Origin of the sequence: Steroidobacter sp. (assembly GCF_036402275.1) — a bacterium.
Classification (GTDB): domain Bacteria; phylum Pseudomonadota; class Gammaproteobacteria; order Steroidobacterales; family Steroidobacteraceae; genus Steroidobacter.
Window position 1 is genome coordinate 114,948 of record NZ_DASWTF010000055.1, and the last position, 57,671, is coordinate 172,618.

General features: G+C 61.6%; 49 protein-coding genes and 1 pseudogene (2 of these 50 cut by a window edge). 39 read left to right on the plus strand and 11 right to left on the minus strand.

Annotated features, from left to right (window positions below; all coding sequences use genetic code 11):
* A protein-coding gene (locus VGD45_RS33640; protein WP_349263416.1) for an NAD-dependent succinate-semialdehyde dehydrogenase crosses the window boundary here: on the minus strand, positions 1 to 333 show its 5' portion. 1,152 nt of this gene lie to the left of the window's left edge; 333 of the gene's 1,485 nt are visible here — the first part of the coding sequence; the start codon lies at positions 331 to 333; its stop codon lies beyond the left edge, outside the window.
* A 15-nt stretch (positions 334 to 348) separates the two neighbouring features.
* Positions 349 to 1,578, minus strand: a complete 1,230-nt coding sequence (locus VGD45_RS33645; RefSeq protein ID WP_331159792.1) for an iron-containing alcohol dehydrogenase — start codon at positions 1,576 to 1,578, stop codon at positions 349 to 351.
* A gap of 141 nt (positions 1,579 to 1,719) precedes the next feature.
* On the opposite strand from VGD45_RS33645, the gene VGD45_RS33650 reads away from it, so the two are divergent.
* From VGD45_RS33650 to VGD45_RS33735, 19 genes and pseudogenes are all read left to right on the plus strand, one after another.
* Positions 1,720 to 2,439, plus strand: coding sequence for a GntR family transcriptional regulator (locus VGD45_RS33650; RefSeq protein ID WP_331159793.1), 720 nt, complete (start codon positions 1,720 to 1,722; stop codon positions 2,437 to 2,439).
* A gap of 165 nt (positions 2,440 to 2,604) precedes the next feature.
* The gene (locus VGD45_RS33655) at positions 2,605 to 3,999 is read left to right on the plus strand and encodes an amidohydrolase family protein (protein ID WP_331159794.1); all 1,395 of its coding nucleotides are present in this window, start codon (positions 2,605 to 2,607) and stop codon (positions 3,997 to 3,999) included.
* Positions 3,986 to 5,314, plus strand: a complete 1,329-nt coding sequence (locus VGD45_RS33660) for an MFS transporter (RefSeq protein ID WP_331159795.1) — start codon at positions 3,986 to 3,988, stop codon at positions 5,312 to 5,314. The genes VGD45_RS33655 and VGD45_RS33660 overlap by 14 nt, the downstream gene beginning before the upstream one ends.
* A gap of 27 nt (positions 5,315 to 5,341) precedes the next feature.
* Positions 5,342 to 6,076: a gluconate 2-dehydrogenase subunit 3 family protein gene (locus VGD45_RS33665; RefSeq protein ID WP_331159796.1), complete on the plus strand. Its 735-nt coding sequence runs from the start codon at positions 5,342 to 5,344 to the stop codon at positions 6,074 to 6,076.
* A 13-nt stretch (positions 6,077 to 6,089) separates the two neighbouring features.
* Positions 6,090 to 7,859, plus strand: a complete 1,770-nt coding sequence (locus tag VGD45_RS33670; protein ID WP_331159797.1) for a GMC family oxidoreductase — start codon at positions 6,090 to 6,092, stop codon at positions 7,857 to 7,859.
* Positions 7,860 to 7,871: 12 nt separating this feature from the next.
* A complete protein-coding gene (locus VGD45_RS33675) occupies positions 7,872 to 8,246 on the plus strand; it encodes a cytochrome c family protein (RefSeq protein WP_331159798.1) in 375 nt (124 codons plus the stop codon).
* A gap of 533 nt (positions 8,247 to 8,779) precedes the next feature.
* The gene (locus VGD45_RS33680; RefSeq protein ID WP_331159799.1) at positions 8,780 to 11,629 is read left to right on the plus strand and encodes a TonB-dependent receptor; all 2,850 of its coding nucleotides are present in this window, start codon (positions 8,780 to 8,782) and stop codon (positions 11,627 to 11,629) included.
* A gap of 86 nt (positions 11,630 to 11,715) precedes the next feature.
* Positions 11,716 to 13,260: a tryptophan halogenase family protein gene (locus VGD45_RS33685; RefSeq protein WP_331159800.1), complete on the plus strand. Its 1,545-nt coding sequence runs from the start codon at positions 11,716 to 11,718 to the stop codon at positions 13,258 to 13,260.
* Positions 13,261 to 13,274: 14 nt separating this feature from the next.
* Complete coding sequence (locus tag VGD45_RS33690) at positions 13,275 to 13,958, plus strand: SapC family protein (RefSeq protein ID WP_331159801.1); 684 nt, start codon at positions 13,275 to 13,277, stop codon at positions 13,956 to 13,958.
* Between the two features lie 29 nt (positions 13,959 to 13,987).
* On the plus strand, positions 13,988 to 15,199 hold the full coding sequence (locus VGD45_RS33695) for an alpha/beta hydrolase-fold protein (RefSeq protein ID WP_331159802.1): 1,212 nt from the start codon (positions 13,988 to 13,990) through the stop codon (positions 15,197 to 15,199).
* A 2-nt stretch (positions 15,200 to 15,201) separates the two neighbouring features.
* Complete coding sequence (locus VGD45_RS33700; protein ID WP_331159803.1) at positions 15,202 to 16,272, plus strand: alpha/beta hydrolase; 1,071 nt, start codon at positions 15,202 to 15,204, stop codon at positions 16,270 to 16,272.
* Between the two features lie 23 nt (positions 16,273 to 16,295).
* Positions 16,296 to 17,312, plus strand: a complete 1,017-nt coding sequence (locus VGD45_RS33705; RefSeq protein WP_331159804.1) for a cupin-like domain-containing protein — start codon at positions 16,296 to 16,298, stop codon at positions 17,310 to 17,312.
* 14 nt (positions 17,313 to 17,326) lie between these two features.
* Positions 17,327 to 20,011, plus strand: a complete 2,685-nt coding sequence (locus VGD45_RS33710) for a glycoside hydrolase family 3 C-terminal domain-containing protein (RefSeq protein WP_331159805.1) — start codon at positions 17,327 to 17,329, stop codon at positions 20,009 to 20,011.
* Between the two features lie 44 nt (positions 20,012 to 20,055).
* On the plus strand, positions 20,056 to 21,612 hold the full coding sequence (locus VGD45_RS33715; RefSeq protein WP_331159806.1) for an alpha-N-arabinofuranosidase: 1,557 nt from the start codon (positions 20,056 to 20,058) through the stop codon (positions 21,610 to 21,612).
* 70 nt (positions 21,613 to 21,682) lie between these two features.
* Positions 21,683 to 21,877 (plus strand): annotated as a pseudogene (locus VGD45_RS34485) (GntR family transcriptional regulator); the annotation flags it as partial.
* A gap of 87 nt (positions 21,878 to 21,964) precedes the next feature.
* Positions 21,965 to 22,345 (plus strand): FCD domain-containing protein, encoded by a 381-nt coding sequence (locus VGD45_RS33720; protein ID WP_331159807.1) that lies wholly within the window; start codon positions 21,965 to 21,967, stop codon positions 22,343 to 22,345.
* Between the two features lie 94 nt (positions 22,346 to 22,439).
* A complete protein-coding gene (locus tag VGD45_RS33725; protein ID WP_331159808.1) occupies positions 22,440 to 25,427 on the plus strand; it encodes a TonB-dependent receptor plug domain-containing protein in 2,988 nt (995 codons plus the stop codon).
* Between the two features lie 74 nt (positions 25,428 to 25,501).
* A complete protein-coding gene (locus VGD45_RS33730) occupies positions 25,502 to 26,842 on the plus strand; it encodes a family 43 glycosylhydrolase (RefSeq protein ID WP_331159809.1) in 1,341 nt (446 codons plus the stop codon).
* Positions 26,843 to 26,860: 18 nt separating this feature from the next.
* Entirely contained in the window at positions 26,861 to 28,801 is a 1,941-nt protein-coding gene (locus tag VGD45_RS33735; RefSeq protein WP_331159810.1) for a glycoside hydrolase family 127 protein, read from the plus strand.
* Between the two features lie 113 nt (positions 28,802 to 28,914).
* On the opposite strand, the gene VGD45_RS33740 is transcribed toward VGD45_RS33735, so the two are convergent.
* Positions 28,915 to 29,616: a FadR/GntR family transcriptional regulator gene (locus VGD45_RS33740; RefSeq protein ID WP_331159811.1), complete on the minus strand. Its 702-nt coding sequence runs from the start codon at positions 29,614 to 29,616 to the stop codon at positions 28,915 to 28,917.
* 94 nt (positions 29,617 to 29,710) lie between these two features.
* Here VGD45_RS33740 and VGD45_RS33745 point away from each other — a divergent pair, with 94 nt between their 5' ends.
* From VGD45_RS33745 to VGD45_RS33755, 3 genes are read left to right on the plus strand one after another with little or no spacing between them, the layout of a single operon-like run.
* A complete protein-coding gene (locus VGD45_RS33745; protein WP_331159812.1) occupies positions 29,711 to 30,487 on the plus strand; it encodes a (Fe-S)-binding protein in 777 nt (258 codons plus the stop codon).
* Entirely contained in the window at positions 30,484 to 31,161 is a 678-nt protein-coding gene (locus tag VGD45_RS33750; RefSeq protein WP_331159813.1) for a lactate utilization protein, read from the plus strand. Before VGD45_RS33745 ends, VGD45_RS33750 begins: the two co-directional genes overlap by 4 nt.
* The gene (locus VGD45_RS33755) at positions 31,158 to 32,606 is read left to right on the plus strand and encodes a LutB/LldF family L-lactate oxidation iron-sulfur protein (protein ID WP_331159814.1); all 1,449 of its coding nucleotides are present in this window, start codon (positions 31,158 to 31,160) and stop codon (positions 32,604 to 32,606) included. The genes VGD45_RS33750 and VGD45_RS33755 overlap by 4 nt, the downstream gene beginning before the upstream one ends.
* A 12-nt stretch (positions 32,607 to 32,618) precedes the next feature.
* On the opposite strand, the gene VGD45_RS33760 is transcribed toward VGD45_RS33755, so the two are convergent.
* Positions 32,619 to 33,800: a M23 family metallopeptidase gene (locus VGD45_RS33760; RefSeq protein WP_331159815.1), complete on the minus strand. Its 1,182-nt coding sequence runs from the start codon at positions 33,798 to 33,800 to the stop codon at positions 32,619 to 32,621.
* A gap of 123 nt (positions 33,801 to 33,923) precedes the next feature.
* Positions 33,924 to 35,492: an ankyrin repeat domain-containing protein gene (locus VGD45_RS33765; RefSeq protein ID WP_331159816.1), complete on the minus strand. Its 1,569-nt coding sequence runs from the start codon at positions 35,490 to 35,492 to the stop codon at positions 33,924 to 33,926.
* A 278-nt stretch (positions 35,493 to 35,770) separates the two neighbouring features.
* Between VGD45_RS33765 and VGD45_RS33770 the strand changes: the two genes are divergently transcribed.
* Complete coding sequence (locus tag VGD45_RS33770) at positions 35,771 to 37,267, plus strand: glucan biosynthesis protein G (protein ID WP_331159817.1); 1,497 nt, start codon at positions 35,771 to 35,773, stop codon at positions 37,265 to 37,267.
* Between the two features lie 12 nt (positions 37,268 to 37,279).
* Here the strand turns inward: VGD45_RS33770 and VGD45_RS33775 are convergent, their stop codons facing one another.
* Complete coding sequence (locus tag VGD45_RS33775; protein ID WP_331159818.1) at positions 37,280 to 38,164, minus strand: AraC family transcriptional regulator; 885 nt, start codon at positions 38,162 to 38,164, stop codon at positions 37,280 to 37,282.
* A gap of 110 nt (positions 38,165 to 38,274) precedes the next feature.
* Between VGD45_RS33775 and VGD45_RS33780 the strand changes: the two genes are divergently transcribed.
* The 10 genes from VGD45_RS33780 to VGD45_RS33825 all read left to right on the plus strand — a co-directional run bounded on the left by VGD45_RS33780 (position 38,275) and on the right by VGD45_RS33825 (position 49,619).
* On the plus strand, positions 38,275 to 39,030 hold the full coding sequence (locus VGD45_RS33780; protein WP_331159819.1) for a phytanoyl-CoA dioxygenase family protein: 756 nt from the start codon (positions 38,275 to 38,277) through the stop codon (positions 39,028 to 39,030).
* Between the two features lie 117 nt (positions 39,031 to 39,147).
* Complete coding sequence (locus VGD45_RS33785) at positions 39,148 to 40,014, plus strand: alpha/beta hydrolase (RefSeq protein ID WP_331159866.1); 867 nt, start codon at positions 39,148 to 39,150, stop codon at positions 40,012 to 40,014.
* Positions 40,015 to 40,126: 112 nt separating this feature from the next.
* On the plus strand, positions 40,127 to 40,480 hold the full coding sequence (locus VGD45_RS33790; RefSeq protein WP_331159820.1) for a response regulator: 354 nt from the start codon (positions 40,127 to 40,129) through the stop codon (positions 40,478 to 40,480).
* Positions 40,481 to 40,637: 157 nt separating this feature from the next.
* Positions 40,638 to 41,201 (plus strand): RNA polymerase sigma factor, encoded by a 564-nt coding sequence (locus VGD45_RS33795; RefSeq protein ID WP_331159821.1) that lies wholly within the window; start codon positions 40,638 to 40,640, stop codon positions 41,199 to 41,201.
* Positions 41,198 to 42,199, plus strand: coding sequence for a FecR family protein (locus tag VGD45_RS33800; RefSeq protein WP_331159822.1), 1,002 nt, complete (start codon positions 41,198 to 41,200; stop codon positions 42,197 to 42,199). Before VGD45_RS33795 ends, VGD45_RS33800 begins: the two co-directional genes overlap by 4 nt.
* A gap of 438 nt (positions 42,200 to 42,637) precedes the next feature.
* Entirely contained in the window at positions 42,638 to 45,454 is a 2,817-nt protein-coding gene (locus VGD45_RS33805; protein ID WP_349263419.1) for a TonB-dependent receptor, read from the plus strand.
* 3 nt (positions 45,455 to 45,457) lie between these two features.
* Positions 45,458 to 46,996 carry a tryptophan halogenase family protein gene (locus VGD45_RS33810; RefSeq protein ID WP_331159824.1) on the plus strand — a complete coding sequence of 513 codons (1,539 nt, stop codon included), beginning with the start codon at positions 45,458 to 45,460 and terminating at the stop codon, positions 46,994 to 46,996.
* A 12-nt stretch (positions 46,997 to 47,008) separates the two neighbouring features.
* Entirely contained in the window at positions 47,009 to 47,707 is a 699-nt protein-coding gene (locus VGD45_RS33815) for a SapC family protein (RefSeq protein WP_331159825.1), read from the plus strand.
* Positions 47,695 to 48,396 (plus strand): DUF6445 family protein, encoded by a 702-nt coding sequence (locus tag VGD45_RS33820; protein WP_331159826.1) that lies wholly within the window; start codon positions 47,695 to 47,697, stop codon positions 48,394 to 48,396. The genes VGD45_RS33815 and VGD45_RS33820 overlap by 13 nt, the downstream gene beginning before the upstream one ends.
* 29 nt (positions 48,397 to 48,425) lie before the next feature.
* On the plus strand, positions 48,426 to 49,619 hold the full coding sequence (locus VGD45_RS33825) for a Xaa-Pro peptidase family protein (protein WP_331159827.1): 1,194 nt from the start codon (positions 48,426 to 48,428) through the stop codon (positions 49,617 to 49,619).
* A gap of 33 nt (positions 49,620 to 49,652) precedes the next feature.
* On the opposite strand, the gene VGD45_RS33830 is transcribed toward VGD45_RS33825, so the two are convergent.
* The 3 genes from VGD45_RS33830 to VGD45_RS33840 all read right to left on the minus strand — a co-directional run bounded on the left by VGD45_RS33830 (position 49,653) and on the right by VGD45_RS33840 (position 51,898).
* Positions 49,653 to 50,225, minus strand: coding sequence for a cytochrome P460 family protein (locus VGD45_RS33830; protein WP_331159828.1), 573 nt, complete (start codon positions 50,223 to 50,225; stop codon positions 49,653 to 49,655).
* Positions 50,226 to 50,308: 83 nt separating this feature from the next.
* Entirely contained in the window at positions 50,309 to 51,544 is a 1,236-nt protein-coding gene (locus VGD45_RS33835) for an RNA polymerase sigma factor (RefSeq protein WP_331159829.1), read from the minus strand.
* Positions 51,545 to 51,550: 6 nt separating this feature from the next.
* Positions 51,551 to 51,898: a YciI family protein gene (locus VGD45_RS33840; RefSeq protein WP_331159830.1), complete on the minus strand. Its 348-nt coding sequence runs from the start codon at positions 51,896 to 51,898 to the stop codon at positions 51,551 to 51,553.
* A 156-nt stretch (positions 51,899 to 52,054) separates the two neighbouring features.
* Here VGD45_RS33840 and VGD45_RS33845 point away from each other — a divergent pair, with 156 nt between their 5' ends.
* A complete protein-coding gene (locus tag VGD45_RS33845; RefSeq protein WP_331159831.1) occupies positions 52,055 to 52,747 on the plus strand; it encodes a cupin domain-containing protein in 693 nt (230 codons plus the stop codon).
* A 13-nt stretch (positions 52,748 to 52,760) separates the two neighbouring features.
* Here the strand turns inward: VGD45_RS33845 and VGD45_RS33850 are convergent, their stop codons facing one another.
* Positions 52,761 to 54,170 carry a PLP-dependent aminotransferase family protein gene (locus VGD45_RS33850; RefSeq protein ID WP_331159832.1) on the minus strand — a complete coding sequence of 470 codons (1,410 nt, stop codon included), beginning with the start codon at positions 54,168 to 54,170 and terminating at the stop codon, positions 52,761 to 52,763.
* Between the two features lie 92 nt (positions 54,171 to 54,262).
* Here VGD45_RS33850 and VGD45_RS33855 point away from each other — a divergent pair, with 92 nt between their 5' ends.
* Positions 54,263 to 54,721, plus strand: coding sequence for a carboxymuconolactone decarboxylase family protein (locus tag VGD45_RS33855; RefSeq protein WP_331159833.1), 459 nt, complete (start codon positions 54,263 to 54,265; stop codon positions 54,719 to 54,721).
* Positions 54,718 to 55,362: an HD domain-containing protein gene (locus VGD45_RS33860; protein ID WP_331159834.1), complete on the plus strand. Its 645-nt coding sequence runs from the start codon at positions 54,718 to 54,720 to the stop codon at positions 55,360 to 55,362. Before VGD45_RS33855 ends, VGD45_RS33860 begins: the two co-directional genes overlap by 4 nt.
* Here VGD45_RS33860 and VGD45_RS33865 read toward each other — a convergent pair.
* Entirely contained in the window at positions 55,359 to 55,706 is a 348-nt protein-coding gene (locus VGD45_RS33865) for a zinc ribbon domain-containing protein YjdM (protein WP_331159835.1), read from the minus strand. The two genes, VGD45_RS33860 and VGD45_RS33865, sit on opposite strands and share 4 nt — an antisense overlap.
* A gap of 162 nt (positions 55,707 to 55,868) precedes the next feature.
* Here VGD45_RS33865 and VGD45_RS33870 point away from each other — a divergent pair, with 162 nt between their 5' ends.
* The 3 genes in view from VGD45_RS33870 to coxB are tightly spaced (each overlapping or abutting the next) and all read left to right on the plus strand, a layout consistent with a single transcriptional unit that may run on beyond the window.
* Positions 55,869 to 56,585 carry a hypothetical protein gene (locus VGD45_RS33870; protein WP_331159836.1) on the plus strand — a complete coding sequence of 239 codons (717 nt, stop codon included), beginning with the start codon at positions 55,869 to 55,871 and terminating at the stop codon, positions 56,583 to 56,585.
* Positions 56,582 to 56,995: a hypothetical protein gene (locus VGD45_RS33875; RefSeq protein ID WP_331159837.1), complete on the plus strand. Its 414-nt coding sequence runs from the start codon at positions 56,582 to 56,584 to the stop codon at positions 56,993 to 56,995. The genes VGD45_RS33870 and VGD45_RS33875 overlap by 4 nt, the downstream gene beginning before the upstream one ends.
* Positions 56,992 to 57,671, plus strand: partial view of a cytochrome c oxidase subunit II gene (coxB, locus tag VGD45_RS33880; RefSeq protein ID WP_331159838.1) — the 5' portion only. 448 nt of this gene lie beyond the right edge of the window; 680 of the gene's 1,128 nt are visible here — the first part of the coding sequence; the start codon lies at positions 56,992 to 56,994; the stop codon falls past the right edge of the window. Before VGD45_RS33875 ends, coxB begins: the two co-directional genes overlap by 4 nt.

Here is a 57,671-nt window from a genome sequence, read left to right on the forward strand (position 1 = left end):
CTTGCCGTTCTCCAGCGAGATCAACTGCGCCAGCCACTCGCTGTTGGCGACCATTCGCTCGAAGCAGGTGCGCAGCAGCTCGGCTCGCTTTCTGGGCGGCGTAGCGGCCCATCCGGCGGCGGCCCGGGCTGCGGCGTCGATCGACTGAATCCCATCCTTGACCGTCGCATCCGCGACGGAGGTGAGGAGCTCTCCGGTCGAAGGATTGATCACATCGATGCGTCGGCCTTCGGCGCCTGCGCGCCAGTGCTCGCCGATCAACAGATCCGTAGGAATCGCGCGTTGAGGCTGTGCAGAGGAAGCGGGCAGCAGATAATTGTTCGAGGACTTCATAGACATCGGATTGGATCAGGCGTTGCGGAGTGCGGCTCGATCGCCGGAATAAGCCGCGGCAGTGATGGCCTGCATCGCGCGCAGATCCAGCGGTCGCGGATTGTTCTTGACCAGGCGCTGAATCGAGATCGCGCTCTCGGCGGTCCATTGCTGCTGGTCAGCGGCCAGTCCCAGATCTTTCAACGTGCGGGGGATGCCGACGGAGCCGAGCAGCCGCGCCACTTCGTCGATGAGAATGCGCGACAAATCTTCGTTACTGCTGCTGCCATCGCCCAGTCGCAACATGCGTGCGATCTGCGCGAAGCTCTCGACGCACGCGGGTCGATTGAACTCCATCACGTACGGCAACAAGGAAGCGACGCCGTCTCCGTGGGCCGTATGGGTGGCGTTTCCAACGGGATACTGGATCGCGTGCGCGGCGGCGGTGCCCGCCGTTCCAAATGCGCAGCCCGCCGCAAGCGAGCCCATCATGAGATTCTCGCGCGCCTGCAGATCGTTGCCGTTGATATAGGCAGGGTAGAGGCTGTTCCAGATCGAAGCGATCGCGAGCAGCGCGAAATGATCCGAGAGCGCGTTCTTACCGATGAACACGTGCTGCAAAGTCAGATCGGCGCTCGGTGGACGCGGCAGCGCCGTGAAGGATTCGATCGCGTGCGTGAGTGCGTCGCCGCCCGAGCACGCCGTCAATCGGGGAGGGCAGCTCAACGTCAGCTCCGGGTCGCACACCGCGAATTGAGGAATGATGTGAGGACTGGCGATACCGATCTTCATGTTCTTCGCTGTATCGGCGACGACAGCCACCGGCGTGACTTCAGAGCCAGTGCCGGCGGTCGTTGGCACGGCGATCAGCGGGATGACCGGTCCAGGAACTTTGTATTCGCCGTAGTAGGAAGAGGGCTCGCCTCCATGCGTGAGCAGCACCGCAACGGCCTTGGCCATATCCATACAGCTGCCGCCGCCGATGCCGATGATGACTTCCGGCGTGAAGCTCGCCGCCGTGCGCACGCAGTCCATGATGGATTCGATGGGCAGATCGGCGCGCGTCTGATCGTAGACGAGCGCGGCGATTCCCCGACGCTCGAATTCGGCGAGGATGCCTGTGATCTCGGCGTCCGAGCCCAGTCTCGGGTCGGTGCAAATCAAGACGCGTCGGCCGAATTGCTCGGCCACTGCAGGCAGCGCACGGCGCTGGCCGGAACCGAAAAGTACGGAGCGAGGCAGCCGCATGGCGCCAAATAGGCTCATAGACGTCTCTCTGTCAGGGTCGGCGGGCTGCCGACCTACGCTGTCAATCATCCTATATCATATATGATAGAATTGCCACGCACGCTGGCAGACAATAGGTGTCATCAACGTTGATCAGCGACGCGGGACCGAAAAATCCTTATGAGCATCGACCCCAAGAGCCCTCGAGTGACAGCGGTAGCGGCGCCTTCGCCGGACAGCTCCCGTCAGATCAAGCGAGCCTCGGGCTTCGTCGAGGATGCGTATGCCCGCATCCGTGAAGACATCATGTCGCTGAAGATTCCACCGAACACACGCATCTCGGTGGACAGCCTGGCGCGCGAGTTCGGTATTTCGCAGACGCCGATCCGCGAAGCGCTCAGCATGCTCGAGGCGAACGGCCTGGTGAGCAAACAACGCTTCATCGGGTACTGCACGGCGCCGACTCTGAATCGCAAACAATTCGAGGAACTGTTCGAGATTCGGCTGCTCATCGAGCCCTACGCCGCGCGCTGCGCAGCCGAGCGGATGAGCGATAAATCGCTGGTCGATCTGTGCGGACTCGCGCTGGAAATGAATCCCGACCAGGCTGCACAGTCGCGTGCGCTCTACGATCGATTCGCCGATCAGGACGCCGAATTTCACGAACAGATTGCGCGCGGCAGCGGTAACGATCTGATCGTCGAGTCGCTCAGTCGTTTGCACATCCACCTGCATATCTTCCGGCTGCGCTTTCATCGGGAAGTGACCAACGAGGCCGTCACCGAACACACGCTGGTGACCAAGGCCCTGCAGCAGCGCGATCCGGACAAGGCCGCGGCCGCCATGCGCGCTCATCTCGAGAAGTCCTATCAGCGGCTCGTGAAGTACACGCGGGACTGATCCTTCCTCGCTTGCGTCCTACGAACCCGTCTGGCGCCGCCGCTCCAGATTTGTTACCGATATCATTTGACATTTGGCCACTTCACCGCAAAGATGGCTATATGATATAGGATATAGGCAAGCCGGTGCCGTAGAGCATGAACCCGGGTGCCAGAGGGGGGATGAGTGCAGCTATCAGTCCGTATCGTCGCCGCATGGCTCGGGTTGGCGGCGCTGTCCGTGGCGCATGCCGCCACCACAGTGCTCACGAACTTCACTCTTATAGATGGTACCGGACGAGCTCCGGCATCCGGCTCCGCATTGATCGTCGACGATGGCCGGATCTCGTGGGTTGGGCCGCGCTCCAATTTGAAACTTCCCGCCGGCGCTACGGTGATCGATCTGTCCGGCAAGTTCGTGATGCCGGGCCTCATCGATAGTCACGTGCACCTCGGGCTGGTCAACGACCTCGCTCAGGACATCAAGTTCTATTCGCGTGACTTGGTGGAACAGCAACTGCGTATCTACGCAGCGTACGGTGTGACTGCCGTGCAAGTGCTCGGCACAGACACGGATGCAATCTTTGGCATTCGCGCCGATCAGCGCAAAGCGCCGCAGCCCGACATGGCGCGCGTGTACACCTCCGGCCAGGGATTGGTGTTCAAAGGATCTTACGGCGGCGTGGCCGGCCTCAATCGTCCCGTGGCGAACGTCGCCGAGGCGCGCCAGGCGGTGGACGAGCAAGCCGCCAAGGGCGTCGACTTTATCAAGTTGTGGGTCGACGACGAGTTTGGGGATCTGCCCTCGCGCATGCCGCCGGAGATCAGCAAAGCGATCATCGACCAGGCGCACAAGCACGGCCTGCGCGCGCTCGCTCATATCTTCTATCTGGATAACGCGAAGACTTTGGCGTCGCAGGGCGTCGATGGCTTCGCGCACAGCGTGCGCGACTTACCCGTCGATCAACAGCTGCTGGATGAAATGAAGCGACGCAATGTCGCGCAAGTGGCGGCGACGCTGAGCCGCGAAGCCTCGTTCACCTATACGAAGCTGCCATTCCTCGACGATCCATTCTTTAATCGCTCGATCACGCCGGCCGCATTAGCAACGCTTGCCAGTTCCGAGCGTCAGCAGAAGCTCGCCGCGGGCAAGCACTTCGGTCAGTACCAAGGCGTGCTCGATACAGCCCTGAAAAACACTCGTCGTGAGATCGAAGCCGGCGTGCGCTATGGCGTGGGCACCGATAGCGGACCGTCGGGCCGTTTCTCCGGTTATTTCCTTCATTGGGAACTGCAGCTGATGGTGCAAGCGGGGCTGACGCCGTTGCAGGCGCTGACCGCAGCGACGGGCGCCAACGCTCGGCTGATTGGCGCCAAGGATTTGGGAACGATCGAGCCGGGCAAGACGGCCGATCTGGTGGTGCTCGATGCCGATCCGACCCGTGACATTCGCAATACGAGAACGCTCCACTCGGTTTACGTAGCAGGCAAGCCCGTGCCCACCATCTGGTCGGTGTGCACCGGGCGTGCCGCGAACGGATGCAAGGGCGGAACCGAGGGCGGCGCGCATGGCGAACGGTGATGCGGTCGTTGTGAAATCGGTGGCGCCGGCGATGGATCACGCCGGGGTGGTCGCACCTACGCGCGTTCGCCACACTGTGCTGTGGCTCACCGTCGTTGCCTACATGATCACTTACATCGATCGAGTAGTGATCTCGGCCGCGGTGCCTTCGATTCAGGAAGAATTCGGTTTCTCCATCGTCACGATGGGATGGATTCTCGGCGCGTATCAGTTGTCGTACGCGCTATTTCAGATCCCAGGCGGTTGGCTCGGCGATCGCTTCGGTCCGCGACGCGCGTTGCCAGCCATCGTTGCGTGGTGGTCCGCGTTCACCGCGGCCACGGCGCTGACCTGGTCGGCCACCTCGATGATCGTCTGTCGTTTTCTGTTCGGCATGGGAGAAGCGGGCGCGTTTCCAATCGCAACTCGCTCTCTGTCTCGCTGGATGCTGCCGTCCGAGCGCGGCTTTGCTCAAGGCATCACGCATGCCGGCTCTCGGCTGGGCGGGGCGCTTACGCCGGTCGTGGTCGTGTTCATCATTGCCCATTACGGATGGCGCGCGCCGTTCTACATCTTTGCGGTGCTTGGCATCGTGTGGGCGGCGGTCTGGTACTGGTTCTATCGCGACTCTCCGAACGAACATCGGATGGTCAACGCCGCCGAGCGGGAGTTGATCGCCAATGCATTGGGCAACACCGCGAACCGTTCGAAGATCGTTCCGTGGCGGAGCATTCTGCGCAGCCCGCAGATGTGGCTGTTGTCAGCGATGTATTTCTGTTACGGCTACGACATCGGCATCTTTCTCACCTGGTTCCCGAAGTATCTGCATGCCGAACGGCAGTTCGAGCTCCAGCAGATGGGCATCTATGCGAGCTTGCCGCTGCTCGCCGGCGTTGCCGGCGACATCTGCGGCGGCTGGTTCTCGGATCTCGCACTGAAGCGCTCGGGCAATCTCAAGTTCGCACGCCGCGTCGTTGCCATTCCCGGATTTCTGATCGCTGCTGCGACCATTCCGCTCGCCTGTCTCGCCGACGATCCGCTGGTCAGCGTGGGTTACTTCGCGCTCGCGGTGTTCGGCATCGAGTTGACCGTCGGCGTCTCCTGGGCAGTGACGCTAGACATCGGCGGAGTCTATGCGGGCTCCGTGTCGGCAGTGATGAACACCTTTGGCAATCTCGGTGCCGCGATTGCAGCGGCCATGACAGGTTATATCGTCACCGCGAGCGGCTGGACCACCGCGTTCTTCGTGCTCGCGGGTTACTCGTTGGTGGCTGCAATACTGTTCACGCGAATCGATGCGTCGAAACGCGTGTATGAGGACGCCGCCGCTTCATAGCAGCGGTGGCGGCGATTTGGGGGGATCATGAGTGAAGAAAAGACGGTGAACCGGCGCGCATGGCTGAAGCTCTTCGGCGCCGGTGCTGCCTCTGGCGTGTTGCCGCTCGGCGGCGCGGCTGCGGAAGGTTCCGCGGCGACGATGAACCATTCGGCGCATACACCCGCGAGCCCCGCCGATGAACCCGTCCCGGTCTACGAATTCTTCAACGGCGACGAAGCGGCGTTCGTCGAAGCGGCCGTCGATACTCTCATTCCCGCCGATGAGGTTGGACCTGGCGCGCTGGAGTTGGGTGTGGCCGTGTTCATCGATCGACAGCTGAACTCGGGCTACGGTCGTGGCGATCGCATGTACCTGCAGGGCCCGTTCATCGAAGGAACGCCGGAGCAGGGCTATCAGCTGCGCATGACGCCGAGCGAGCTCGTCCGCAATGGCATTCTCGATCTCAACGCGTACCTGCGCGAGAAGTACAAGCGTCCGTTCGACGCTCTGTCCGACAAAGATCGCATCGCCGTGATGACGCAGCTCGAGAAACGCGAGATCGAGTTGCCCACGGTGCCGACAGGGATCTTTTTCAATCTGTTGTACGACCTCACCATGCAGGGTTACTTCGCCGATCCGCTCTATGGCGGCAACAAGGGCAAGGCGTCCTGGAAGATGATCGGCTTTCCGGGCATCGGCGCCATGTATGCGGACAAGATCGAAGCCTGGCGCAACAAGAAATATATGAGCGAGCCCATGAGCATTCAGGACTTGCTCTGATTCCGGAGGTCGAGTGGCCACTAAACTGAAACCCGTCGATATCGCGATCGTCGGCCTGGGCTGGGCCGGCGGCATCGTCGCCAAAGAGCTTGCGTCCACCGGCTTGAAGATCGTCGCGTTCGAGCGCGGCGGACCGCGCGCCACCAATCCGGACTTCATGGCGCCGCAGGTGCACGACGAGTTGCGTTACTCGCGTCGCCACGAGCTCATCCAGAATTTGCGCAAAGAAACCATGACGTTTCGCAACGACCCTTCGCAGCGCGCGTTGCCGATGCGTCAGCTCGGCTCGTTCCTGCCGGGCGAGGGTGTCGGCGGCGCCGGCACGCATTGGTCCGGACTGCATTGGCGGTGGACGGAATGGGAGCACAAGATGTACTCCGGCACGGTGGCGAAGTACGGCAAGAGCATCATCCCGGCCGACATGAATTTGCAGGACTTTCCTGTCGATTATCACGAGCTGGAGCCTTACTACGACAAGTTCGAGAAGGTCTGCGGCACGTCCGGCAAGGCCGGCAACCTGCAGGGTAAGAAGATCGACGGCGGCAATATCTTCGAGGCGCCGCGGTCGAGTGAGTTTCCGAATCCGCCGCTCACCCAGTCTCACAACATGGTCTTGTTCGAAAAGGCCGCGCGTAACCTGGGCTACCACCCGTTTCCGGTGCCGGCCTCGAACGCCTCGCGCCCCTATGTGAACCCCGATGGAGTTGCGCTGGGTCAGTGTCACTACTGCGGCATGTGTACTGCTTACGGCTGCGAGGCGAACGCGAAGGCGAGCCCGCACTTCACGGTGATTCCGCTCGCTTACAAGAATCCAAACTTCGAAGCGCGGACCAACGCCTATGTCATGAAAGTGAATCTCGATTCGCGGCGCAAACGAGCGGTGAGCATCACCTATCTCGACGCAGGTGGCCGCGAGTTCGAGCAGCCCGCGGACTTGGTGATCCTCGCCGCGTACGTCTTCGGCAACGTGCACTTGATGTTGCATTCGAAGATCGGCAAGCCGTACGACTTCAAGCGCAACACGGGCGTCGTCGGCCGGAGCTACGCCTATCAATCCATGGGCGGTGTGGCCGCGCTGTTCCCCAAGGACACTTACTTCAACCCGTTCATGGGCTCCGGCGCGCTGGGCACCTGGATCGACGATTTCAACAGCGACAATCCGGATTTCGCCAAACTGGGCTTCATCGGCGGTGGAGGAATCAGCAGTGGCAGCAACAGCGGCGCGCCGATCGGACGTCATCCCGTTCCTTCCGGCTCGCCCCGTTGGGGCGCAGGCTGGAAGAAAGCGGTCGTCGAGACATATCACCGTCTGACTGCCGTGGGCAACCAGGGTTCGGTCATGTCCTATCGTCAGAATTATCTGGATCTCGATCCAACCTATACCGATTCGTTCGGCCGCCCTATGCTGCGGCTCACGTTCGACTGGCAGGAGAACGAGTTCAGGCAGATGGAGTACGCGCGCGGCATCTGCGCGACCATCGCAAAGGAAATGGGAGCGGAACAGGTGCTGAGTCGGCGCGACCGCGGGCGTTATTCCATCGTGCCGTATCAGACCACGCATAACACCGGCGGGACGGTGTTCGGCGACGATCCGCGGACCAGCGCAGTCAACAAGTACCTGCAGTCCTGGGATGTTTCCAATGTGTTCGTGGTGGGGGCGAGCGTCTTTCCGCAAAATGCGGGGCGCAATCCCACCGGGCCCGTCGGCGCATTGGCGTATCGGCTCGCCGATACGCTCAAGGATCAATACTTGAAGCGGCCGGAGCGCCTCGTGAACGTTTGAGAGAGGACCAAGGTGAAAACAGTTGCGATCGCCAGCCTGTGCGCGCTGGCATTTGTCTCTTCCGTCCAAGCCGATGGCGACGCCGCCGCGGGCGCCAAGGTGTTCGCGCAGTGTTCGGCCTGTCACACCGTCGGCGCCGGCGCGCAGAACAGCGTCGGCCCGGTGTTGAACGGCGTCGTCGGACGAGCCGCTGGAAGTTATCCGGGCTATCGCTACTCTTCAGCGATGCGAAAGTCCGGCCTGACCTGGGACGAGGCCACGCTGCTGCGATACCTGAAGGCCCCGGACCAGGTGTTGCCCGGCACGAAGATGGCGTTCCCAGGCATAAGCAGCGACGCTGACCTCCATAACGTGATCGCATATCTCAAGCAGCAGACGCAGGAGTGAAAATTTTTTGCGTGCGAGTGCACATTGGGACCGGTGTCATGTCATTGGTGATCTAGATTCCATTAGTGAGCCGGTGTATCGTTGGCGATGGCGGCGTCGATGTGACGTCCGCGCATCGGCCTGCCCGGCGAGGCGCCGGGAATCCTGCGATCGAGCAGGTCGTTTTGCTTATTTCGCGCTGGCTCGTTCGAGCTTCAGCGGTCTGTCGTTATTGCGTCTCGGAAACATTCGGCGACCTGTTGTGCGCGTTATGAATGTTTCTTTCGCGTTATCACCTCGCAATCTCCAATGAGTAAAGCGCGCGGCCTGCGCTCGATGGTTTCTTGTCAAATCGTCGTGTTCGATCTCGCGCGATTGCTTTCTATCGATTCACTGCAACGACGTGCGTGTGCGTGGATATTTCTGATCGATTGTCACGTGCCTCGTTAAAAACATTTGTACGAGTATTGACGCGAGCGGTCTCGCGGTGATTAAGTACGTCGTAGAGTCACACCCAACTACAAGGGTGGCCAATCCAAAAGGGGGAATCGTCGATGCAGTCGGTCATCAGAAACGGCGCCTTACGTGGTGCAATTTTGGTAGCGCTAGCAAGCGCCCTTCCTGCCAAGGCCCAAGAGGGTTCGTCCGCAGCCGGCAACGATAGTAGTCTCGAAGAAGTAGTTGTTACCGGTATCAGGGAATCGCTCCAGCGCAACCTGGATATGAAGCGCGAGGCGACCGGCGTCGTCGACGTGATCTCCTCCGAGGACATCGGCAAATTTCCGGACTCGAACGTCGCCGCCTCGTTGCAACGAGTGCCCGGTGTTTCGATTCAACGCTCGGGCACGCGCGGCGAGCCGACGGGCATCACGGTGCGCGGCTTCGGCGGCGACTTCAACGAAACTCTCTATGACGGCCGACGCATCTCGACGGCCTCCGGCGAACGCTCGGTCGATTTCAGCACCGTCGGCGCCGACTTCGTCGGTGCGCTGAGCGTCATGAAGACGCCGGACATCACATTGTCGGCAAGCTCGATCGGCGCCACCGTGAACGTGATGTTTCCCAAACCGTTCGACCAGCCCGGCCCGCGGTTTGTGACCAGCGTGTCAGGGTCGATGCAGGATGAAGCATCCGATGTGAAACCGACGGTCGGCGCACTGTTCAGCAACACGTTCGCCGACGACACGCTAGGCGTTCTCGTGGACGCCATCTACACGGACCGCAGCACCGATACCAATCGGGTGTTCGTCTCGGGTTGGGAAGGCGGCCGCTTTGCGGCGTGCCAGCTGACCGCCGCCTGCACGGCCGACGAGTTACGCCCCGAGGCGCCCAAACCTTTCGTGGGCTGGTGGCAGCAGCAGTACGGCGCCGAGCAGTCACAGGTGAGCGACGAGCGCATCGACGGCCGCATCGCCTTGCAATGGCGACCCTCCGATAACGTGCTCCTCACGGTCGACGACAACTACTCGCGGCAAAAGATCGTGACCGAGACCTATGGCTTCGCGCTGTGGTTCGGATTGAACGACCTGCGCAATGTGCAGCTCGATGACAATGGCACCGTGGTCGATTTCATCCAGTCGGGCACCCCGATGGACCTGAACGCGAGCATCGCAGAACAGCTGCGCGAGACCAACCAGACGGGCATCAATCTCAAGATCGACGTTTCGGAGAATCTGAGCCTCGACATCGACGCCTCCTATGCGAAGAGCGAGCAGAATCCCGACGGTCAGGGCAGCGACGGCGCCGACATCGGCTATGGCGGCGACCTGGGCACCGCGCTCGGTGTGCGTGTGCTAGGCGACAGCAACGATACGTTGCCGCAGCTGACGACCTACGGCCCGAATGGCGACACTTCCCGCTATCTGGATCCTTCCGTGATCGGCTCTCACGTGCTCGTGCGCACGTCGGAAGAGAATACCGATACGCTGAAGCAGGCGCGTATCACGGCGACGTGGCAGCAGGAAGGCCTGCGCTTCGATGCGGGCACGTCCTACGTCGACGACAACTTCGAGCTCGAGGATCGCAACACCTTCGCCAACAATTTCTGGCAGGCATGGTCGGGTTACGGCGCGCCATCCGGCCGCACCTCGGGCGTGGTGGTGCCCACGAATCTGTATCGGGGCACGATCGGCACATCGGGATTCATTCCGGGATTCTCGGGCGCCGGCTCGTTGCCGTCGCAGCTGCTCATGTACAACCCACGCGCGTTGTATGCATATTTGGAAGGCCTGGGTAATCCGCAGGCGCAGAACATCCCCGGCTACAACTATGGCTGCTGCGACTACACCGGGTCGCTCGATCTCGCGCTCGATCCCGGCAGCGTCCAGAACATCGAGGAGAAGACCTGGGCCGCGTTCGTGCGCGCTTCTTTCGAGGTCGATGTCGCCGGCAGGCCGTTCCATTTCAGCGCCGGCGTGCGTAACGAACGCACCCACGTTGAATCCTCGGGCGTCGGTCGCCTGCCGATCCTGCTGACCCAGAATCCGGCGGATCCGACGTTGCTGTCGACCACCTATTCGGAGACGCAGCCGATCACGACCAAGAGCAGATATTCCTATCTGCTGCCCAGTCTGGACATGAAGCTGGAGGTGACTCCAGACGTTCACGTGCGTTTCGGGGCCTCGCGCACCTTGACCCGACCTGACATCAACTTCCTCACGCCGGTTTTGAACGTGGGCGCGTTGCCACGCGTAGGCGCGCTCACCGCGGAGGGCGGCAACCCTGCGCTGAAGCCGTACCTGTCGGATAACTTCGACTTCGCGGTGGAGTGGTACTACCAGGACAACTCCTATGCCTCGTTGAACTACTTCATCAAGGATGTGACCAACTTCATCGTCCAGGGCACGCAGCGGCAGACGATCAACGATGTGATCGATCCGACCACCGGCCAGCCCGCCGTGTACACGGTGTCGCAGCGGGTCAACGGACCGGACGCGACTGTCGACGGCATCGAGTTCGCGTGGCAGCACGTGTTCGGCGATACCGGCTTCGGTTTCAACGGCAACGTGACGCTGGTGAATACGGACAAGCCGTACGACCGTTACGATATTTCGACCAGCGGCTTCGCCGTCACCGGCCTCGCGGACTCGGCCAACTTCATCGGCTTCTACGACAAGAACGGCTTCGAGGTCCGCGTCGCGGCCAACTGGCGCGACGAGTATCTGCTGCAGTTCGGCCAGAACCAGAACAACTCTCAGTTCGGCGCCGAGCCCACCTTCGTCAACTCGAGCCTGCAGATCGACGTGAGCACCAGTTATCAGCTCACCGAGTCTCTCAATGTGTTCTTCGAAGCATTGAATGTCACCAACGACACGATGAGCACGCACGGTCGCTTCGATAACCAGCTGCTCGATGTGTTCGCCTACGGTCGCCGCTACGCGCTGGGGGCGCGTTTCCGGATGTAGCGTTGATGAGGGGAGGCGTCGACAACCCCTCCGTAGGCGCCTCCCCGTTTTTCTGTCGAGATCGGCGCGCTGTTGATTAGTAGACCATGGTGCAAGCAGTCAGAAGAATCGTGATCGTGGGTGGTGGCACCGCGGGATGGTTGGCCGCGGGTGTCATCGCCGCAAAGCATCGCAGCCGGATTCCGGCGAGCTTCAGTGTGACGTTGGTGGAGTCGCCCAACACGCCGATCATCGGCGTGGGCGAGGGGACATGGCCCACTTTGCGCACCACGCTGTCGCGCATCGGTGTGTCCGAGACCGAGATGTTTCGCAAGTGTGATGCCGCGTTCAAACAGGGCGCGTGGTTCGCCCGGTGGACGACGGGCGCGAAGGACGATGGCTACTATCATCCGCTGATGCTTCCGCAGAGCTTCTCGCACATCAACCTCGTGCCACACTGGCTGGCGAGAGACGACGGCCGCAGTTTTTGTGACACTGTTTGCCCGCAGGGTCGGATCTGCGACGACGGCCTTGCACCGAAGACCATCGCCACTGCCGAGTTCGAGGCGGTGGCCAACTACGCCTACCATCTCGATGCAGGCAAGTTCGCGCCATTTCTCCAGCAGCATTGTTGCGAAAAGCTCGGCGTGCGGCACGTGCTGGCGGATGTGCGGCGAGTTCATCTGAAAGAGAACGGCGACATTCGCAGTCTCGAAACCGAACAGGCCGGCGAGATCGAAGGCGACCTGTTCGTGGATTGCACCGGTTTCAAGGCGCTGCTCATCGGCGAGACGCTGGGCGTGCCGTTCGTGGATTGCAGCGACGTCCTGTTCTGCGATACGGCGCTCGCCGTACAGGTTCCCTACGAGACCGAGACGAGTCCGATCGCGTCACACACCATCTCGACCGCGCAATCGGCCGGTTGGATTTGGGACATCGGGTTGCCGACGCGGCGGGGCGTCGGTCATGTCTTTTCCAGTCGTCACATCTCGGTCGACGATGCGGAGCGCGAGCTGCGTACGTATATAGGGCCAGCGGGCAAGGACCTGCCGTTTCGGAAGATCCCGATCCGCTCCGGCCATCGACAGATCTTCTGGAAGCGCAACTGCGTCGCCATCGGTTTGTCGGCGGGTTTTCTCGAGCCATTGGAAGCGTCGGCCATCGTGCTGATCGAGATGTCCGCCAAGCTCGTCGCCGAACAGATGCCGGTGTGCCGCGAAGTGATGGATGTCATCGCCGCGCGTTTCAACAACACGACGGAATATCGCTGGGGCAGGATCATCGATTTCCTCAAGCTCCACTACGCGCTTACTCAGCGCGATGACAGTGCGTTCTGGCGCGACAACCGGTTGCCCGAAACGATTCCGGAACGTTTGCAGCACCTGATGTTGCTGTGGCGTTATCAATCGCCGTGGTATCACGACGAGTTCGATCGCATCGAGGAAGTGTTTCCGGCCGCGAGCTATCAGTACGTGCTGTACGGCATGGGATTTCGCACCGAGGTGGAGCCGCAGATCGTCGCGGGCAGCGCGAACAATGCGGAACGTGCGATGCGCGAGAACATTGCGCAGACAGAAAAGCTGCGCGCGGGACTACCTCGCCACCGCGATCTGATTCGCAAGATCGTCCAGCACGGCTTGCAGCCGGTGTAAGAGGGCTGCGAACGATGGCAACTCATGAGCTGCTCAATCCTCAGGACCACGCGCATCTGCGCCTGCTGCCGAGACAGGGCGCGGAACCGCACTTCGTCCAGATCGTGCCTGGCGAGTTCGTCTCGGCGGCCGTCGCGTGTCCCGTCCTGTTCTCGAAGGATCCTGCGACGGGGGCGTTCTATGCGGGCGCCGCGCTGGGTCTGAAACCAGGCGAGGGCGCGCTGAAGAGCACGCAGGATCGTGGCGGTTTCGAGCCGCTCGCTCTGCAGCGGGACGGCTTTTTCATCGCGGAGGATCGCATCGCCATCGATCGGAGCAATCCGCGTTTCAGCGAGACTGAAGGAGAGCCGCTGTTCGACAGTGCACAGCAGCCGAGCACGGCGCTGCGCCGTATCCAGCGGGCCTTGAGGCACTTGCACGAGGGCATCGCACAGACCGCCGCGCTGGTGCGTGAGTTGATGGACCTGAAGCTGATCGAGCCGATCGACATTTCACTCAGTTTCGACAACGGCGAGCGACTCACGTTGGAGGGCCTGTACACCGTGAGTCGGGACGCGTTGCGCGATCTGCCGGACGCCGACGTTCTGCGTCTGTTTCGCACTGGCCATTTGCAGCTCGCCTACGCCATGACGGGCTCGCTCAACCAACTGCCGGTTCTTGCCCACCTGCGCAACCGCAGGCTCGCCGATTCGCGCTGATCGATTTCAGGAAGGACGTCGGGGGACGTATGAAGTGGATGACGGGATTGCTGATCGCGCTGGTGGCGAATCTTTCTTGGGCGCAGGCGGCCGGAGACTTTCGCCCGGCGAGCACCAATGTTTGGGACGCACAGTATCCGCGCGTGGACGCTGCGGGACGGGTGCAGGTTCGGGTGAAAGCGCCAGAGGCCAGCAAGGTGAAGTTGAACTTCTGGAACGGTCCGAAGGTGGACATGCAGAAGCAGCCCGACGGATTCTGGACCGTCACCACCGAGCCGCTCGTTCCGGGATTCCACTATTACACAGTGGTCATCGACGGCGCCGAAGTCTCCGATCCGGGCAGCCATGCCTATTTCGGCGGGACTCGCCATGCGAGCGCGGTAGAGATTCCAGAGCCAGGCTCGACTTATTACTCCATCCAGGACGTGCCGCACGGTCAGGTGCGCGAGGTTTGGTACCACTCGAAGGTCACGGGCAGCTGGCGGCACGCGCTGGTGTATCTGCCGCCCGGCTACGACTCGCAAACGAACACGCGTTATCCCGTGCTCTACCTGCAACATGGCGGCGGCGAAGATGAGACGGGCTGGATTCGCCAGGGCCGCGCCAATTTCATTCTGGACAATTCGATCGCCGCACGTGAGAGCGAGCCGATGATCGTCGTGATGGCGTACGGTTACGCGCGGCGCGCAGGGGAGTCGCCCCCGGACATGACGGGCGCCGCATTCGGCTCTCCGCAGATGTTGAAAGCCATGCAGAGCATGGCTGAAACGTTCGAAGACGATGTCACGCAGGCGTTGATTCCGTTCATCGACAAAACATTCCGCACCATTGCCGATCGCGATCATCGCGCCATGGCGGGCCTGTCCATGGGCGGCATGCAGACGTTCCACATCACGTTGAACCATCTCGATCTGTTCTCTCACATCGGCGGCTTCAGCGGCGCCGGCGGCCTGCTTGCTCCGCGCGATCGCAAGTTCGACCCGAAGACGGATTACAACGGCGTGTTCGCCGACGCGGCTGCATTCGCCAAGAAAGTTCACGTGCTGTGGCTGGGCGTGGGAAGCGCGGAAGCGGAGAGATTCCTTACCGGCATACGGGGGCTGCACGAGGGCCTGAACCAGGCAGGCATCAAGCACGTCTACGTCGAATCGCAGGGTACCGATCACGAATGGCAGACCTGGCGCCGCGCCTTGAAAGATTTCGCGCCCAGGCTCTTCAAGCAGGGCAAGGGTCAGACCTGATCATGATCCAAGCTGTTTGCATATTCACATTGCTGTTGGGTGCTCTGTCCGCACCAGCGGCGTGGGCTCAGCTGAAGACGGAAGCGCCGCCCGTGGTTCCCGGCGCCAAACCGGTCGCCGTCGAGTCCATCAAGATTCATGCGAGCGCGCTGGAAGGCAATCTGGAGGGCAACGCGGTCGAACGCGACGTGCTGGTATTCCTGCCGCCCAGTTATAAGAAAGAAACGAGCCGTCGCTACCCCGTGGTGTATGCGCTGCACGGATACTCCATTGGCGCCGAGCAGTGGTCGCGCGAGATCCATGCGCCGCAAACCATCGAAGGCGCGTTCGCCCAGGGCGCGAACGAGATGATCGTGGTCCTGCCCGATTCGAAGACCGTGCACAACGGTTCGATGTATTCGGGTTCGGTCACGACCGGAGACTTCGAGAGTTTCATCGCCCGTGATGTGGTCTCGTACATCGATGCGCACTACCGGACCATTCCGGAACGGCGCAGCCGCGGCTTGGCGGGACATTCCATGGGCGGCTATGGGACGACACGCATTGGAATGAAACATGCCGAGGTGTTCGGCAGCCTGTACATCATGAGCCCTTGTTGTCTGTCGCCGCGGTCGGTCCGCGGCGACGGCGCAGAGTTCGACAAGTTGCTGGGAGCGGTCAAAGGTCCGGCCGATTCGGCCAAGTTGCCATTCTTCGCGCGAGCGCAGCTGGCGGCGGCGGCAGCGTGGTCACCGAATCCGAAGAATCCTCCACTGTTTCTGGATCTTCCCGCCCAGGCCGGCGAAGCTCGGGACGACGTGCTGGCGAGGTGGGCCGCGAACGCGCCACTCGCGTTCGTTCATCAGTACATCGGCAACATTCGCCGCTACCACGGCATCGCGCTCGACGTTGGCGATCAGGACGGCCTGCGGACCGACACCGCGAAGCTTCACGAGGTGCTGGACTCTTACGGCATCGCGAACACCTTCGAAGTGTATGCCGGCGATCACACCAACAGGCTGGGCGACCGATTCCAGAATCACGTGCTGCCGTTCTTCAGCACGAATCTCTGTTTCAAATCCGGGTGCCGTTGATCCGGAGCTCTGGCGACGCAACCATGTCACTGTCCCCCAGAGAAATTGCGGCACAGGATCTGACCGATCCGGGCGCATTCCTCCGTGAGGTTGCGGAGCCATGTCGTCCCGTTGTGATCCGCGGACTGGTCGCATCGTGGCCGATCGTGCTCGCCGCCGAGCGCTCGCCTGTGCATCTCAGAGAATACCTCTCGCGTTTCGATAAGGGAGCACCGGCGGAGGTGTTCGTCGGCGAGCCGCACATCGCGGGCAAGTATTACTACAACGACGATTTGCGCGGATTCAACTTCTCACGCGTACGCATGAGCTTCAGCGGCGCGATCGAGAAGATCGTGTCGACGGCGGGGGAGGTCGGTCAGCACTCGATGTACATGGGCTCGCTGCCTGCCGATCGCTACTTGCCGGGCTTTTCGACCGAGAATGCACTGTCGATCCTGAAGTCCGGCATCGAGCCGCGCATCTGGCTCGGCCATGCGTCATATGTTTCAGCTCACTACGACACGATGGACAACGTCGCGTGCGTGGTCGCGGGCACCCGACGCTTCACGTTGTACGCGCCAGAAACTATCGACCGGCTGTACATCGGTCCCATCGATCACACGATGGCAGGGCAGCCGGTGAGTCTCGCCGCGTCCGCACCCCCCGATGACGACAGGTTTCCGCGTTTTCGCGAGGTCCGCGATCAAGCGCTCGTGGCAGAGCTGCGCGCCGGCGATGCGATCTACGTGCCGAAGCTGTGGTGGCACCAGGTGGAAGCGACCAGTTCGTTCAACGCCTTGGTCAATTACTGGTGGGATCCTTTCAGCGCGGGGCCGGATGTACCCGCCGCCGCGCTGCTGCTGAGTTTGATCACCATCGCCGAGCGTCCGGCGGCCGAACGACAGGCATGGAAGGCGTTCTTCGATCACTTCGTGTTTCGAACCCATGGCCATCCACTGGCGCATCTGCCGGCGAGTCAGCACGGCGTGCTGGGACCGCTGCAGCCGGACAACTATCAGAAGATCAGCGCGCTCGTCATGCAGATGTTGCGTGGTTTGTGAGTAAAGGGAACGGCATGTCTTTGCGCAATATTCCGAGTTGTTTACTGACGCTGTGCCTGGGCATCGCTGCAAGCGGCATGTCGCCGCGCGCCGATGCCGATGGCGATTCGCTGCGGACCCGAGCTGACCAGAAGGCCACAGCGCTCGTCGCTCAGCTGACGCTGGATGAAAAGGTGGAGCAGTTGCTCAACACCGCGCCGGCCATTCCCCGCTTGGGCATCCCTGCATACAACTGGTGGACCGAATCGTTGCACGGCGCGCTCGGTCCGGTGCCGACCACGAACTTTCCCGAACCGATCGGGCTCGCCGCAACGTTCGACGAAGCGCTGCTGCAGGAAGTCGCCGGCGCAATCAGCGTGGAGGTGCGCGCCCTACATGCATTGGGACGCAAGACGGGGCGGCTCGGGCGCATCGGCACGGGGCTGAACACCTGGTCGCCCAACATCAACATCTTCCGCGATCCGCGCTGGGGGCGGGGGCAGGAAACATACGGTGAAGATCCATTCCTCACTGCACGTTTAGGTGTGGCGTACGTACGCGGGATGCAAGGTCCGGATCCCGATCGGCCCGATGTGATCGCATCTCCCAAGCACTTCGCCGTTCACAGCGGCCCCGAGTCGACGCGTCACGAAGCCAACGTTTTCGTATCGCCTCATGATCTCGAAGATACCTATCTGCCCGCGTTTCGTGCGGCCATCGTCGACGGCAAGGCAGGATCGATCATGTGCGCCTACAATCGTGTCAACGGCGAGCCGGCGTGTGTCAGCGATCTATTGTTACAAACGCGGTTGCGTGAAGCGTGGAAGTTCAACGGCTACGTGGTTTCGGACTGCGATGCCGTGAAGGACATCAGCGACCAACACAAATTCGCACCGGATCCGGTAGCCGCGGTCGCAGCTGCGCTCAAGGCCGGTGTCGACAATGAGTGCACCAACGCCACGTTGTTCGATCTCGGCGGTCTGGGCAGCCGTTATACCCAGGCGTACGAGCGCGGCTTGATCAGCATGGAAGATATCGATCAGGCATTGATTCGATTGTTCTCCGCTCGTTATCTCAACGGCGATCTGCCAGGACTTGCGGGGCGGCCTGCAATCGACACGCCGCCCGCGCCAGTCACGACGCCGCAGCGGGATGCTCTCGCATTGGAAAGCGCGGAGAAGAGTCTCGTACTGCTCAAGAACGACGGCGTATTGCCATTGAAAGGCAGCGAGCGGATTGCGGTCATCGGGCCGCATGCGGACGCCACGCGAGTGTTGCGAGGTAACTATTCTTCGGCGCTCTCGAGTCCGCCGATATCGCTGGTCGATGGTCTGCGACGCGCTTTGCCTAAAGCAACCGTGACGCACGTGCCCTGGTCGCCTTCGATCACCGACGGCGACCCGATACCAACGTCTGCGCTGCGCTCGCCACGCGGGGAGCCCGGCTTGCTAGCCGAGTACTACGATGCCGACGAACGTTTGCCCAAGCGCTACGCGACACACGCGGAATATGCCGAGCGTGCCGGCAAAGTGAAGTTCAAAAGCAAACCGAGCGTGACTCGGGTCGAGCCGGGGATCGCCATGCGCGGCAACGAACACGCGCAACTCTCGGACTACTACCGCGTCGTGTGGACGGGCTTTGTGGTGCCGCCCGAGAGCGGCACGTATCGGATCGGTCTCAGCGGGCCCAATGCGGAGCTGATGCTGGACGGCAAGGTGCTCGCCCAGCATCGCCATCAACCGTGGGGCACGCGTTCCGAGATGACGACGCTCCAGTTGGAGAAGGGCCGCCGCTATCCGATCCGCGTCACGACCGAAGCGTTGTTGCTGGCGGGCGTGGAAGTCTTGTGGAAACGTATCTCGACCCAACCGGAAGCGGACTTGCGCGCCGCCGCCGCGCAGGCGGATGTGATCGTCGCTGCCGTGGGCCTGAATTCCAATCTCGAAGGCGAGGAGATGAAGGTCGAGCTGGAAGGCTTCTCCGGCGGCGACAAGACCTCCATCGATCTGCCGGCCGATCAGCGTCGGCTGCTCGAACAGGCGAAGGCGATCGGCAAGCCGCTGATCGTCGTGCTCATGAACGGCAGCACGCTGGATGTTTCCTGGGCGAAGGAGCACGCGTCGGGAATCATCGAAGCCTGGTACGCAGGCCAGGCCGGCGGGCTTGCCATCGGCAACGTGATTGCCGGTAAGACCAATCCCGCTGGGCGACTGCCGCTCACGTTCTACCGCAGTGTCGCCGATCTGCCGCCCTTCGAGGACTATTCGATGAAAGGGCGCACTTACCGTTATTTCGAAGGCACGCCGGTCTATCCCTTCGGACACGGCTTGAGTTACTCCACCTTCGAGTACGGCGCGGTCGATATACAGCCGGTGAATGGTGCTGTCGAACGCGGGCTGCGTGTCACCGCCACGATTCGAAACACGAGCAACCGGGCAGGGGAAGAAGTCGCTCAGCTCTATCTCGATCCACCGCCGTTCGAAGGCGCGCCGCGGCTTGCACTGCGCGGCTTCCAGCGTCTGGCGCTGCGACCGGGCGAGCAGCGGACCGTTACGTTCGAGCTCACGCCCCGAGATCTGAGTTTCGTGACTCGCGACGGCCTGCGCCAGATCTTCGCAGGCGAGCACCGTGTGAGCGTCGGGTCGGGGCAGCCGGGATCCGATGTGCCCGTGCAATCGGGCACGTTCACCACGACGCGGGTCGTTCAGCTGGCGCCCTGAATCTTCGCGCCTTCGCAACTAACAAAGGACGATAGGAAGCTGCAATGAGATCGATGTTTTCACTTCGAGCGCTCTTGATCTGTGTGACGGCGTGCGCCGGCGTGGCGCACAGCCAGACCGTCGCGCTGAAAGTCGAGGCCGACAAGCCCGGCGCCAAGATCGATCGGCACGTGTTCGGCCAGTTCGCCGAGCACCTGGGGCGCGGTGTCTACGAGGGCGTCTGGGTCGGTCCCGACTCACCGATCCCGAACACACGAGGCATCCGTAACGACGTGGTTGCAGCTCTGAAAGAGATTCGCGTGCCCAACGTGCGTTGGCCTGGCGGTTGCTTCGCGGATGAATATCACTGGCGCAACGGCATCGGCCCTCGAGCGGAACGTCCGGCAACACTGAATCCCAACTGGGGCGGCGTCATCGAGCCGAACACCTTCGGCACGCACGAGTTCATGGACTTCGTGCAGCAGATCGGCGCCGAAGCGTACATCTCGGTCAACGTCGGCTCGGGCACGCCGCAGGAGGCTGCGGACTGGTTCGAATACATGACGACCGAACAGCCGACGACGCTGGCGAAACAGCGCGCCGCCAACGGTCATCCCGAGCCGTACGGGATTTCGTTCATGGGCATCGGCAACGAGAGCTGGGGATGCGGCGGCTCGATGACGCCGGAACAATATGTGAGCCAGCTGCGCATCTACGCCCGCTACACACGCAATTACAACGCGAAACATCCGACGCTGAAGATCGCCGTCGGTCCGGATAGTGCAGACACCGGCTACACCGAAGCGGTGATGAAAGCCTGGAAGGAGCGCAACTGGAGCTGGGACATCAACGGGCTCTCGCTGCACTACTACACGGTCGGGGCCGGTTGGCCGCCGAAGTTCGCTGCGACCGGCTTCGGCGTCCAGGAGTACGCAACCCTCGTCAACTATACGTTGCGAATGAACGAGCTGCTGCGTACTCACGGCGCCATCATGGATAAGTACGATCCGGAGAAAAAGATCGCCCTGGTGGTGGATGAGTGGGGCGCCTGGCTCGCGCCGACGCCCGGCAGCAAGGAGGGTTTCCTCGAACAGCAGAACAGCGTTCGGGATGCAGTCATCGCCGCGCTCAATATCAACATGTTCGCCCGGCAGGCCGAACGTGTGCGCATCGCCAATATTGCGCAAATGGTCAACGTGCTACAGGCGATGATTCTGACCGAGCAGGACAAGCTCGTGCTGACCCCGACGTATCACGTGTTTCATATGTATGTGCCGTTTCAGGACGCCACGTTTCTACCCGTGACGTTCGACGCCGGCAGTTACGTGAACGGCGACATCAAATTGCCGAAAGTCGATGCCATTGCTGCCAAAGGTAAGGATGGCAAGACCTGGCTGGCCGTGACCAACATCGATCCTTCGGCTCCGACGCAGTTCGAATTGACGACACGCGCGAAGCGGGCCGCGGGAAGAGTTCTTTCAGCGCCGAAAATCGACAGCGTAAATACGTTTCAAGCTCCCGCCACGGTCGTGCCGAAGCCGATCGAGGCGAAGTCGAGCGGCGGCAAGATCGCCTTGAAGCTGCCTCCGCATTCGGTGGCCGTGTTTGCTTTGGAAGACTAGGACGGTCGCAGCGCCTGCGAGCGCTAGAGGACTCATGAGCGTCAGGACGAGTAGCGATGGACGAGCTGGAATGCAGGCCGCATTACTGAGCGGCAGCATCGCGCGTGACGTTGCTCTGACCATACTTTCAGGCGACGTGAAGCCCGGCCAACTCCTGGAAGGGGAGATCGATGCCTGCTCGCGTTTGGGCGTGTCGCGAACGGCGTATCGAGAAGCGATGCGAGTGCTGGTGGCGAAAGGGTTGGTCGAGAGTCGTCGCAGGTCCGGCACGAAGGTCACATCGAGCGAGCTATGGCATTGGTTGGATCCGGATGTGGTCGGCTGGTTACTCGGAGTTCAACCTGGACGACGTGTGACGGCCGCCATCTTCGAGTTGCGTAAAGCGATCGAGCCGAGCGCTGCCGCGCTGGCCGCCGAGCGACGTTCGGAGCAGCAACGGGAAGCGATGCGCACGGCATTGGTCGATTTGTATCGGCTTCCTGCCATGCCAGCCAGGATGTCGCAACGAGAGTTTCGCGGGCTGATGTTCGAGTCCTCCGGCAACCATTTTTTTTCGGCCGTGGGTCGGATCATCGACCAGGCCCTGCTTGAACCGACCGGCCAGCGTTTACCGCGGCCGACGCAGACTCGGGCGATCGTCGCGAAGTATTCAGATCTCTTTGCGGCGATCTCTGCGGCAGATGCGGTCGCCGCCCGCGAGGCGATGAGCGAAGCGATCGATCTCGAGTGGTGAATCGAATTGAATTGAATTGAATTGAATTGAAGCGATATAGACCGCGATGGCGCGGAGTCAGTCACTGAGACGCTAGAAACTACGAGAACAGACCATGTCAAACATATTTCGCAAGGACGGCCTCTATTCCGTGATGAAGAGCAGGTCGGGGGGCTTTCGAACGTTGGCGGCTTGTGGGCTGCTGATGCCACTTTCGGTCCATGCACAGGTACCGCCTTCGGAGGAGCAGGAGGGTGAATCCGGCCTCGAAGAAGTCCTCGTGACTGGCACTCGCATCATGTCGAGTGGGTACAATGCGCCGACGCCGACTTCGGTCATCAGCGCCGAGCAGCTCACTGCCAATGCGCAGCCCAACATTTTCACCACGGTCGCGCAGCTGCCCTCGCTGCAGGGGTCCACCGGCACGCAGACCAACACGTTCAGCACCTCCAGCGGGCAACAGGGCCTGAGCTCGTTCTCGTTGCGCGGCTTGGGGCCGATCCGCACGCTGACGCTACTCGACGGCCAGCGTGTCGTCGGCGCGAACGTGACGGGCGTGCCCGACGTGAGTTTGTTTCCTCAGCTGCTGATCGAGCGCGTCGACGTGGTCAACGGCGGCGCATCGTCGTCTTACGGTTCGGACGCCGTGGGTGGTGTGGTGAACTTCGTCACGAACACGCGCTTCGAAGGCGTCAAAGGGAATGTCCAAGGCGGCATCACCAACTACGACGACAATGAAACCGTCGTCGCTCAGCTCGCAGCCGGCAGCAGCTTCCTCGATGGGCGCCTGCATGCTGTGGGCAGCATCGAGTATCACGATGAAGCGGGCGTGGGCCCCGGTCCGTACGGCGTCGGTCTTGCGGGCGGCCGTGACTGGTTCACGCAACGAACACTCGTCAATCGCAACGTCTTGAATGACGGCTCGCCGCAATATGTCGTCATCGATTACGCCCAGCCCTACAACTACACCAAGTACGGCCTGATCACCGCCGGGCCGCTGCAGGGATGGGCCTTCGACGAAGCCGGCAACCCGTTCCAGTTCGAGTACGGCTCCAACGGTGTACCCGTTGGTGACGCGGCCGGCACCGTCAGTGGCTGTCTTCCAGGCTTCTGCGTCGGCGGCGATCTCTCCGGCAATGTCGACTCCGGCCGCACGTTGCAGTCCGAGCTGGAGCGCATCAACGGCTACGGCCGGCTGGGATTCGACTTCGCTGATGACGACGAAGTCTACGTGACGGTCAACCTGGCCCAGGTGCAGACCCACAACCAGCCGATCAACGGCATGAACCGGCCGAATCTCACGATCCAGTGCAGCAATCCTTTCTTGCCCGCTTCCATTCAAGCGTTGTGCGCCAATCCCGATGGCAATCCCGCCACCAACGACGCCATCACCAGTTTCCGGTACGGAACCAGCAACGCAATCCTGCCGAGCACGCAGGTGTACACCGACCGCCGTCAGTATCGTTTCGTGCTGGGCGCGCTCGGTGGATTGTCCGTGATGGGCAAGGAGTGGAACTACAACGGTTACTACGAGCATGGCGTCAACTTCTCGGACGTCGATGTCAAGAGCATCATGTTGAATCCACGCTTCAATCAGGCGATCAACGCGACCACGTTGGACGGCAATATCGTTTGCGCCGACCCGGTGGCGCGGGCGAACGGATGTGTCCCCATCAACATTTTTGGCGGCACGCGGCCCTCGGACGCGGCGTTCAACTACATCATGCCCTCGCGGGGCCCGATGCAGCGGACGCGACAGAACCAGGATGTGGCCAGCTTCAACGTCTCCGGCGAGCCGGTCGATCTCTGGGCAGGGCCGCTGGCGCTCGCATTCGGCGTCGAGTATCGAAAGGAAGAGTACCGCGTTCGCGCCGATGCCTACGGCAACGGCATCAACCCTCAAGCGGGTATCGAGGGTACGCCATACAACGATGACTATCCGGCCGATCCGGTGCTTTCGAATAACGGCAACAACTGGTATGCGGGCAACTACAAAAACGGCGAGGGTGACTACAGCGTCAAGGAAGCCTATGTGGAGTTCGATCTTCCGCTGTTCGATACGGAGGGCGCGGGTCGAGCGAATCTCAATGCCGCCTCACGCGTGACCGATTACAGCACCTCTGGAACCATCGACGTGTGGAAAGTCGGCGGCACTTGGGATACTCCGCTGGATGGACTGCGCCTGCGCGCAACCACCTCGCGCGATGCGCGTGCGCCCAATCTGTCGGAACTGTTCGCAGCGCCAGTCACGACCACGCTGCCGAACTTCTTCGATCCGGTCAATAACGTCAACGTGATCGTGATCCAGAACCAGGTCGGCAACCCCGCCCTTACGCCGGAAATCGCTCGCAACACTTCGTTCGGTGTCGTGCTATCCGAACCGGCCTGGCTGCCGAACTTCAGCGTGTCGGTCGATTATTACAAGATCAAGATCGATGACGTCATCTCCAGCCTCAGTGCCAATGACATCGTCAACTACTGTGTCCAGGGCGTCCTGCCGCAGACCTGTGGCTCGTTCAACCTGGACAATTCGAATGGACCGGGCTTCGTCAACGTCCAGTCCTTCAATTTCGCGTCGATCGAGACCTCTGGCGTCGACATCGAAGCCAGCTATCGATGGCCGCAGTTGTTTGGCCTGCCGGGCACCTTCACTGTGCGCGGCCTGGCTACACACATCCGCGAGTACATTAGCGACAACGGCCTGCCCGGCACGGTTCCGATCGACACCGCGGGGGTGAATATCGACACCAAGGCCGATTGGAAAGTCCTGGCCATCCAGAGCTACGACACCGACAAGTTCTCGTTCCAGATCCAGGAGCGCTGGATCAGCGACGGTGTGTTGGGCAACCAGTACATCGAATGTCAGCCAGGCACCTGCCCGATCTCGACCGTGAATCGACCGACCATCAATAACAATCACGTCGACGGGGCTTTCTACCTCGATGTCGGCGGCTCGTACGAGGTGATGCCGGGCGCGACTGCCTACTTCAAAGTCGACAACGTGCTCGATGAGGATCCGGCGCGGGTGACGATTTTCAGCAACCCGGCGCTCTACGACGCTCTCGGCCGTGTGTATCGACTCGGCGTGCGCTTCAATCTTTGATGCCATCGCGAAGGCGACCCGTTAGCTCGGGTCGCCTTTTCTAAGAGCTCGTAAATCTGGAACGTGAGTGCACCATGAAACTCTCGCTACGTCACTGGCTGCCCGCCACTGTGGCAGGACTGCTGCAGGCCACGGCAGCGTTCGCGACCAATCCGCTGATCGTGGATCAGTTCACTGCCGATCCGACGGCGCGCGTGTTCGAGGGCAAGGTCTACGTATACCCGTCGCATGACATCAAGGCGCCGCCGGGATACAAGGGCAAGCCGAACTGGTTCGTCATGGAGGACTACCACGTCTTTTCATCGGAGAATCTGACGGACTGGAAAGATCACGGCGTGATCCTGAAGCAGACGGATGTGGAGTGGGCCGACCCCGCCGCTTACGCCATGTGGGCGCCGGACAGTGTCTTCAAAGACGGCAAGTATTACTTCTATTTTCCGGCAATCGCCAAGACGGGGGGATTTCGGATCGGCGTGGCGATCGCGGACAAGCCTTACGGACCTTTCAAACCCGAGGCCACTTACATCGAAGGCGTGAAAGGAATCGACCCGGCCGTGCTCATCGGCAAGGATGGCAGCGCGTATCTGTACTACTCCCTGGACAAGATCTTCGTGGCCAAACTGAAGCCCAACATGCTGGAGATCGAGGGTGAGCCCATCGTGTTCGACTATCTGCCGAAGAAGGGACTGCAGGAAGGGCCCTTCGTGTTCGAACGCAACGGTCTCTACTATCTCACTTATCCGCACGTAGCCAACAAAACCGAGCGGCTCGAATATGCAACGAGCACGTCTCCCCTGGGGCCGTTCAAACACGCGGGCGTCATTCTCGACGAAGCGGAGAGCGGTTGCTGGACTGTCCACCATTCCATTCTCGATTACCGAGGGCAGTGGTATCTGTTCTATCACGACAAGGATCTCTCGCCCGCGTTCGACAAGAACCGCGCGATCAGAGCCGATAAGTTGTTCTTTAATAGTGACGGAACGATCCGCAAAGTTACCCCGACGCTACGTGGCGTCGGGCTCGTGGACGCCAAGAGCGAGATTCAGATCGACCGCTACAGTGCGACCAGCGGAGCAGGGGTGGCGGTTTCGTTCCTGGACGAGGCGAACCCGCACGCAGGTTGGAAAACCACGTTCAGCGCCGAGAAATCGTGGGTACGATTCAACGAAGTCGACTTCGAACGCGGCGGCCAAAAATCGATTGCAGTGCGTGCCAAGGCGCCCGGTGGAGGCGCGCTAGAGATCCGTCTGGACAAACACGACGGGCCGGTGATCGGGCGCCTGCAACTCGGCCGGGGCGCCGAATGGAATATTGCGAGTGGCGTGACGAGCAGCGTCCCGGCTGGCGTCCACGATCTTTTCGTGACCCAGGGCGGAGCCGAGCTCATCGAGGTGGATTGGGTGAGTTTCCGCTGAGAGCCCAGGTACAACTTTATGAAACGAATCGACCTCGCCAGCTCGTCTCGCCGCCGCTTTGTCACCAATGTGGGTCTGGTCGCAAGTCTCGGCGTGGTAGCGCCGAGGTCCGTCCTCGGACTCTCGCCAGGTGCGGAGAGCGGGGCACGGCTGCAAGCCTTCGATCTGACCGATGTGGATCTGGCCGAAGGGCCTTTCCTGCATGCGCAACGCATGACAGTGGCTTATTTGCTCAAGCTCGAGCCAGACAGGATGCTGCACAACTTCCGCGTGAATGCGGGATTGAAGCCCAAGGCATCGGTATATGGCGGATGGGAGTCCGAGCCCACGTGGGAGGACATCAATTGCCACGGCCATACTCTGGGTCACTATCTCTCCGCGTGCGCGCTCGCGTATCGCTCAACGAACGACAAGCGCTTCAAACAACGCATCGAGTACATAGCAAGCGAGCTTGCTGCTTGCCAGCGTGCCGCGGGTAGCGGGCTGGTCTGCGCATTCCCGAAGGGACCGGCAATGGTCGAGGCGCACTTGCGTGGCGAGAAGATCACTGGAGTTCCCTGGTACACGCTACACAAAGTTTTCGCCGGGCTTCGCGATGCGACGTCACTGGCAGACAGCGAGACCTCGCGCGCCGTACTGCTGCGCCTTGCAGATTGGACGGTCAAGGCCGCCCAGCCGCTCTCCGATGCGCAGTTCGAAACAATGCTGAACACCGAGCATGGCGGAATGAACGAGGTGTTCGCAGATCTATATGAGATGACCGGCAATTCCGACTACCGGCAGATGGCGGAGCGTTTTTCTCACAAAGCCATCCTCGAGCCGCTCGCGAAAGGCCGGGATCACCTCGACGGCCTGCATGCCAACACGCAAGTGCCGAAGATCGTCGGCTTTCAACGCGTCTACGAGGTCACCGGCGATGACAAGTATCGCGAAGCCGCGGAATTCTTCTGGAAGACAGTCGCTCTGACGCGCTCGTTCGCGACCGGCGGTCATGGCGACAACGAACACTTCTTTCCCATGGCGGAGTTCGCAAACCACGTCTTTTCACCGAAGGCTTCCGAGACGTGTTGCCAGCACAATATGCTGAAGCTGACGCGAGCGCTGTTCGTGCACGATCCGCGAGCGGAGTATGCCGATTACTACGAGCGCACGCTCTATAACGGCATCCTGGCCTCGCAGGATCCCGATAGCGGGATGGCGACCTACTTTCAGGGCGCGCGGCCGGGCTATATGAAGCTTTACCATACGCCGGAGAATTCGTTCTGGTGCTGTACCGGCACCGGCATGGAGAATCACGTGAAGTATCGTGATTCGATCTATTTCAAGGCCGGCCAGGCTCTCTATGTGAACCTGTTCATTCCATCCACCGTCCGATGGAAGGAGCAGAGCGCGGTGCTGACACAGACCACGAGCTTTCCCGAATCTTCGGGGACTACGTTGAAGCTGCAGCTCGAACGTCCGTCTGAATTCACACTCAAGCTGCGCCATCCTCAGTGGAGCAAGGCTGCCGTCGTGCTCGTCAATGGCAAAGAAGCGATGCGCTCGAGCAATCCCTGCAGCTATGTCGACGTATCGCGCACGTGGCGCAGCGGCGACGTGATCGAATTGCAGCTCACCATGGAAGTTGCGACAGACTGGGCGCCGGCGGCCCCGGACATCGTCGCCTTCACCTATGGGCCTCTCGTCCTTGCGGGGGCGCTGGGGCGTGAAGGACTGACGCCCGGCTCGGACATCATCGTCAATGAACGGCAGATCGGGAAATACAACGATGCACCCTTCACACCACCGCAGTTGCGCGGCGATCCGAGGACCATCGCCCAGGCGATCCGCCGTGGCGACCGGCCCAATGAATTCTTGATCGTCTCGGCGGAGCAGAAACCGGTGCGACTGATTCCCTATCATCGAATCGCGCACGAGCGGTACGCGACGTACTGGCAAATCAAACCGCCTGCGGCATGAAATAAGAAACGCGCTCCAGAGAAGACGCCCCTCCGCGGAGGGGCGTCATGCCAACGGTCTGCACGATGTCAGGCCCGCTGGAGAACCTGTAGGTCAAGACAGGCGAGCGCAGGTCATTTTGACGTGCTGGCCAGCGCGTTGAGCTGCGTGGCGACGAATTCCATGTGACCGCTCGCGATCGCTCGTGCGCGGTCCACGTCGCGAGCAAGGATGGCGGTTGCGAGGGCGCGGTGCTGCTGCCGAAGCTGCTGAGCGGTGGCCGATTCGGGCTCCAATCCGGCGAGGCTCAACTGGACATGCTCGTGCAACAGTTTGAGCAGCGACGCCATCAAGTACGAAAACAAGGGATTGTGAGTGGCGTCGGCGATGGCGCGATGAAACTCCACATCGCTGCGAATCTGTTCTTTGCGTTGATTGCCGGAGTAGGCGGCATCGACCGCGGCGAGAGCTTCGGTGAGGCGCTTGCGATCCTGAGGATCGTGACGTTTGGCGGCAAGCTCCGCCGCGCGGCTCTCCACCATGGCCCGGAACTCCACCAGATCCGCTTGCAAGGCCGGGTGTTGCTGGGACATGTCCGTCCAGATCTGCGCCATGTGCTGCTCGGATTGATCGACGACGTAGGTGCCATCGCCGCGGCGTCGCGTGAGCATGCCTCGCGAGACCAGTGTGGTCATCGCGTCCCGGACGGTCGAACGTGACACCGCGAGCTTGGTCGCCAACGACCGTTCCGAGGGCAAACGGCGATCCGGAGTGAATTTGCCGCTGACCACGGCTCGCTCCAGATGACGGATGACCTTCTGAACCTGCGTTTTCATCGTACGTGGGCAGTTGCGCGAATTGGTCCGACCAATATAACCGCATCCGCGGTGAAGCTCACAATTGCCGCTCCAGATGCCAGCCAAGATTGCCATGAAGCCAGCTCCCGAGGCCGCGCCGGCGGCGCGCCCCCGACTCTATTTTTTCGCCACCTGCGTGATCGATCTGTTCTCTCCCGACGCGGGAATGGACGCCATCGCCGTCCTGGAACACCTCGGTTTCGAGGTGATATTCCCGGCGGGCCAGACCTGCTGTGGCCAGCCCGCGTATACCAGCGGATTTCCCGAGGATGCACGCGCTGTGATGCGGGCGCAGCTGGATTTGTTTCCTGACGCCCTTCCCATCGTCGTGCCCTCGGGCTCCTGCATGGGAATGATGCGACATCATTGGCCGCACCTGTGCAGCGAGGACGCCGAACTGCGCAGGCGTGTCAATGGAGTTGCCGAGCGCGTGGTCGAGTTCACCGACTTCATTGCCGATCGCGTCGACTTCAGCAGATTGCGAGCGCAGGCGTTGAAGGTGTGTTTGCACACGTCCTGCAGCGCACGGCGGGAAAGTGGCGCGCTATCGAGCGGCCGAAACATTCTCGGGGCCATGCCCGGTGTGGAATTGCTCGTGCAGGATCACGAATCCGAGTGCTGCGGTTTTGGCGGCACCTTCTCCGTCAAGCATCCGGAAATCTCCGCCGCCATGGCGGCCGATAAGGTCGCCGCGCTCAGCGCCAGCGGCTGCGATCTGTTCGTCAGTGCGGACTGCGGCTGCCTGCTGAATCTAAACAACACGTTGGAAAAGCGCGGGGCGCCGTTGCGTGGCAAGCATCTGGCGAGTCTGTTGCGGGCCAGCCTGCCAGATCGTGAGGACGCGCGATGAGTGACGCAAACATCGCACGACGAGCGATCTTCGAGCGGCTGCGTTCCGCGATGCCGGCGAAGCAGGTCGCCGCGCCTGACCTGCATGAGTACTACGCGCAAGAGTTCATCGAGCCGGCGGTCGCTCGCATCGAGCGATTCATGACGCGTGCCCGTGCCTGGCATGCGCAGGTCGTGGAGACCACTGTTGCTGCCTGGCCCGCCACAGTGCACTCCATTCTCGATGCCAAAGGAGTGAAGCGGTTGCTAGCCGGGAGGAATACCGAGCTGAGCGCGACGTTGGCGACGGTCGTGCCCGGCGATCGCCTTTGCTGGTACGACGAGCCGCTCGACACATTCAAAAGCACATTGTTCGAGGACATCGATGCCGGCATTACCACGACTCGCGGCGGCATCGTCGAAACAGGCAGCTTGATTCTCTGGCCGAGCAGCAACGAGCCGCGAACCCTGTCGTTGGTGCCGCCGCTGCATATAGCAGTGCTGCAGGCCAATCAGCTGCACGATACGTTGTATGCGGCCATGCTCGCCCAGCGCTGGTCCGATGGTTTGCCCACCAACGCGCTACTGGTGACGGGACCATCCAAAACGGCGGACATTCAGCGCCTGTTGGTCTACGGCGCGCACGGACCGAAGCAACTGGTCATCGTGCTCGTCAGGAACGAGGAGCGGGTATGAGCCAGCCACACAACTCGGCGGACCCGCGCGCGTTCAAAGCGAACGCGCATGAGGCGCTGGCTGATCAGGCCCTCCGCGGCAGTTTTCGAAGCGCGATGGATTATCTGACCGACAGGCGTGCGGCCCAGTTTCCGGACCGCGAAGCGTTCGAGCGATTGCGCAGGTTAGGCGAGGGCATTCGTCAGCATGCGCTCGCACGATTGCCGGAGCTGCTGGAGCAGTTGGAAACGCGGCTTGCAGCCAACGGCGTGATGGTCCATTGGGCGGAGGATGCCGCACAGGCCAATCGAATCTTTCTCGACATTGCCCGGCGCCACGGCGCCCGCCGGATGGTCAAAGGAAAATCGATGGTCAGCGAGGAAATCGAGCTGAATCACCAGATGGCTTTAGCCGATATCGCCTGCGTCGAGACCGACATGGGTGAATACATCCTGCAGCTCGACGGCGACCGCCCCAGTCACATCATCATGCCGGCCATCCACAAGACCAAGGCCGATGTGTCGCGCATCTTCTCCGAGCATCTACCGCATGAACCGTACACCGACGACGTGAACGAGTTGATCGCCATCGGTCGCCGCGCGCTGCGTGACGAGTTCCGGAACGCAAAGATCGGCGTCTCGGGCGTCAATTTCATGGTGGCGCAGACCGGCTCGCTCGTGCTCGTGGAAAACGAAGGCAACGGTCGCCTGGCCACGTCGGTGCCTGAAGTGCACATCGCGATCACCGGCATCGAGAAGGTGATCGAGCGTCTGGAACATGTGCCGCCGTTATTCACATTGCTGACGCGCTCGGCGACTGGGCAGGCGGTTACGACCTACCTCAACATCATCAGCGGCCCGCGGCGCGCGGGAGAGAAGGACGGACCGAAGGAGGTGCACCTCATCCTGCTGGACAACGGTCGCACGCAAGCCTACCGCGAAGCAAACTTTCGCGCCACGCTCCAATGCATTCGCTGTGGGGCCTGCATGAACCACTGCCCGGTGTACGCCCGCGTCGGCGGCCTGTCGTATGGCACCACTTATCCCGGCCCCATCGGCGCGATCATCTCGCCTCATCTCATGAATCTCGCTTCGACGCGAGATTTGCCCACCGCGTCGAGCCTCTGCGGAGCATGCGGAGATGTGTGTCCGGTCGGCATTCCAATTCCCAACCTGTTGATGCGCCTTCGCGAAGCGGGCCGTCATGTCACGCCAGCACCTCGACAGCAGCAGGCGCTCAAGGGCCAGGGGGCTGCGCGCAGCTGGTCCGAAGTTCTCGCGTGGAAGGCGTGGCGCGCGATCTATTCGAACACACGTTTGTATCGCACATTCGCTTGGGCAGCGTCGCGTTTCCGCTGGCTCGCGCCGCCCCGGCAAGCGGGTTGGACGCAATCTCGCAGCCCTTTGCGCCCGGCGCGCCGCTCGTTGCGCGAACAATGGTCGAAACGAGCCGGGCTCCGAGGCTAATATGCGTCGCGATCATTGCCTCGCGCCCGGAAACACGACGACGGCGTTGGCACCTGGCAGCTCCATCCTGCGTATTGTTTCGACCGAAGATGGCTTCCAGCGTTCGCCAGTCTCGAACGCGTCGATTGTGTCGTAAGCGCCCACGACTTCGAAATTACGGAGAACAAAAGGCACGCCTTCCGCCGCGAGTTCCGCGCTCGCATCGCCGACATGGAAGTGCAGGTGCGGTCCTGACGAACTGCTGCCGGAGTTGCCGAGCCGGCCGATCACTTGGCCGCGTTTCACGCGATCTCCTGGCTTGACGGTGATGCTGCCATGTTTGAGATGCTCATAGAACGCGTAGCGGCCGCCGCCCAGATCGAGTGTCACGTAATTGCCGCTGGCGTTTTCGAGAGCCAGCGGACCTGTGGCCTCCGACAGCGTCGCGCCTTCCAGCATGTCGTCGACGGCCGCGGCGACGGTGGCGTCCGCGACGGCAAGCACTTCGGAGCCGTAGCCGTGCCAATTCTCGATGTTCCTAGAATCGCCGCGCGCGTGTGTCGCGTCGTCCGCCAGCTTCACCCAATCGATGGCGAAGCGCGCAGGAATGCGTGCACGGCCGCCGAGCGTGTAGACGGACGTTCGATGGCCGCCCACCAACATCGGGTCGTATAGCGCAACCCACGGCCCACCGCGCAAGGGTGCATCGAGAACGACTGGTTGTTCACTGCGCACAATGCAGCCGCTATCGATGAGCATCGTACTCACGCGGCCCGACGGTCGCATGAGATCGAGCTCGATTCTGTGCTGAAGCCTGGCGGGAATCGCGCCGCTGTTTTCTAACGGCAACCACAGATAGACGATCGTTCGCCCGCCGGCAACGACTGTCTGGCGTTCGGCGTCTGCCACTCGCGCGCCAACGCGGTCGAGTCGAGCTGCGAGCTGAGAATCGCTGAACTCCGCGACTCGGCTGCCGCGATCGGCGTCGATTATTTCGAGGCGTTTCAGCACCACATCGACAGGACGGAAGTTTGTAACGTGCAGCTCATAAGCAAGATGCCGCGTGCCCGCGATCGTCACCGGCGTCGGCGCTGACGGGATCTGAATGTCTATCGACTGCACGAGAGCTGGCCGCTGCGGTAAGGCTGCCGCCGCCAGATCGAGCGGTGCTAACAAAATGACGATGAGCGGAATGATGACGGGGCTGCTTCTCACGAGGCCCTCTCCTTGCGCGTGGAAGGTGTGAGCGCGATTATCGAATCGTCGTTCACCGATTTCCCGAAGATGCGTCCGGCCGTTGTCCGGACGCGACGGAGCGAAGGCGACTGCCGCGGGCGACTAGAGCGACGCGCCGTGTGCCTTGAGCACGTCGGCGATATCGTCGAGATCGCTCTCGATGGCGAACTTGAGATAGTCGTCCAGGGGCTCGTGACTCGCTTCGACCAACAGCTCAACCGCCTCCGCGTAACGCCCGTCGTCGTTACGGTGATTCGCCGCGCAGTAGATGGCTGTATCGAGCGGCGTGCCTCCGTATTTGTGCTTCACGTCGAGCCTGGCGCGGTGGCCGAGAAGGAGTTTCACCATCGGAACATCGCCGTTGGTTGCGGCATAATGAAGTGCAGTGGCGTCGAGATCGTCGGCGCGTGCTTCGATATCGAATCCTATCTCGAGCATGAGCTGCACCGACTTCAGACGACTGTCACGCGCGAATGTGGCGATGTTGCCGAGGTCGCGTTTGGTGAGCGTTCCAACGATATTCGGGTGCTCTCGTAGAATTAGGCGTGCGGCGTCCTCATCCGCACGCGCACACGCACCAATCAATCGATCCGTCGGCGTGCGACTGTCGGTGGCGCCTCTCTCCAGCAGATAAGAGACCGCTTCGACAGCTCCAGCGCGTTCCGCCATCTGCACGGGTGTGAGTCCTCGAAGGCGTTCGAGCAACCAGTAGTCCCCGCAAGGCTGGTTCAGATCCGCGCCATGCTCGACGAGCAGTTCGATGATTCGCAGACTCCGATTTCTGAACAGCGCCCAATCGAGATGATTCGGGTTCGCGCCATTCCTCAAATACACTGCAATCGCGTCGGGATTCTCGAAATCCAGGGCCCGGCAGATGCAAAAGTCCCGGTCCCGTTCCGGCACGCCCGCCGCGAACAGCAGTTCCAGACAGCGCGTGTCACTCAGCTCGGACGCGTGATACAGAGACTCTCCGTCATCGGTGCTGGCTCCTGCATCCAACAAGAGCTTCGCGATCGTTGGATTCCCCGGCTGACGACAACAGCCATAGAGTGCTGACAGGCGCCCGTCGCCTTTGCCCCGGGATTCCTCGTGCACGAACGAGTTCGGATCGGCGCCATGAGAGAGTAAGAGTGTGACAATCCGCTGCTGCCGGGGTGGGTAGGTGTCATCTACCATTCCGAACCGCGCGTAGGCTGCGTATGTAATCGCCTGAGTTTGCATGGGCCCGCCGACTCTCGACGCCCAGGCGGGATCCGCGGCAAGCATCGTCTCCACGACGGTTACATTCCCGAGTGCTGCTGCGATAAAGAAGTCGGAGGCGGGCAGGCCCTCCCGACGGTCGTACAGTTCTTGAAGTAGCGCGTGGTTATCTGTGAACAGCGATTGCAACAGAAGCGCGCCGCGCTCCGCGGGCGAGCGGGATTGGGCTTCGACAAAAGCCTTGAGGCGAGCCCAACTCTTGAAGCCATACGAGCGCGCCAGGGCGAACTGCGCATCGGCCAGCTTCACGGCGCCCGTGGTTCTACCTAGATGGAAATCGACGAACCCGACGGCGGTCGGGTCGCCAGACGCACAGAGTTTTTTGAGGGATTTGGCTTCGTCGCGCAGGCGCCCGAGGTCGGGCGAACGGGGCAGCGATCGATAAGGACGAGCGGAATCGAACGAGGGCATAAACGACCTCCATTAGCGCCCGGTGTCCGCCGACGTGGGCATGAAGATCGTTCGGTCGTGGTCGCGATCCTCTTCGGATTCCGAGAATCCGAAGAGCGAGCAGGCAGAACTGAGTTCTTTTCCGCGGACAGGAGGCTCGCCCAAGAGCCAGCCTGGAGGATATGCGAAGGACGATCGGAGTGGCAAGATAGCCGGAAACATTCCTATATCGCTCGGCGTTCCTGAATGCACCTTGACTGACGCGCCCCGCCTACAAGAGCCGCAGGGGGAATCCAAAGATGCGTATCGGTTCTGTCGTGTTGCTGGCTGCCCTGGCGATCGGGCCGGCATACGCGTTCGAGTTCGAGGACGTGGTGAGGCAGGCCGAGGCGGCCGCGGGTGCTCCATATAAGAGTATCCAGCGAACGCCCCCCGCGGAGCTGCAGGCGCTAACTTACGACGAATATCGCGATATCCGATTCCGCCCGGAGCAGGCGCTCTGGCGTTCGGAACGACTGCCGTTCGAGCTGATGTTCTTTCATCTCGGAAAATTCCAGAACGAGCCGGTGCGCATCAACGAAGTAACCGCGGGCGAGGTGCGGCACCTGCGCTATGACCCCACGGCCTTCCACTTCGGCAATAACAAGTTGTCCGTCGAAAAATGGGGCGATCTCGGCTTCGCCGGCTTTCGTGCGCATTACCCACTCAACGCGAAGACATACAAAGACGAGCTCATTGTCTTTCTGGGCGCCAGTTACTTTCGCGCGCTCGGCGCAGGACAGCTTTATGGCCTGTCGGCCCGTGGTCTCGCCATCGACACAGTAGGTGGCCAGAGAGAGGAGTTTCCACGCTTCAGTGAATTCTGGATCGTACGGCCGTCGACGGACGCACAGGCGCTGACCGTTTACGCATTGCTAGAATCGCCACGCTCCAACGGGGCCTATCAGTTCGACATTCGTCCCGGCGAAACGACGACGGTGGAGGTGAGGGCGCGCATCTTCCTGCGCCGCGGTGTTGCAACGCTAGGCGTGGCGCCGCTCACGAGCATGTATTTCTTCGGCGAGAACCAGCCGCACAGGACCGACTTCCGGCCGGAAGTCCACGACTCCGATGGCTTGATGGTGGCGACAGGGAGCGGGGAGTGGCTCTGGCGGCCGTTGCTCAATCCAAAAGCGACGCTCACCACTTCATTTGGCATGCAGGAACTGCGCGGCTTCGGTTTGATGCAGCGGGATCGAAGTTTCTACAGCTATGAGGACAGCGAAGCGCGTTACGAGCTGCGGCCGAGTGCTTGGGTGGAACCGCTGAATAGCTGGGGCCCGGGACGTGTGGAGCTCGTGCAGCTGAACACAGTCGATGAGACCAACGACAACATCGTGGCGTATTGGGTGCCCCTGAAGCTGCCCGAGCCAGGGCAGCCGCTGGATGTGAGCTACCGTTTGCATTGGCAGGGCGTGAACCAGCGGCGGCCGCCAGATGGTTGGGTCGTGCAAACACGCGTCGGCCGCGGGTTCGTCGAGCTCGCCGAAAACGAACATCAATTCGTTGTCGACTTCACCGGGCCGACGCTTGCGTCGCTACAAGCGAGCGCGCCGATGAAGGCCGTCGTCAGTGCGCCGGCGAACGGCGAGATCGCTGAGAGCAATGTTTACCGGCTCGAAGCCACTGGAGCCTGGCGGATGACCGTGCGTGTCAAACAGCTCGATCCATCGCAGCCCACCGAGCTGCGCGGTTTTCTCCAGCGCGGCGAGGACGTGCTGACGGAGACCTGGAGCAACGTAATACCGGCGCGTTGAGCACTCGCGCTTTCATCGCGGCAGTGGCCCGAGCATCCGCCGTTGATACTCGCGGGGTGAAAGGCCCATCTCGCGCCGGAACGCGCGCGAAAAATTGTGAACCGTGCTGAAGCCGAGGCTCAGGGCGATCTCGCTGACGCTTCGGCCCGAATGCAGCACCAACTCGCAGGCCTTCTGCATCCGGGCTCGGTTCTGCATGGCGTGCGGACTCTCTCCGTGCGTCTCACGGAACAACCGTCGAAAATGCGACTGGCTCATGCGAGCGGTGCGAGCAAACGATTCGAGGCTCAGCTCGATCTCCGGTTTGGCCATGATCTTCTGAGCCAGGCGATGCATCACTGGCCAATGCGCGCCCGCGCTCGCGACTGCGCCGGACAAGCCGATCGCGATCTCACCCAGGAGTTGCAACATCAGACCCGACACTCGCAGCGGTTGGTGCGCCCCGCGATGTTCCATGATCGTCTTTTTCATGAGGGCGTAGACGGCAGGGCCATTCACGACCGGCAAAATGCCTCGCCAGTCCGCTATGGGCTGCCGCGACCACGGCGGATGCATCAACTCATGCGGGCCCGAGGAGTAGTGCACGCCGCGGGGCACTCGCGGGCTGCGCTTTGGATCGTACACAAGGTCGAAATGCAGATAGGCAACAAACATCCTGGGCGGATGGCCACGCATTTCATGAAAGGTGTTCGGCGGGATCCAGATCAGGTCGCCGGCGCGCACGTCGAAAGCCTCGTCGGCGACCGAAAAGCGTCCCGTGCCCGACCCGATGTACACCAGCAGATAATCGAGCACGATGGAGTTCTCGATGAGCCAAGGTCCTCGCCAATGCTCCATGCCGCCACGCACGTAGGGCGAGAGCTGGGCCGCGAGCGCGTAATCAGCTTGGGCAATCATCGGTGAGCAATCGCTTGGGATACATATCCATCGGCTCGGCTAAAGACAGCAGGGACCGTCGCTCCGGAAGATTCGCCACGAACCCTCGGGCTGAACGATTTGGAGCAAACATGCCTTACCCCGATCCTACCGCGCAACAGGTCGAGCGTTTCGCAGAGGATGGATTCCTCGTGGTCGAAGCGGCGATCGATGCCGAGGAGAGCGCCGCGCTGGTGGAGCTCGGCCATCAAATGGTCCGGCGGCCGCGCGAAGACGCCAATGACTGGGACTGGCGTCGCGGCGAGTCGATCGAGAACCGATCTTTTCGCATCGTGCAGAGTGGCGTGGATCGCCACTTCCCATGGCTTCAGACGTCGCGATTCCGAGCCTGGGCCGCTTGGTTCGGCGCGGCTTTGATGCGGCAGGAAATGGAGTTTTGGTACGAACAGTTCCTCGGCAAACCCCCAGGCACGGGCGCTCCGACGCCGTGGCACCAGGACGAAGCATACTGGGGGCGCTCACTCCGAGATCGTGGCGTGACCTGTTGGACGGCATTTCATTCAGTCGGGCCCGAAAACGGCTGCATGCACTTCGTACGCGGCGGTCACCGGCAACTGCTCGAGCACGTCAATCCGCCCGAGATGGCGAGCGATCTGCTGGTGTGCCGGATCCCCGAAGCCAGCGAAGTGGTCGCCTGTCCGCTCGAACCCGGCTGCGTCACGTTCCATCACAGCATGACGCCGCACATGACCACTCCGAATATTTCGGATCGCTGGCGTTTATCCCTGGCGCAGCACTTCCGCAATCCGATCTGCAAGCAGCTGCCGGAAGACAACTATCCCTGGCGGGTGCACGTGAGTCAGCGCAGCGGCAAGCGCTCAGCGTGATGACCGCCTGTTCGGAACTTAAGCTCGAAAAGCGCATTCGGCCGTTACGGGATTTGTCCGCGAGCTCAACGGAGAGGCGCCGCCATGTCGATCAGTGCATGTAAGACACGCCATCGAATGGTTTCGGCCGGCGGACTCAACTTATTTATCCGTGAGGCTGGCGAGCCCAGCCCATCGGCCGTGCTTCTCTTACACGGTGCCCCGACTTCTTCGCACACCTTCCGCAATCTGATGCCCCAGCTGGCCGATACTGCGTACCTCGTCGCACCCGATATGCCGGGCTTCGGCTTCTCGGACGCGCCGCCTCTGGATCGTTACGAATACAGCTTCGAGAACATCGCCGAGACGTTCCATGAGCTCACCGACGTGCTCGGGATAGAGCAGATGTTTCTTTACGTTCACGACTACGGTGCGCCGGTCGCATACCAACTCGCCACGTGTTGGCCCGAGCGCGTGCTCGGTCTCATCGTTCAGAATGGGAGCGTGCATGACGAGGGCACGGGCAAGGCCTGGGACACTGTCAAGGCGTACTGGGCCGATCCGTCGCCCGAGAACCGCGCGAAGTTACCCGACTGGCTCAACTTCGAAGGCGTGCGAGAGGTGTATGTCGCCGGCGTTCCGGAGCGCATGAAGCCGCTGCTCGCGCCCGAGTGCTGGCACTTCGATTGGGAGCGCATGAGCCGGCCCGGCAATGTCGAGATCCAGTTCAAGCTGTTCGAGGATTACAAGAACCACGTCGCGCGCTTTCCGGAGATCGCGCGCTATCACCGCGAGCATCAGCCGCCCTGCCTGATCGTCTGGGGCCGCCACGACATCTATTACGAGCTGGGCGAGATCATGGCGTACGCCCGCGAGCTCGACCGCCTGGAAATCCATGTTTTCGACGGCGCGCATCTGCTGTTGGAAACTCACTACCGCGAGTGCGCCGACGCGATTCGAGGCTTCCTCGAAAGAGAGCGCTCTTCACGCGACCGTTCTACTTAACACGAAGCAGGCTGCTGAAAGGTTGCATCCACGCTGAAGAGGAACCTCACAGCGCCGTCGTGAGTATGACACTCAGCGTGCGTGGCAGTGGGGCCACACTGGGGAGGCGAAAATGAGCACGATCCTTCTTGTCGAGCGCCAGAAGAATTCTCTCACTGGCGCCCTGTCGGAGGCCGGCTTCTGCGTCCGCTGGGAACAGGATGGTCGTGAGGCGATTAGCGCAGCGGACGCGTCCCACATCGACGCCGCGATCATCGATGTCGATCTGGCCGACCTCACCGCCGCCCGAGTCGCGCACGAGCTGCGAGCGCGAGATCCCGAGCTGCCGATATTCGTCTGCACCGCGTTCGATGAGGATGCGGTAACGAGATGGGCTGTCGAGGACAGGATGCTGGTTCTCGAAAAGCCCGTGGACGAGGCGAGGTTGGTCTGGCTGCTGCAGGCTCATGTAGGCAACCTGGTTTGAACTGCTTGCTCCCGACCGACCTGGCGATTAAGAATGCGCAAGCGCGGCGGGGGATGAGTCGCGAGTAACGCGATGGCGCGCGCACACGGAGTCGTGTCACAGCTGGCATGGACGCGTGTGTTCCTGTGTATGTATCACAGAGAATTCGGCAAATTACATGTCGAACGAACACAAGCTGTTGGAAGTCTTCGTCGCTTTACAGCGTAAGCTGGCGCGAGCGGTGTCGCGGATCGTGCCGCCGCCTGAGATCGAAGACATCGTTCAGGAAACCTACGTCAAGGTGTGCCAGTTCGATCAAGCGGGCGACATTCGCCATCCTCGCTCGTTTCTGTACCGGACTGCGCGGAATCTCGCGCTCGATCACATCAAGCGCAGCGCCTCGCGCACGAGCGTCAGCCTGCCAGGCGATGAAGAAGAGCACGCCGATAGCGAGCTGCTCCAAGGCGGTCAGGACCTTTTCGATCAGCTGGCCGCGAAGCAGGAGTTCGAGATCTTTTGCGCGGCTGTACAACAGCTACCGCTGCAATGTCGACGCGTCTTCGTGTTACGCAAGGTCTACGGCTACTCGCAGAAGGAGATCTCGCGAGCGCTCGGTATCGGCGAGAGCACGGTCGAGAAACACATTGCGCATGGAATAAGACGCTGCAGTGTCTTCATCGCCGAGCGAACCGCGTCCCACGAAGTTGCCAGCATCGAGCCACTCAAGAGGGGCAAACGGTGACCAACGTTTATCCACTGCCGCCCCAGAAACGCAGCCTCGATGAGGCGAGCGAGTGGCTCGCGAGGCTCGATCGCGGGTTGTCGGAGGAGGAGCAGCGGGAACTCGAGACCTGGCTGGCGCAGCATCCGGAGAATCGTCGTTCGTTGCTGCGGCTGGCGTCCTTGTGGGACCAGATGGGCGGCTTGTCCCGACTGGCGGAGCTCTTTCCTCAGGAGCGCAAGCAGCGCAAGTTTCTTTATCCAGCCATAGCAGCCTCGCTCGCGGTAATCGTTGCTGTCGGCTGGCTGGTCGTGCAGCGCTCCCCCGATCTGTCGATTTCGGAGGATCGCTCCATCGCAAGTGTCGCAGGCTCGTATGAAACAGAAATCGGCGAGCGCTCGACCGTGCGCCTGGCGGACCGATCGGTGCTGACACTCAACACCAACAGCCTGGTCGAGGTCACTTATGACGCCAGGCAACGAGTCCTGGTGCTCGAGCGCGGCGAAATGAGCATCGAGGTTGCGCACGATCCCGCACGTCCGCTCAGCGTGATCGCCGGACATAGGGTCGTGCGTGCGGTGGGCACCGCGTTCAACGTTCAGATCGTCGATGAGGGGCAGGTCGAGCTGATCGTCACCGAGGGCGCCGTCGTCGTGGTCGACGATATCGAGCGCCGAGGCTCCAGCACACCGCGAACCGTTACGAAAGGAGAGCGGGTGCTGCTCGGCGTGGATCGGGAGACCATCTCCAAGGTCAGCGATTCGGCGCTGTCCGCGGAGTTGTCCTGGCGTCAGGGTAATTTGATCTTTCGCGGCGAGACGCTAGCCGTGGCGATCGCCGAAGTCAGCCGCTATACGCCCGTCAAGTTCGAGATCGCCGACGAGCGCCTGAAACAACTGCGCATCGGCGGCATGTTCAAAGCCGGCGACGTCGACGGGCTGCTGGCCACGCTCGAGGAGAATTTCAACATCGATTCCGAGCGGCCCGACGCGGAAAGAGTGTTGCTGAAGGCGCGGTAGATCATGAGCTGGAGCACCCGGAACGGCGCGCGCCGGGACCCCTGGTGGAAAACTTCGCGTCAATCGTCCCTTGAGGGTGCGAGGAAAAAAATCGCACCCGAGGCCGATGCGAAGGTGCTTCGTACCCTGCTCGCGGCGGGACTCCTGGCGACGCCGGCTGTGCCGGCCTGGGCCGGCGGCAGGCAGGACGAAGTCATTTATTTCGACATCCCTCGGCAGCGAGCGGACCTGGCGCTGACAGCTTTCGCCGAACAAGCCGACCTGACGCTGATCTTTCCTTACGAGAAAGTCAGCGAGATCACGGCGAATCGGCTGGTCGGGGAGTATTCGATCGAGGAGGCGATCGCGCGCCTGCTCGCGAACACCTCGGTCAAGATGGCGGTCGGTGCGAACGGTCAGCTCTCCATCGTGACGGAACAAACGGGGGAGTCGGGCACCGTGCACACAAGGAACAAACTGTCGCATGCGCTGATGACCTTCATGGCCACCGTATTCGGCGCTCGTGAAGGCTACGCGCAGGAAGTCGAGCAGGGGGTGTTGGAGGAAGTCACCGTCACGGGCATCCGGGCGAGTATGACGAGGTCCAGGGATGTCAAACGCGAGGCGGGCGGCGTCGTCGACGCCATTTCCTCCGAGGACATCGGCAAGTTTCCAGATACCAACCTCGCCGAATCGCTCCAACGCATCAGTGGCGTATCCATCGACCGTTCCGGCGGCGAAGGGCAGGCGATCACGGTGCGCGGCTTCGGTCCCGAGTTCAACACCGTGCTCGTGAACGGCCGCCAGATCGCCTCCGAGGATCTGTCGCGCGGCTTCAGCTTCGACACACTCGCCTCCGAGTTGGTGAGCGGCATCGTGGTGCATAAGACCTCGACCGCGAGCATGCAATCCGGTGGCATCGGCTCGACGGTCAACATCACCACGGCACGGCCGCTGGATATCGGCGAGTTCAGGATCGCCGGCAGCATCAAGGAACTCTACGACGAAAACAGCGAGCACACGACCCCGCAGGCATCCGTTCTGATCTCGGATACTTTCGCGGAGGACCGCTTTGGCGTGCTGCTCGCACTGTCCTATCAGGAGCGACAGACGCGTCTGAATCAGGCGCAAACCGACGGTTGGCTCGAGAACACGGACATCCCACAAAGCGAGATCAACGGCGGCGCCGGCTGGAGTGGCAATACCTTCCTCGCGCGCAACTACGATCACAAGGTGACGTTCGAGGAACGTACCCGCAAAGGCAGCAACCTGGTCCTGCAGTTCGCGCCGTCCGACAACGTTCGCGTGACCGCGGACGCGCTGTATTCGGATTTCGACATCGAGACCGACGCGACCTCGTTCGGCCATTGGTTCACGGCGCCCAATCTCGAAGACGTGGTGACCGATGAGAACGGTACGGTCATCGATCTGTATCAGGAGGTCGGGCTCGCGACCGATATGCATGCAAAGAAGTTCGATCGCTTGACCGAGACGTCCTCCTACGGCTTCAACGTCAGCTGGGATGTGAACGACTCGTTGAATCTGTCGTTCGACGTCAACTTGTCGAATGCCGAGCGTGAAGCCAACAACGGCGGCGGCGATCAGTTGTCCCTTATCGGCTACGCCAATCGGGTACGCCTGCAATTGATGCCGGGCGAGATCTTGCCGTACGCGAGCGAGTTCGAAAGCGCCAACCCCAATATTTACAGCGGCCAGCAGGAGATCGACGGCGTCGCATACAACCCGGCGGTCCCGCCCGCGGGTGTTTCCGATTATCTCGACACGTCGAACAGCCGCGCGCACGTGATGCTGCGCCGGGGATGGGCGGTCGAGGACGACATCGATCAGTTCCGGATCGACGCCACATGGAACGAGGGTGAGACGAGTGGCCTCACGCGCGCGAAATTCGGCGCCATGCTGTCACAGGAAACCAAGGCGCTGGAGCGTTGGGACAACGAAGGCGTGGGCATTCATTGCACGTTCTGCGGTTATCCGGACAGCCCGTTGCCAATGACGGATCAGTGGGTATTCGATGCCGGCGACGACTTTCTCAGCGGCGTGAGCGGCAGCGGCCGCATGCCGCATCGCTGGCTGCGTCACAACGGCGAGGCGCAGTTCGCCTATCTGGAGAGCGTCAGCGGCGTCAGCTTCGATGCGGTTCGACGCGACAACTCGTTTGTGGTCGACGAGGACACCAGCGCCGTCTATGTCGAGCTCGATTTCGCCGGCACGCTCGCGGGCATGCCCATCGCTGCGACCGCCGGTGCGCGCTATGAGAGCACCGACGTGAAGGTCGAAGGCACTCAGGCGCCGGTGATCCGCCTGGATATTCTGGACGCCACCGAGATGCTGGCCTCGTTCGGGCCCGCGACCGCGATCGACGCGGAGTCGGATTACGACGCGCTGTTGCCAAACTTCAACCTGAAGCTCGATATCACCGACACACTGGTCGCGCGCTTCGCTGTCTCCCAGACCATCACGCGCCCGACGCTCGAAAACATGGCCCCCGTGACGACGCTCGTCACCACTCGCCAAGGCGGCAATCTCGCGGCCGCCAGCGGCAATCCCGAGCTTGTGCCGTTCGAGTCCGACAACATCGACCTTTCCCTCGAGTGGTATTACAACCCGTCGAGCTATGTCGCTGCCGGTTACTTCCAGAAAGACGTGAACAACTTCATCATCACCGGCACCGAAGATCGCACGTTCGAACTGCCCGGCGGCGGGTTGCTGCTCGACCCATCCACCGGCACGGACGTGAGCAATCCCGATCCCGCCGACACGCCCGCGGTGTTCACGGTGACGCTGCCAAGCAATGGAGAAACAGCGAAGGTGACCGGCTTCGAGCTCTCGGCGCTGCATACCTTCGGCGAATCGGGCTTCGGCCTGATGGCGAATGCGACCTTCGTCGACAGCGACGCGGAGCTCGATGTCTCCGACATCACCCAATCGTTCGCCGTAACGGGACTCAGCGACTCGTTGAACGCCGTCGGTTTCTTCGAAAAGGGCCCGTACCAGGTACGCCTGGCCTACAACGAACGCGAGGAGTTCCTGCAGCGACTCACGCAGACCAACGGCGACGGCGTCGTGTTCGTCGACGACTATTACCAGTGGGATATCAGCGGCAGCTACGACATCAACGACCATCTCACCGTGTTCTTCGAGGGTCTCAATCTCACCGAGGAGGTTGTGACCAAGCACGGCCGCTTCCGCAATCATTTCCTGCTGGCCGAGGATAGCGGCAGGCGTTGGGCACTCGGCGTGCGAGCGACCTTCTGAGCAATGGTTACTCCCATCCAGTCCGTCGTCGTCGTAGGGGGTGGCACAGCAGGCTGGATCACCGCGGCGCGCATCGCCGCCAGGCACAACACACGTGCCGGCGGCGTGCGCGTCACGCTCATCGAATCGCCGACGATACCGACCATCGGCGTGGGCGAGGGCACTTGGCCCACGATGCGCAACACGCTGCTCAAGATCGGCATCGGTGAAACGCAGTTCATCCGCGAGTGCGATGCCGCCTTCAAACAGGGAGCGAAGTTCGCGCGTTGGGTCACCGGGGACACGGGCGACTTCTACTATCACCCGCTGATGTTGCCGCAGGGGTTCACCAAGATCGGCCTGGCGCCGTATTGGCATCGAGACGCTCACGAGCGTTCGTTTTCCTCAGCCGTTTGCTTTCAGGAAGCTGTGTGTGAGCACGGACTCGCACCGAAGCTGATTACGACGCCAGAATATGCCGGGGTGGCGAACTATGCGTATCACTTGAACGCAGGCAAGTTCGCGGAGTTGCTGCGACGACATTGCGTGGATCAGCTCGGCGTGCGTCACGTCCTGGACGATGTTACAGCGGTCAACGCCGCGCCGAATGGCGATATCGCATCAGTCACGACAGCTGCGAACGGGGTGATCGGCGGCGAATTGTTCGTCGATTGCACCGGCTTCTCGGCCCTCTTGATCGGCAAGCATTTCGGCGTACCGTTCATCGATCGCAACGACGTTCTGTTCGCCGACAACGCGCTCGCCGTGCAGGTGCCGTACGAGGATGCGAATGCGCCAGTGGCATGTCACACGATCTCGACGGCACAGGCGGGCGGCTGGATATGGGACATCGGCCTGCAATCTCGACGGGGCGTAGGATACGTGTACTCCAGTCGGCATGCGGACCACGACGCTGCGATGAAGACGTTGCGTGACTACGTCGGATCGCGCATCGACGGTCTCAATGTCCGGCGCATCTCGATTCGGTCCGGCCATCGACGGCTGTTCTGGCAAAACAACTGTGTCGCGGTCGGCCTGTCGGCCGGCTTTCTCGAGCCGCTCGAGGCGTCGGCATTGGTTCTGGTGGAGTTGTCCGCCGAAATGATCAGCGAGCAATTGCCGCCCTGTCGCGAGGTCATGGATGTGCTCGCGAAGCGCTTCAATCACGCCTTCACTTATCGCTGGGACCGCATCATCGACTTCCTCAAGCTGCACTATCTGTTGAGTCGGCGCGAGGAGGCCTTCTGGCGGGACAACCGCGATCCCGTCGGCGTTCCGGACAGCTTGAAGGAGCAGTTGGACCTATGGCGCTACTGCGTGCCGGGCAATCAAGATTTCACCAGCAACCACGAGGTGTTTCCCGCTGCGAGCTACCAGTATGTGCTGTATGGCATGGGCTTTCGAACGGACACCCGATTCATTGCCCAGACAATGACGCACGCGGACCATGCGCGCGAGCAGTTTCAACAGAATGACCGCGCGATCCGGCAGGCGCTCGCCACTTTGCCGCCGCACCGGGAGCTGCTGCAGAAGGTGCAGCGGTATGGCTTTCAGACCGTGTGAGACCCGCGGCTCATGACCCGACTCGTCGCACTCAACAGCGCCGCTCATCGTCATCTCCGGGTGGACCAGGCACAGGTGCTCGCTCAAGCGTCGCGGCTCAACCTGCTGCCGGTCGTGCTCGGCGAGTTCCTGAAGCTCTGCGTGCATTATCCGGTCGTCCTGACCAAGAACGGCGCGACCGGGCAGTTCAGCTGCGTTGCCCTGTTTGGTTTCGAGCAGCACGAGAACCTGTTCTGGAAACAGGATCGCTGGGATGCTATCTACGTGCCGCTGCAAGTCACGCGGCAGCCGTTCTTCCTCGGCGACGACCAGGACCGCGTCGTCTGTATCGATACGATGAACCCAGCCGTCACGCAGACACAAGGCGAGGCGCTCTTTGACGAGCACGGCGGCGAGACAGCTTATCTGCAAGGCGTGAAGCAAATGCTTGCAGCCTTGCTGGACGGTGAAGAGCGCACACAGCAGTTCGTACGCAAGCTGCTCGCGCTGGAACTGATCCGGCCGATGCGGCTCGAGATCGAATTCGCCAATCGTCAGAAGCTGCAAGTCGCGGGGCTATACACCATCGACGAAGCCCGGTTGCAAGCCATTCCCGCCGCGACGATTGCCGAACTGCACGCGCTCGAGTATCTGGGTCCGATCTATACGATGCTCGCCTCGCTCGGACACATCTATTCCCTCGTGCAGCGAAGGAATCAGTGTTTAGTCTGAACCCACGCGCCTCGCTGGCGATGCAGAGCATTGGCGTGGAACAGCAGCCGGTCGCGATCGTCGAGGATTTCGCTCTCGACCCAGAGGCGCTGATTGCGTACGCGGAGAGCGGCGAGCCCTTTCGAGCTACGCCAGGAGATTTCTATCCAGGCATTCGCAAGCGAGCACCGACCCAATACGCGGATGACTTCTGCACGCGGTATGGCGAGGTGCTTCGCGAGGGTTTCGCGCTACCCGTAAACAGCGAGCCACGAGTCATCTTCTGCGCAATGTCGATCACGACCACCGAACCGCAGCGACTGCGGCCCGTGCAGAGAGTGCCGCACTTCGACACGAGCGTCGCCAATCAGCTCGCGATCGTTCACTATCTTTGCGGACCGGAACACGGCGGCGTTTCTTTCTACCGACATCGCAGCACCGGATTCGAAACGATCGGTCAGGATCGCATCCAGCACTACTCGGCCACGCTCAAGCGTGAAGTGACCCGGGAACATGCCCCGCCCGCGAAGTACATGGACGGCGACGATCCGCTGTTCGCGCGCATCGCAAGCTACGAAGCGCGGTGCAATCGGGCGCTGATCTATCGCAGTTACGCGCTTCACTCGGGCAACATCCGCCGCATCCTGCCCCCGGAGATGTCACCCAGAGCGGCGCGACTGACTGTGACCTCGTTTGTCCGCTATGATTGAGCGCTCAGACCTTTCCAAGGCGTGCATCAATGAGCATTGGCGGATCCACCATCGGGGCTGAACTCGCGGCCATCAAATCAGACTATGCCGTTCCTCCGCCAATCAGTCGCGATGAGCGGCTGCAGCGGCTCGAACGCGCCCGGCGTCTCACCCGGGAGTCCGGCGCCGATGCGTTGATTATCAACGCTGGCGCGAGCTTGCGATATTTCACGGGTATTCCTTGGGGCGCCAGCGAGCGTCTGGTCGCGATGATCCTGCCGGTCAATGGCGAACCCGTGATGGTTTGTCCTGCGTTCGAAAGCGGCTCGCTCGAGGCGGTGCTCGAAATCAAGACGGACATCCGTTTGTGGGAAGAAGACGAGAATCCCTTTACGCTCGTAGCCACCACCTTGCGTGACGCTGGCGTGAGCGTTGCGGCGATCGATCCAGCGCTTCCGTTCGAGATGGCCGGTCGCCTCTCCGCGGAGATGCCGGCGCTGCGACTGCAAGAGGCATCGTCGGTGGTCAATGGTTGCCGCATGTACAAGTCGGCGGCCGAGCTGGCACTCATGCAGTACGCCAAGCATCTGACGCTCGAAGTCCATCGCCGGGCGGCGCGCATTCTGGCGCCTGGGATCTCGACCGGCGAGGTGCGTCGCTTCATCGAAGATGCGCATCGAAAGCTCGGCACCTCTGGCAGCACCTTCTGCATCGTGCAATTCGGTGAAGGCACTGCCTATCCGCACGGCTTGCCGGGCGAACAACGCCTCCACGAAGACGAAATCGTTCTCATCGACACCGGCTGCAGCGTCGAGGGCTACAACTCCGACATCACACGCACTTATGTGTTCGGCACAGCGACTGAAGAGCAGCGTCGAATCTGGGATCTCGAACATGCGGCACAAGCGGCAGCGTTTGCGAGTGCGCAGTTGGGCGTCGAGTGCCAGGCTGTCGACGCCGCCGCGCGCGGGCTGCTCACTCGCGCCGGCCTGGGGCCGGACTACCGATTGCCCGGCCTGCCGCACCGTACCGGTCATGGGATCGGACTCAGCATTCACGAACCGGCCTACCTGGTGCGCGGTGACCGCACGCCACTCGCGCCCGGAATGTGTTTTTCCAACGAACCGATGATCGTGATTCCGGGCCGGTTCGGCGTCCGGCTCGAAGATCATTTCTACATGACCGAACAAGGGCCGAAGTGGTTCACTCAGCCCTCGATGTCGATCGATGCGCCGTTTGGCTGATCGAACCGGGCACGGCTCGATCAGCCACCGCGCTCAACGGTGCTGGTACTCCGTGAAGACGTAATCGTTGTTCTTCACAATCGTGTGGCACGCGAACCCGCACTTCGCGTCGTTCGCCTGCGGGGGCTGATCCGCGGTCGTGCCAGGCGTGAACGTCTTCGTTGTAGGGTCGTATTTGAACACGGCATAGCCCCAGCCGCCGCTGTCGGCGAAGCGTTTGCTGTCCTTGACCATGAAGTCCACGTCGCGTTGCTGGTCCGGCACCGTCGCATCGGGGAAGAACTGGTTCTTTTTCGGCGCGTAATGCATCTTGGCCATCATCGCGCCGTCGGGCACCGGCTTGCCGTTGGCTGGAATGCCGGCCTCGAACGCCTTGATCATCGTCGGGTTGCCGAGCACCACGGCGATCGACTTCGGATTGTGACTGGCGGAGACCATCTGCCAGCTCTCGTAGCCCTTGAACTCGGAGAAAGAGAGACCGCCCGGCACCTTGAGGCTGTACTTGTCCTGCTTGGGCTTGGCCGGGGCATCGGCGGCAATCGCGAGGGTCGTGGCCAGGGCGATGCAACTGCCCAGGCCGATGAAACATTTGAGAGCGGTGCGCATGACGAACTCCTGTTGGCGAACGGCTGCGCGGATTGCACCAGATCCAGGCTGGCGCTTGGATTGCACCAATGTATAGGTGCGGCCTAAACCGCTCGCGAAGTCAGCTCCGTGAGCCGGCGCTTCAGGAAGTCGCGCTCTGCATCGTTCTCGCATCGCTCCATGGCTTTGCTGTATGACGCCGCTGCCTCCTCGTTGCGGCCGAGTTGCCGCAGGAGATCTGCGCGGATCGCGTGAAACAAGTAGAACCTATCGAGATCGACGACGAGAGGATCGATCAGTTGCAGCGCCGTCTGCGGGCCATCGACCTCCGCGACGGCCACGGCTCGATTCAGCGCCACGATCGGACTCGGCTGTATCGCCAGGAGCTGATCGTAGAGAGTCACGATCTGAGCCCAGTTCGTTTCGGCGGTGCTCGCGGCGATGGCGTGTGTCGCATTGATCGCCGCTTGTATCTGATACGGGCCCGGTCGATTGTATTGCACGCAGCGTTGCACGAGCCTCAGTCCTTCGGCCGTCGCTACCGGGTCCCATTTGCTACGGTCCTGATCCCTCAACAGTATCATCTGACCGTCGGCGGTCACGCGCGCAGGGCGGCGGGCGTCCGACAAGAGCATCAACGCAAGCAGCCCTTGAACTTCCATCTCATCGGGCAGTTCGCTCGACAGTACACGGGTGAGCCGTATGGCTTCGGCGCACAGCTCACCGCGCACCAGATCACTTCCTGACGTGGCCGCGTAGCCTTCATTGAATATCAAATAAAGGACCGCGAGCACCGGGATGAGACGGGCAGGAAGCTCGCTCGCTTCGGGTATTCGATACGGTATCCCTGCATCACGAATCTTGCCCTTCGCTCGCACCAGGCGCTGTGCCAGAGTCACCTCCGGAACGAGAAAGGCTTTGGCGATTTCTGCGGTGGTCAGGCCGCCGAGCAGTCGCAGAGTGAGCGCCACTTGTGCGCTCGTCGCGAGCGATGGATGGCAGCAAGTAAAGATCAGACGCAATCGATCGTCGTGCACGGATTCGTCCTCGTCGAGCGGGTCATTCGCCTGCAGCAGTACGGCCTGCTCGTGCCGCTCATGTCGCGAGCTGTCCTTGCGCAGGCGATCGATGGCGCGATTGCGTGCTGTGGTGATGATCCATCCCGCGGGGCTCGGAGGTGGCCCTTCCCTGGGCCAGCGTTCGATGGCGGTGATGAACGCATCCTGCACGGCCTCTTCGGCAGCATCGATGTCGCCGAACGAGCGCGTCAGCACCGCGACCGCGCGTCCGTATTCTTCGCGAAAGGTGCGCGCAATATCTATTTGTGAGAGCGCCGCCATTCGCCGTCACGCGTTGTGCTGAAACGGCCTCACTTCGATAGGCAAGGTGATGGCGCGTGCGAGTTTGCGCCCCCACTCGAGCGCCGCGTCCAGATCGGGCGCCTGGATGATATCGAACCCGCCCAGATGCTCTTTGCCCTCGATGTAGGGCCCGTCGGTGGTCAGCATCTTGCCGTCCTTGAAGGTCAACACCGTGGCGGTGGAGGCCGGGTAAAGGCCGCCCCCGAACACGAGCGCGCCGGCCGCCTTCATTTCGCGAATCACCTCGTTGACGTCGCGCATGATGGGTTCGAGAAACTCCGGCGGTGGAGGAGGGCCGTCGGGCTGATAGATGCTCAACAGGTAGTGCTTCATGGTCTTATCCTCGGATAGAACAGCCGGTCCCATACCGTCTGGTCTGCCTATACGAACGGGCCCGGCTCAAATCGACATGCCCCCGCGCGAATCGGAGAAAAAATATTCCCGGAGTGCCAAGATCGTGGTCTACGGCGCCCGCGGGAGTGACGAGCCATGCTACTAAACTCTGATCTTTCGAAACGCATCGTCGTGCATGCGGCCAGGCTCGATTGGATATCCAGTCCTTCCAGGGGCGTCGAGCGCCGCATGTTGTTTCGAATCGGCGAGGAAAAGGCCCGCGCCACATCCATCGTACGCTACGCGCCCGGCAGTCGCTTTTCCCGACACGGCCATGCCGGCGGCGAAGAGTTCCTGGTGCTGGAGGGGACTTTCCAGGACGAGACGGGGGACTTTCCGATTGGGACCTATGTGCGCAATCCACCTGGAACCGGGCATGCGCCGGGCGCCGAAGCGGGATGCACGATCTTCGTCAAGCTTTGGCAATTCAGAAAGGACGATCGCGAGCGCATCGTGCGCCTTCCTGGCGAAGGCAAAGTCAGTAGATTGCGTTCGGGCGTGAGCTCCTCGCTGACCTTGTTCGAAGGAGCGGATGAATGCGTCATGTTGGAGGAGTGGGCGGCCGGCGCGGAGCTCGAATTGGAGAATCCACGTGGTCTCGAACTGCTGGTGCTCGGCGGCGCCTTCTCCGATGGAGCCGAGACGCTGGATCGATGGACGTGGCTACGCCTTCCCCCAGGCGAACGGCTTCACGCTCGTGTGGAGCCGCAAGGCGCGCGTGTCTGGTACAAGTTGGCGCCGCTACTGCACGCCGATGTGTGCGCTTTCGATGACGAGACTGGAAAGTAGCGCGTCGCGAGGATCAGCTTGCTTGTCGCGTCAGTTCCACCAAGCGACGACAGTCCGCAGTCAGCCGCGTCTCATTGATATTGGTCACGCCGAGCAGCAGTCCGTGCAGTGGAGGGGATCGCACGGACCAGGGGGACAATGGTGTCGGGGCCAGGCCGAAAGGCAGGGCGCGTAGAGCGATGTCGATGTCCGATACAGAGGGCGGCACGAAAGTCACAACCGCGAGGCCGGCAGTCGTTTCCACTTTTACCGAATCCGATGCGAGCTCCCCCAGGCACTGGACCAAGGCTTCTCTTTGAGCGCGGTAAATGCGTTTCATGCGGCGGAGGTGACGAAGATAGTGACCCTCGCGCAAGAACTCGGCGACCGCGCGCTGTACGACGGCAGTTGGCGCGGGCGCAAGGCACGCCGCAACGTCGCCGAATCGAGAAACCAACTCAGGCGGCGTCACCAGAAACCCGAGCCGCAACGCCGGACTGATCGTTTTGCTGAAAGTGCCGATGTGCAGGACTCGTCCATGCTCGTCCAAAGAACCCAGTGCCGGAGCGGCCCGGCCTTGCAGTTGCAGCTCGCTGAGGTAATCGTCTTCGACGATCCATGCGCCGCTGCGCCTGGCCCAGGCCAGTAACGCCAGCCGCCGTGGCAGCGACATGGTCATTCCGAGTGGCGCCTGTTGACCGGGTGTCACAACCGCTAGCGCCGCGTCCGGCGCGCGTCGGACGCCGTCGGCGACATCCAAACCTTCCGCATCGACGCGAACGCCACTCACATTCATGCGAGCCAGGCCGAGCGCAGTCCGAGTGAGTGGAAAGCCAGGATCCTCCATCCAGGCTTCCTTGCCTTCGAGTTGCAGAGCGCGTATCGCAAGCCCCAGCGCGCCGGAGAATCCCGCGGTGATGAACACTTGAGACGGTTTGCAGTGAAACCCTCGCGCGATGGCGAGGTATGCCGCAATTTCCTTCCGCAGCTCCGGTTCGCCGCGCGGGTCCGGATAAGTGACTGGTACGGCCGATGCTTCTCGGCTCGCTCGACTCAGCACGCGTGACCACAGCTTGAAAGGAAACGCGTCTTGCGAGGGCACGCCCATCTGGAAGGGCAGTGGCGGCGTTCCGAAGTCGTGAAACAGTTCCGGCAGCGGTGTCGCTTCGGGCGTTCGCTCAAGTATCGACGTGCGCGGCGGGCGCTCGGCCACGCGTGTTCCCGCAGGTCCGATGCCGATCGCGAACTGCTCGTCCATCAAGCGTTCGTACGCGACGCGCACAGTGCCTCGAGAGACGCCGAGCTGTGCCGCCAGGTCTCGCCACGACGGCAATTTCGCGCCGGGCGTCAGCCGGCCGTTCTCTATCGCGCCCCGAATCGCGTGATAGATCTGGGTCGTGAGCGGCGTTCTTTTGTCGCGGTCGAGCTCGATGCGCAGGGGCATCGCGCGATGGTACAGCCGGAAACACCAATCTTGGTGCTTTTCTGTGACCTGGCACGGGAGCACTCTGATCCCTGTGCTTCAGGAGGTGTGTGATGACTCAACGCTTGGACTACAACGCCGCGGCGCCGGCCGGAATGAAGGCGCTAGGCGGCGTTTACGGTTATCTCTTGCAAAGCGGTTTGCCGAAGGCGCTGATCAACCTGGTGTACCTTCGCGTCTCACAAATCAATGGGTGCGCTTACTGCATCGATCTGCATTCGCGTGATTTGCTGAAGGACGGCCTGGCCATCGAAAAGCTGGTGCTGGTTCCGGCCTGGCGCGAGGGCGGTGCTCTGTTCGACGAGACCGAACGGGCCGCGCTTGCCTGGGCGGAGACGGTGACCAGGGTGAGCGAGACAGGTGTACCCGATGCCGACTATCAGGCGGCCGCCGCGGTGTTCGATCAGAAGCAGCTCGCCGACCTCACCATCGCGATCGGTCTGATGAACCTCTACAACCGAATGGCGATCAGCTTCCGCGCGCCGCCAGCCGCGGTCAGGAGCGCGTCGTGAGCGGCAACGATATTTTCGGCGTACGCGTGCCTGACAGCAGCCTGGCTCGCGAAGTGACGCAGCTGATTCGAGATATCGAGGGCGACCTGCTGTTTCACCATTCGATGCGGGTGTACTTCTGGGCCGCGTTGCTGGGTAAAAGCAAGGGGCTGCAGTTCGACCCGGAGCTGCTTTATACCGCGGCCATGTTTCACGACATCGGTTTGACGCGGAACTATCAAAGCAGCCAAATCCGCTTCGAAGTCGATGGTGCGAATGCCGCCCGGGATTTTCTGAGCAGGCATGGTGTGTCCGGCAACGACATTCACCGCGTCTGGCTCGCGATTGCTCTGCACACGACACCAGGCATTCCCGAGTACCTGGAGCCGGAGATCGCTTTAGTGCAGGCCGGAGCAGGAATGGATGTAGTGGGGCGCGGCTATGAGCAGTTCACCGATGAGCAGCGCGAGGCGGTAATCGCCGCCTATCCTCGCGGCGAGCACTTCAAACACGGCATGATCGACGCCTTCTACGAAGGAATGAAGCATCGACCTCAGAGCACCTACGGAACCTTCAACGACGACGTGCTGGCCTTCAAGGACCCGACCTTCCGGCGCGGCGACTTCTGCAGCCTGATCCTGCGCTCGCCCTTTCCGACCTAGGCTTTTTTCACGAACTCCGACTTCAACTGCATCGCGCCGATGCCGTCGATCTTGCAGTCGATATCGTGATCGCCGTCGACCAGCCGGATGTTCTTCACTTTGGTGCCCATCTTCACGACCAGTGACGAACCCTTCACTTTGAGGTCCTTGATCACCGTCACAGCGTCGCCATCGCGCAGCTCGTTGCCGACGGCATCGCGGATCGAGCGAGACTGCTCGGCCGGCTCGGGGGCCTGCGCCGCGTGTCTGGACCATTCATGGCCGCATTCCGGGCAGATGTATAGGGCAGCGTCCTCGTAAGTGAGGTTGGAACTGCATTGGGGGCAGGCGGGAAGGTCGCTCATTCAGCGATTATACGCGAGCAGGCCAGGTTGCTGCGATGCCTCGCCGCGCCCTCGCGGGCGTCGTAGCTGACGATTGTTTCCTCAACGGCGGAAGACTACGCTAATCAAAGCCTCACGCAGGTTCTGAGCGTGGACACTGGAGCTATTCCAATGATGTGTCCAATGATCCGCACAGTGCTCTGTTTCATGGCGACGCTGGGTATCTGGCTGAACCCAGCAGCGGTGCTGGCCGCTGCGTCCATGAGCGAGGCCGACATCCTGGCCGAGCGTTTGTTGTGGGCGGTGGGCAGCCGACCCGTGTGGGCCAGCCTGACCAACACCGTTTTCTATTCCCAGCAGTACCGGCGAGACGATCCCACCGATGTCGGTGCGGTCATCACCATCGATTACCTACAGCCGCGACTTCGAATCGACACCACCGGTCGAGATGTGCAACGGGTCCGCCTGATCGATGGCGACGGCGACCGTATCTGGCACTTCGATCGGCAGGGCCGGCCCGAAAAGGCGCGTGAGGACGAGCTGGCGCAGGACCTGCGCCGCTACACCGCACACGTTTACTGGACATTGCAGCGGATCGCGGTCCGCGATCCCAAGCTTCGACTCGAGATCGGCCGCAACGGCAGGCTGGAGGTCTATGAAGCGAACACTCGAATCGCGTGGTATCAGCTGGATGCTCGCGGCGAGCCCTATGCCATGGGCGCCCATGACGACAACGTCGGCGTCATTTGCGGGCCGTGGGATGTCGAACAGCGAGGCATCCGGTATCCCGCATGGGTGTCTCGCCCCGATGGAAGCTGGCGGGCCGCGCTGAAGTCGCTGGCCGTGAACGTTCAGATGGACGAGAAATTATTCACGCAGCCGCTCGTCTCCGACCAATGAGCAAGGTTGTTCTGACTCTGCTGGCTGCTGTTCTCGCCGCCGTCGTCGCGGCCCGGCTCATGTACAGCGCCACCGCTACCACCGATACCGAGCCGATTCCGCAGCCCTGGGCGCAACAGGCGATGGAGTTCGTCGCTTGGAACGGCGAGCGATGGACTGCCTGGATCCGGGGTAACAAATTCGAACTGCAGCCCCGCGCGGAAGGCAAGTGGCAACGCCATACCAATGTCAGCCTGGCGTTCACCGATTGGAAAGGCGAGCCGTGGCAGGCAAAAGTCGACGGGCAACAATTCCTGCTGGCTCATCGCGGCAACTGGAAGGGGCGCGTCGAACGCACGAATGCCGTCCGCTATCGCGATTGGCAAGGTCATTCTCAGGTGCGAACCGTGGCGCAACTGAGGCGCGAATGAGAATTGCAAAACTCCATGCTCTCGGCGTCTCGATCGTGACCAGCGCATGGTCGAGCCAGGCTTGCGCGGTCGCGTGGGACTTGCGCGAAGGGGTCACGGACATGAGCCGGCGCATCCAGGCGCTGCATCACATGAGTTTCACCGTCTGCGTCATCGTCGGCATCGTCGTATTTGGTGCGATGTTCTACTCGATCTTCGCGCACCGGCGCTCGAGGCGGCAGGAGCCCGCGCATTTCCACGAGAACTCGCGACTGGAAGCGATCTGGACCTTGATCCCGTTCCTGATCCTGGTTGGCATGGCGATCCCGGCGACGTCCGCGCTGATGGAGATTGAGGACAACAGCGACGCCGATCTCACGGTGCTCATCACTGCTTCGCAGTGGAAGTGGCACTATCAATATGTCGAGGCGGGTTTCGGCTACTACAGCCATATCGCCACGCCGCGTGGCCAGATCGATAACAAGGAAAGGAAGGGCGAGCACTACCTGCTCGAGGCGGACCAGCCGTTGGTGCTGCCCACCGATAAGAAAGTTCGTTTCCTGACGACCGCGCGGGACGTGATCCATTCCTGGTGGGTCCCGGATTTCGGGGTGAAACAGGACGCGGTTCCGGGCTACATCAATGAAGCCTGGACGCGAGTCGACAAACCGGGCGTGTACCGGGGCCAGTGCGCCGA

What these genes read in the sequence shown, in the direction of transcription:
- VGD45_RS33685 (WP_331159800.1), top strand. Translation starts at nt 11,716, where the DNA reads ATGGTGCAAGCAGTCAGAAGAATCGTGATCGTGGGTGGTGGCACCGCG.
- VGD45_RS33740 (WP_331159811.1), bottom strand. Translation starts at nt 29,616, where the DNA reads ATGAAAACGCAGGTTCAGAAGGTCATCCGTCATCTGGAGCGAGCCGTG.
- VGD45_RS33725 (WP_331159808.1), top strand. Translation starts at nt 22,440, where the DNA reads ATGTCAAACATATTTCGCAAGGACGGCCTCTATTCCGTGATGAAGAGC.
- VGD45_RS33665 (WP_331159796.1), top strand. Translation starts at nt 5,342, where the DNA reads ATGAGTGAAGAAAAGACGGTGAACCGGCGCGCATGGCTGAAGCTCTTC.
- VGD45_RS33835 (WP_331159829.1), bottom strand. Translation starts at nt 51,544, where the DNA reads ATGGCGGCGCTCTCACAAATAGATATTGCGCGCACCTTTCGCGAAGAA.
- VGD45_RS33875 (WP_331159837.1), top strand. Translation starts at nt 56,582, where the DNA reads ATGAGCAAGGTTGTTCTGACTCTGCTGGCTGCTGTTCTCGCCGCCGTC.
- VGD45_RS33775 (WP_331159818.1), bottom strand. Translation starts at nt 38,164, where the DNA reads ATGATTGCCCAAGCTGATTACGCGCTCGCGGCCCAGCTCTCGCCCTAC.
- VGD45_RS33750 (WP_331159813.1), top strand. Translation starts at nt 30,484, where the DNA reads ATGAGTGACGCAAACATCGCACGACGAGCGATCTTCGAGCGGCTGCGT.
- VGD45_RS33840 (WP_331159830.1), bottom strand. Translation starts at nt 51,898, where the DNA reads ATGAAGCACTACCTGTTGAGCATCTATCAGCCCGACGGCCCTCCTCCA.
- VGD45_RS33810 (WP_331159824.1), top strand. Translation starts at nt 45,458, where the DNA reads ATGGTTACTCCCATCCAGTCCGTCGTCGTCGTAGGGGGTGGCACAGCA.
- VGD45_RS33705 (WP_331159804.1), top strand. Translation starts at nt 16,296, where the DNA reads ATGTCACTGTCCCCCAGAGAAATTGCGGCACAGGATCTGACCGATCCG.
- VGD45_RS33695 (WP_331159802.1), top strand. Translation starts at nt 13,988, where the DNA reads ATGAAGTGGATGACGGGATTGCTGATCGCGCTGGTGGCGAATCTTTCT.
- VGD45_RS33730 (WP_331159809.1), top strand. Translation starts at nt 25,502, where the DNA reads ATGAAACTCTCGCTACGTCACTGGCTGCCCGCCACTGTGGCAGGACTG.
- VGD45_RS33680 (WP_331159799.1), top strand. Translation starts at nt 8,780, where the DNA reads ATGCAGTCGGTCATCAGAAACGGCGCCTTACGTGGTGCAATTTTGGTA.
- VGD45_RS33870 (WP_331159836.1), top strand. Translation starts at nt 55,869, where the DNA reads ATGATCCGCACAGTGCTCTGTTTCATGGCGACGCTGGGTATCTGGCTG.
- VGD45_RS33780 (WP_331159819.1), top strand. Translation starts at nt 38,275, where the DNA reads ATGCCTTACCCCGATCCTACCGCGCAACAGGTCGAGCGTTTCGCAGAG.
- VGD45_RS33645 (WP_331159792.1), bottom strand. Translation starts at nt 1,578, where the DNA reads ATGAGCCTATTTGGCGCCATGCGGCTGCCTCGCTCCGTACTTTTCGGT.
- VGD45_RS33710 (WP_331159805.1), top strand. Translation starts at nt 17,327, where the DNA reads ATGTCTTTGCGCAATATTCCGAGTTGTTTACTGACGCTGTGCCTGGGC.
- VGD45_RS33790 (WP_331159820.1), top strand. Translation starts at nt 40,127, where the DNA reads ATGAGCACGATCCTTCTTGTCGAGCGCCAGAAGAATTCTCTCACTGGC.
- VGD45_RS33785 (WP_331159866.1), top strand. Translation starts at nt 39,148, where the DNA reads ATGGTTTCGGCCGGCGGACTCAACTTATTTATCCGTGAGGCTGGCGAG.
- VGD45_RS33745 (WP_331159812.1), top strand. Translation starts at nt 29,711, where the DNA reads ATGAAGCCAGCTCCCGAGGCCGCGCCGGCGGCGCGCCCCCGACTCTAT.
- VGD45_RS33755 (WP_331159814.1), top strand. Translation starts at nt 31,158, where the DNA reads ATGAGCCAGCCACACAACTCGGCGGACCCGCGCGCGTTCAAAGCGAAC.
- VGD45_RS33825 (WP_331159827.1), top strand. Translation starts at nt 48,426, where the DNA reads ATGAGCATTGGCGGATCCACCATCGGGGCTGAACTCGCGGCCATCAAA.
- VGD45_RS33845 (WP_331159831.1), top strand. Translation starts at nt 52,055, where the DNA reads ATGCTACTAAACTCTGATCTTTCGAAACGCATCGTCGTGCATGCGGCC.
- VGD45_RS33660 (WP_331159795.1), top strand. Translation starts at nt 3,986, where the DNA reads ATGGCGAACGGTGATGCGGTCGTTGTGAAATCGGTGGCGCCGGCGATG.
- VGD45_RS33855 (WP_331159833.1), top strand. Translation starts at nt 54,263, where the DNA reads ATGACTCAACGCTTGGACTACAACGCCGCGGCGCCGGCCGGAATGAAG.
- VGD45_RS33735 (WP_331159810.1), top strand. Translation starts at nt 26,861, where the DNA reads ATGAAACGAATCGACCTCGCCAGCTCGTCTCGCCGCCGCTTTGTCACC.
- VGD45_RS33650 (WP_331159793.1), top strand. Translation starts at nt 1,720, where the DNA reads ATGAGCATCGACCCCAAGAGCCCTCGAGTGACAGCGGTAGCGGCGCCT.
- VGD45_RS33815 (WP_331159825.1), top strand. Translation starts at nt 47,009, where the DNA reads ATGACCCGACTCGTCGCACTCAACAGCGCCGCTCATCGTCATCTCCGG.
- VGD45_RS33690 (WP_331159801.1), top strand. Translation starts at nt 13,275, where the DNA reads ATGGCAACTCATGAGCTGCTCAATCCTCAGGACCACGCGCATCTGCGC.
- VGD45_RS33770 (WP_331159817.1), top strand. Translation starts at nt 35,771, where the DNA reads ATGCGTATCGGTTCTGTCGTGTTGCTGGCTGCCCTGGCGATCGGGCCG.
- VGD45_RS33865 (WP_331159835.1), bottom strand. Translation starts at nt 55,706, where the DNA reads ATGAGCGACCTTCCCGCCTGCCCCCAATGCAGTTCCAACCTCACTTAC.
- VGD45_RS33795 (WP_331159821.1), top strand. Translation starts at nt 40,638, where the DNA reads ATGTCGAACGAACACAAGCTGTTGGAAGTCTTCGTCGCTTTACAGCGT.
- VGD45_RS33715 (WP_331159806.1), top strand. Translation starts at nt 20,056, where the DNA reads ATGAGATCGATGTTTTCACTTCGAGCGCTCTTGATCTGTGTGACGGCG.
- VGD45_RS33850 (WP_331159832.1), bottom strand. Translation starts at nt 54,170, where the DNA reads ATGCCCCTGCGCATCGAGCTCGACCGCGACAAAAGAACGCCGCTCACG.
- VGD45_RS33830 (WP_331159828.1), bottom strand. Translation starts at nt 50,225, where the DNA reads ATGCGCACCGCTCTCAAATGTTTCATCGGCCTGGGCAGTTGCATCGCC.
- VGD45_RS33765 (WP_331159816.1), bottom strand. Translation starts at nt 35,492, where the DNA reads ATGCCCTCGTTCGATTCCGCTCGTCCTTATCGATCGCTGCCCCGTTCG.
- VGD45_RS33700 (WP_331159803.1), top strand. Translation starts at nt 15,202, where the DNA reads ATGATCCAAGCTGTTTGCATATTCACATTGCTGTTGGGTGCTCTGTCC.